General features: G+C 38.8%; 48 protein-coding genes, 1 tRNA gene, 1 pseudogene and 1 other annotated feature (2 of these 51 cut by a window edge). Of the genes and pseudogenes, 23 read left to right on the forward strand and 27 right to left on the reverse strand.

The annotated features are described in order from the left end of the window. The 3 genes from rluB to rnm form a co-directional block, all read right to left on the reverse strand. Positions 1-814 carry the 5' portion of a 23S rRNA pseudouridine(2605) synthase RluB gene (gene rluB / locus PSF31_RS10560; protein WP_036958116.1) on the reverse strand. The gene continues 104 nt to the left of window position 1, outside the view, so only the first 814 of its 918 coding nucleotides appear in the window; its start codon is at positions 812-814; its stop codon lies beyond the left edge, outside the window. Between the two features lie 200 nt (positions 815-1014). Next, positions 1015-1635, reverse strand: a complete 621-nt coding sequence (locus PSF31_RS10565) for an L-threonylcarbamoyladenylate synthase (protein ID WP_096863781.1) — start codon at positions 1633-1635, stop codon at positions 1015-1017. 149 nt (positions 1636-1784) lie between these two features. Further along, positions 1785-2684: an RNase RNM gene (rnm, locus tag PSF31_RS10570; RefSeq protein ID WP_420719981.1), complete on the reverse strand. Its 900-nt coding sequence runs from the start codon at positions 2682-2684 to the stop codon at positions 1785-1787. Between the two features lie 139 nt (positions 2685-2823). After that, positions 2824-2925: a sequence feature (Trp leader region), on the forward strand. Between the two features lie 26 nt (positions 2926-2951). On the opposite strand from rnm, the gene PSF31_RS10575 reads away from it, so the two are divergent. The 7 genes and pseudogenes from PSF31_RS10575 to PSF31_RS10610 all read left to right on the forward strand — a co-directional run bounded on the left by PSF31_RS10575 (position 2952) and on the right by PSF31_RS10610 (position 14456). Then, a complete protein-coding gene (locus PSF31_RS10575) occupies positions 2952-4526 on the forward strand; it encodes an anthranilate synthase component 1 (protein WP_096863782.1) in 1575 nt (524 codons plus the stop codon). Beyond that, positions 4526-6160, forward strand: a pseudogene (gene trpD, locus PSF31_RS21110) (bifunctional anthranilate synthase glutamate amidotransferase component TrpG/anthranilate phosphoribosyltransferase TrpD). The gene PSF31_RS10575 and the pseudogene trpD overlap by 1 nt, the downstream one beginning before the upstream one ends. 1 nt (position 6161) lies before the next feature. Continuing rightward, positions 6162-7553: a bifunctional indole-3-glycerol-phosphate synthase TrpC/phosphoribosylanthranilate isomerase TrpF gene (trpCF, locus tag PSF31_RS10590; protein WP_096863783.1), complete on the forward strand. Its 1392-nt coding sequence runs from the start codon at positions 6162-6164 to the stop codon at positions 7551-7553. A gap of 47 nt (positions 7554-7600) precedes the next feature. Continuing rightward, complete coding sequence (gene trpB, locus PSF31_RS10595; protein WP_094960531.1) at positions 7601-8791, forward strand: tryptophan synthase subunit beta; 1191 nt, start codon at positions 7601-7603, stop codon at positions 8789-8791. Then, complete coding sequence (gene trpA, locus PSF31_RS10600) at positions 8791-9597, forward strand: tryptophan synthase subunit alpha (RefSeq protein WP_094960530.1); 807 nt, start codon at positions 8791-8793, stop codon at positions 9595-9597. Before trpB ends, trpA begins: the two co-directional genes overlap by 1 nt. Positions 9598-10091: 494 nt before the next feature. Next, positions 10092-12239: a two-partner secretion domain-containing protein gene (locus PSF31_RS10605; RefSeq protein WP_096863784.1), complete on the forward strand. Its 2148-nt coding sequence runs from the start codon at positions 10092-10094 to the stop codon at positions 12237-12239. A 534-nt stretch (positions 12240-12773) separates the two neighbouring features. Then, positions 12774-14456 (forward strand): ShlB/FhaC/HecB family hemolysin secretion/activation protein, encoded by a 1683-nt coding sequence (locus tag PSF31_RS10610; RefSeq protein ID WP_096863785.1) that lies wholly within the window; start codon positions 12774-12776, stop codon positions 14454-14456. Between the two features lie 332 nt (positions 14457-14788). On the opposite strand, the gene ompW is transcribed toward PSF31_RS10610, so the two are convergent. Then, complete coding sequence (gene ompW, locus PSF31_RS10615; protein WP_004911104.1) at positions 14789-15424, reverse strand: outer membrane protein OmpW; 636 nt, start codon at positions 15422-15424, stop codon at positions 14789-14791. A gap of 404 nt (positions 15425-15828) precedes the next feature. On the opposite strand from ompW, the gene PSF31_RS10620 reads away from it, so the two are divergent. Continuing rightward, entirely contained in the window at positions 15829-16581 is a 753-nt protein-coding gene (locus PSF31_RS10620; RefSeq protein WP_096863786.1) for a YciC family protein, read from the forward strand. 49 nt (positions 16582-16630) lie between these two features. On the opposite strand, the gene PSF31_RS10625 is transcribed toward PSF31_RS10620, so the two are convergent. Then, positions 16631-18433, reverse strand: coding sequence for a SulP family inorganic anion transporter (locus PSF31_RS10625; protein WP_096863787.1), 1803 nt, complete (start codon positions 18431-18433; stop codon positions 16631-16633). Between the two features lie 225 nt (positions 18434-18658). On the opposite strand from PSF31_RS10625, the gene PSF31_RS10630 reads away from it, so the two are divergent. Beyond that, a complete protein-coding gene (locus tag PSF31_RS10630; RefSeq protein WP_004254142.1) occupies positions 18659-19216 on the forward strand; it encodes a septation protein A in 558 nt (185 codons plus the stop codon). A gap of 59 nt (positions 19217-19275) precedes the next feature. Here the strand turns inward: PSF31_RS10630 and PSF31_RS10635 are convergent, their stop codons facing one another. Beyond that, on the reverse strand, positions 19276-19473 hold the full coding sequence (locus tag PSF31_RS10635) for a YqaE/Pmp3 family membrane protein (RefSeq protein WP_004911118.1): 198 nt from the start codon (positions 19471-19473) through the stop codon (positions 19276-19278). A 290-nt stretch (positions 19474-19763) separates the two neighbouring features. On the opposite strand from PSF31_RS10635, the gene yciA reads away from it, so the two are divergent. Next, positions 19764-20198 (forward strand): acyl-CoA thioester hydrolase YciA, encoded by a 435-nt coding sequence (gene yciA, locus PSF31_RS10640; RefSeq protein ID WP_004254136.1) that lies wholly within the window; start codon positions 19764-19766, stop codon positions 20196-20198. Between the two features lie 82 nt (positions 20199-20280). Here the strand turns inward: yciA and PSF31_RS10645 are convergent, their stop codons facing one another. Both PSF31_RS10645 and PSF31_RS10650 read right to left on the reverse strand, forming a co-directional pair. Beyond that, positions 20281-21000 carry a TonB family protein gene (locus PSF31_RS10645; protein WP_036957695.1) on the reverse strand — a complete coding sequence of 240 codons (720 nt, stop codon included), beginning with the start codon at positions 20998-21000 and terminating at the stop codon, positions 20281-20283. A 127-nt stretch (positions 21001-21127) separates the two neighbouring features. Further along, the gene (locus tag PSF31_RS10650) at positions 21128-21301 is read right to left on the reverse strand and encodes a YciY family protein (RefSeq protein ID WP_004254127.1); all 174 of its coding nucleotides are present in this window, start codon (positions 21299-21301) and stop codon (positions 21128-21130) included. A gap of 287 nt (positions 21302-21588) precedes the next feature. Between PSF31_RS10650 and cls the strand changes: the two genes are divergently transcribed. Next, positions 21589-23049, forward strand: a complete 1461-nt coding sequence (gene cls / locus PSF31_RS10655) for a cardiolipin synthase (RefSeq protein WP_096863789.1) — start codon at positions 21589-21591, stop codon at positions 23047-23049. A 22-nt stretch (positions 23050-23071) separates the two neighbouring features. Then, positions 23072-23404 (forward strand): HI1450 family dsDNA-mimic protein, encoded by a 333-nt coding sequence (locus tag PSF31_RS10660; RefSeq protein ID WP_004254123.1) that lies wholly within the window; start codon positions 23072-23074, stop codon positions 23402-23404. Between the two features lie 90 nt (positions 23405-23494). Here PSF31_RS10660 and oppF read toward each other — a convergent pair whose 3' ends face one another. From oppF to PSF31_RS10695, 7 genes are all read right to left on the reverse strand, one after another. Next, entirely contained in the window at positions 23495-24496 is a 1002-nt protein-coding gene (gene oppF, locus PSF31_RS10665) for a murein tripeptide/oligopeptide ABC transporter ATP binding protein OppF (protein WP_164560999.1), read from the reverse strand. Next, entirely contained in the window at positions 24493-25482 is a 990-nt protein-coding gene (locus tag PSF31_RS10670) for an ABC transporter ATP-binding protein (protein WP_036957694.1), read from the reverse strand. Before PSF31_RS10670 ends, oppF begins: the two co-directional genes overlap by 4 nt. 10 nt (positions 25483-25492) lie before the next feature. Then, a complete protein-coding gene (gene oppC / locus PSF31_RS10675) occupies positions 25493-26401 on the reverse strand; it encodes an oligopeptide ABC transporter permease OppC (RefSeq protein ID WP_004254117.1) in 909 nt (302 codons plus the stop codon). 14 nt (positions 26402-26415) lie between these two features. Next, the gene (oppB, locus tag PSF31_RS10680) at positions 26416-27336 is read right to left on the reverse strand and encodes an oligopeptide ABC transporter permease OppB (protein ID WP_004254116.1); all 921 of its coding nucleotides are present in this window, start codon (positions 27334-27336) and stop codon (positions 26416-26418) included. A 71-nt stretch (positions 27337-27407) separates the two neighbouring features. Next, positions 27408-29048: an oligopeptide ABC transporter substrate-binding protein OppA gene (gene oppA / locus PSF31_RS10685; RefSeq protein WP_164560998.1), complete on the reverse strand. Its 1641-nt coding sequence runs from the start codon at positions 29046-29048 to the stop codon at positions 27408-27410. Positions 29049-29141: 93 nt separating this feature from the next. Further along, positions 29142-30755: an ABC transporter substrate-binding protein gene (locus tag PSF31_RS10690; protein WP_096863791.1), complete on the reverse strand. Its 1614-nt coding sequence runs from the start codon at positions 30753-30755 to the stop codon at positions 29142-29144. 530 nt (positions 30756-31285) lie between these two features. Then, positions 31286-31930 (reverse strand): YchE family NAAT transporter, encoded by a 645-nt coding sequence (locus tag PSF31_RS10695; RefSeq protein WP_004254112.1) that lies wholly within the window; start codon positions 31928-31930, stop codon positions 31286-31288. Positions 31931-32412: 482 nt separating this feature from the next. On the opposite strand from PSF31_RS10695, the gene adhE reads away from it, so the two are divergent. Next, positions 32413-35118: a bifunctional acetaldehyde-CoA/alcohol dehydrogenase gene (gene adhE, locus PSF31_RS10700; protein ID WP_096863792.1), complete on the forward strand. Its 2706-nt coding sequence runs from the start codon at positions 32413-32415 to the stop codon at positions 35116-35118. 196 nt (positions 35119-35314) lie between these two features. On the opposite strand, the gene PSF31_RS10705 is transcribed toward adhE, so the two are convergent. Further along, on the reverse strand, positions 35315-35944 hold the full coding sequence (locus tag PSF31_RS10705; protein WP_004254108.1) for a thymidine kinase: 630 nt from the start codon (positions 35942-35944) through the stop codon (positions 35315-35317). Between the two features lie 542 nt (positions 35945-36486). Between PSF31_RS10705 and hns the strand changes: the two genes are divergently transcribed. Beyond that, a complete protein-coding gene (gene hns / locus PSF31_RS10710) occupies positions 36487-36897 on the forward strand; it encodes a histone-like nucleoid-structuring protein H-NS (protein WP_004254106.1) in 411 nt (136 codons plus the stop codon). A 466-nt stretch (positions 36898-37363) separates the two neighbouring features. Here hns and galU read toward each other — a convergent pair whose 3' ends face one another. Next, positions 37364-38284, reverse strand: a complete 921-nt coding sequence (gene galU / locus PSF31_RS10715) for a UTP--glucose-1-phosphate uridylyltransferase GalU (protein ID WP_036957689.1) — start codon at positions 38282-38284, stop codon at positions 37364-37366. Positions 38285-38443: 159 nt separating this feature from the next. After that, complete coding sequence (rssB, locus tag PSF31_RS10720; RefSeq protein ID WP_004254095.1) at positions 38444-39454, reverse strand: two-component system response regulator RssB; 1011 nt, start codon at positions 39452-39454, stop codon at positions 38444-38446. A 125-nt stretch (positions 39455-39579) separates the two neighbouring features. Between rssB and PSF31_RS10725 the strand changes: the two genes are divergently transcribed. From PSF31_RS10725 to PSF31_RS10735, 3 genes are all read left to right on the forward strand, one after another. Then, the gene (locus PSF31_RS10725; RefSeq protein WP_004254092.1) at positions 39580-40059 is read left to right on the forward strand and encodes a YchJ family protein; all 480 of its coding nucleotides are present in this window, start codon (positions 39580-39582) and stop codon (positions 40057-40059) included. A 95-nt stretch (positions 40060-40154) separates the two neighbouring features. Beyond that, on the forward strand, positions 40155-41003 hold the full coding sequence (purU, locus tag PSF31_RS10730; protein WP_004254090.1) for a formyltetrahydrofolate deformylase: 849 nt from the start codon (positions 40155-40157) through the stop codon (positions 41001-41003). Between the two features lie 162 nt (positions 41004-41165). Then, positions 41166-41250, forward strand: a tRNA-Tyr gene (locus PSF31_RS10735). A gap of 1 nt (position 41251) precedes the next feature. Here the strand turns inward: PSF31_RS10735 and PSF31_RS10740 are convergent. After that, positions 41252-42127, reverse strand: coding sequence for a LysR family transcriptional regulator (locus PSF31_RS10740; protein WP_094960519.1), 876 nt, complete (start codon positions 42125-42127; stop codon positions 41252-41254). Between the two features lie 565 nt (positions 42128-42692). Between PSF31_RS10740 and xthA the strand changes: the two genes are divergently transcribed. Beyond that, the gene (gene xthA, locus PSF31_RS10745) at positions 42693-43505 is read left to right on the forward strand and encodes an exodeoxyribonuclease III (RefSeq protein ID WP_096863793.1); all 813 of its coding nucleotides are present in this window, start codon (positions 42693-42695) and stop codon (positions 43503-43505) included. A gap of 65 nt (positions 43506-43570) precedes the next feature. On the opposite strand, the gene PSF31_RS10750 is transcribed toward xthA, so the two are convergent. The 3 genes from PSF31_RS10750 to PSF31_RS10760 are packed head-to-tail and all read right to left on the reverse strand — an operon-like array spanning position 43571 to position 47106. Then, on the reverse strand, positions 43571-45496 hold the full coding sequence (locus PSF31_RS10750; protein ID WP_004254081.1) for a DNA topoisomerase III: 1926 nt from the start codon (positions 45494-45496) through the stop codon (positions 43571-43573). A gap of 3 nt (positions 45497-45499) precedes the next feature. Beyond that, the gene (gene selD, locus PSF31_RS10755; RefSeq protein ID WP_004254077.1) at positions 45500-46543 is read right to left on the reverse strand and encodes a selenide, water dikinase SelD; all 1044 of its coding nucleotides are present in this window, start codon (positions 46541-46543) and stop codon (positions 45500-45502) included. 11 nt (positions 46544-46554) lie between these two features. Then, positions 46555-47106, reverse strand: coding sequence for an NAD(P)H nitroreductase (locus tag PSF31_RS10760; protein ID WP_004254072.1), 552 nt, complete (start codon positions 47104-47106; stop codon positions 46555-46557). 471 nt (positions 47107-47577) lie between these two features. Here PSF31_RS10760 and sppA point away from each other — a divergent pair, with 471 nt between their 5' ends. The 3 genes from sppA (at position 47578) to pncA (ending at position 51270) form a co-directional block, all read left to right on the forward strand. Further along, positions 47578-49434 (forward strand): signal peptide peptidase SppA, encoded by a 1857-nt coding sequence (sppA, locus tag PSF31_RS10765; RefSeq protein WP_004254068.1) that lies wholly within the window; start codon positions 47578-47580, stop codon positions 49432-49434. Positions 49435-49601: 167 nt separating this feature from the next. After that, positions 49602-50621 (forward strand): asparaginase, encoded by a 1020-nt coding sequence (ansA, locus tag PSF31_RS10770; protein ID WP_004254063.1) that lies wholly within the window; start codon positions 49602-49604, stop codon positions 50619-50621. 22 nt (positions 50622-50643) lie between these two features. Then, entirely contained in the window at positions 50644-51270 is a 627-nt protein-coding gene (pncA, locus tag PSF31_RS10775; RefSeq protein ID WP_004254059.1) for a bifunctional nicotinamidase/pyrazinamidase, read from the forward strand. 127 nt (positions 51271-51397) lie between these two features. On the opposite strand, the gene PSF31_RS10780 is transcribed toward pncA, so the two are convergent. Together PSF31_RS10780 and msrB are read right to left on the reverse strand one after the other, a co-directional pair. Next, positions 51398-51703 (reverse strand): YeaC family protein, encoded by a 306-nt coding sequence (locus PSF31_RS10780; protein ID WP_004254056.1) that lies wholly within the window; start codon positions 51701-51703, stop codon positions 51398-51400. Positions 51704-51817: 114 nt separating this feature from the next. Beyond that, positions 51818-52231, reverse strand: a complete 414-nt coding sequence (gene msrB, locus PSF31_RS10785; protein WP_004254053.1) for a peptide-methionine (R)-S-oxide reductase MsrB — start codon at positions 52229-52231, stop codon at positions 51818-51820. Positions 52232-52586: 355 nt separating this feature from the next. Here msrB and gapA point away from each other — a divergent pair, with 355 nt between their 5' ends. Then, positions 52587-53582: a glyceraldehyde-3-phosphate dehydrogenase gene (gene gapA, locus PSF31_RS10790; protein WP_004254049.1), complete on the forward strand. Its 996-nt coding sequence runs from the start codon at positions 52587-52589 to the stop codon at positions 53580-53582. Between the two features lie 230 nt (positions 53583-53812). Further along, complete coding sequence (locus tag PSF31_RS10795; RefSeq protein WP_004254046.1) at positions 53813-54694, forward strand: D-hexose-6-phosphate mutarotase; 882 nt, start codon at positions 53813-53815, stop codon at positions 54692-54694. 112 nt (positions 54695-54806) lie between these two features. Here PSF31_RS10795 and PSF31_RS10800 read toward each other — a convergent pair whose 3' ends face one another. The 3 genes from PSF31_RS10800 to PSF31_RS10810 all read right to left on the reverse strand — a co-directional run. Beyond that, positions 54807-55559: a MipA/OmpV family protein gene (locus PSF31_RS10800; RefSeq protein ID WP_004254041.1), complete on the reverse strand. Its 753-nt coding sequence runs from the start codon at positions 55557-55559 to the stop codon at positions 54807-54809. A gap of 133 nt (positions 55560-55692) precedes the next feature. Beyond that, positions 55693-56772 carry an alanine racemase gene (alr, locus tag PSF31_RS10805; protein ID WP_096863794.1) on the reverse strand — a complete coding sequence of 360 codons (1080 nt, stop codon included), beginning with the start codon at positions 56770-56772 and terminating at the stop codon, positions 55693-55695. A gap of 61 nt (positions 56773-56833) precedes the next feature. Continuing rightward, on the reverse strand, positions 56834-57671 hold the 3' portion of the coding sequence (locus PSF31_RS10810; RefSeq protein ID WP_096863795.1) for a D-amino acid dehydrogenase. It continues 464 nt past the right edge of the window; the window shows 838 of its 1302 coding nt (coding positions 465-1302); its start codon lies off the right edge, out of view; it ends in the stop codon at positions 56834-56836.

Genomic DNA, 57671 nt, shown 5'->3' on the forward strand with positions numbered 1-57671 from the left:
TTGCTTTAATGCGACGTTGATCGCGCTCAACCGCAACCTTACTTTCCGTTTCCACCGGCAGTTCCACCAGCTCACGGAGATAGTTGGTTTGCTCTAAACCAAGTTCCGTCCATCCTCCACGCGGTAAGCCTTTAGGTAAGTCGATATCACCATAACGCACACGGATTAAACGGCTGACTTGTACACCAACAGATTCCCAAAGGCGACGAACTTCGCGGTTACGTCCTTCAGTTAAGGTGACATTAAACCATTGGTTCATCCCTTCTCCGCCACGGTAAGAAACCGTTTTAAAAGAGGCTGGGCCATCTTCCAACTGTACACCTTGTGTTAATTGACGAATTTTTGCATCGTTAATTTCACCAAACACACGCACTGCATATTCACGTTCAACTTCACGGCTAGGGTGCATTAAACGGTTAGCGAGCTCACCGTCTGTTGTGAATAACAATAAACCACTAGTGTTAACATCCAAACGGCCAACAGCAATCCACCGCGCCCCTGTTAACCGTGGTAAACGGTTAAAAACAGTTGGACGCCCTTCAGGATCATGACGTGTGCATAACTCACCTTCTGGCTTGTAGTAAGCCATTACACGACAGATTTCCTTTTCAGGCTCTTTGATTGCTAATAAACGACCATCTAAACGAATTTTTGTTGCTGGTGTGACTTCAACACGGTCCCCTAGTGTAGCAATTTTGCCATCAACACTAATACGACCCGCTTGCAGGAATGTTTCGATTTCTCGACGAGAACCATGCCCTGAACGAGCAAGGATTTTCTGTAATTTTTCAGTTTTTTGCGGTTTTACGCTCATGTAACCCTCTGCTGTCGCCTTCACAGGCGTCAAATATCTTTTTGGCGCGCTATTTTTGCCGCGCCAAACAATAATGAATTTGAAAACCCGCGCATTATACACAGGTTTGTCCTGAACCCCTATTACTTATCTGTATATTGCACATTCAATACAATTTTAGTTAGTTCAGTACTGAATCTTAAGCTTCGATATATTTATACCTACTCAAAAGGCGTTGGCTCCCCTGTTCCGACTCGCGCCACAACAGGCGTATCATCAGTAAAGTCAATCACAGTTGTTGGTTTTTGCCCAATATAACCACCATGTATCACCAAATCGACTTGTTTATCGAGTAAATCACGGATTTCCTCAGGGTCTGATTGAGTGAAATCATCGCCTGGCATAATCAAACTAGTTGACATCAAAGGTTCACCAACAGCTTCGAGTAAATCTCGAGCTATCGGGTTCGACGGTACACGTAAACCAATAGTTTTACGTTTTTCATTCATTAAACGCCGTGGAACTTCTTTCGTTGCCCGCAAAATAAAGGTGTAATTACCTGGTGTATTATTTTTAATTAAACGGAAGACAGTGTTATCAACATGCGCATAATTCGATAGCTCAGAGAGATCTCTGCACATTAATGTGAAATTATGGTTAGCATCAAGCTGACGAATCCGACAGATACGTTGTAAAGCATCTTTTTCTTCTAAACGGCATCCAATGGCATATCCTGAATCTGTAGGATAAACAATCACTCCGCCTTTATTTAAAATTTCAACACTCTGGCTAATAAGTCTTGCCTGAGGATTATCCGGATGGATATAAAAAAACTGGCTCATACATACCTCTAATTTTTGGGTATCGACAGCATCACCCGGCAAAAATACCTATAAATGCTACTATCTTTGAATTCCATAAGATGACTTACTCATTAATAAATCATCACTTATAATAATTATTATTTTACACTGCATTATTAATACATCAATTAATTAGCTGTTTTTACTGTATCCCAAAGTGTCCAAACAGCCTTGTCATCATCGGGCAACCATAAATTTCTGCCAAGCTCTATCCAAGAGCAAGGCCGATGGAAATCTGAACCAACGGATGTATACAAATTAGCATTATTGGCTAATTCTGCTAAATATTGCTTTTCATTTGACGGTTGCTGGCAGTGAGAAACCTCCATAGCATCACCACCGCACTGTTTAAAATACGCAACCAACCGTCTTAACCATTTATTGGATAATTGATATTTAGACGGATGCGCTAATACCGCAATTCCCCCTGCGGCATGGATTGCGTCAATTGAGTATTGAATTGTGCACCACTTCGCAGGCACATACCCTGTTTTCCCTTTCGATAAAAAACGTTTAAATACATTATTAATCGTTTTTTCTTTACCTATTTTCACAATATATTGTGCAAAATGTGCCCGCGTTACCTGCCCACCGCCAGAAATACGTTGTGCATTTTCCCATGCATCGTCAATGCCTGCTTTTTGTAACCGCCTGCCCATCTCAATACCACGCTCTAAACGATGCTCAGATTGTGTTTTTAACAATTGAACCATCGCGGGATGTGAAGGCGAAAAATTTAAGCCCACTATATGTATTTCAATATTCTCCCAAAGTGTCGAAATTTCAACGCCATTGACTAGCTCAATTGGCCGCTCATGTTCAGCAAGATAGCGGCGAGCCTCTAATACACCTTCACAGGTATCGTGGTCGGTAATCGCTAAAATATTAACCCCTTTTTCCACTGCACGTTCGATTAACTCAGCAGGAGTTAGGTCACCATCCGAAGCATTCGTATGGCTATGTAAGTCATAGCGAGTCACTAATGGCGACGAGGCTGTCGGCATATTGATATCTTCTCCTATTTCCATGAAAAACTATTTTTCCTAATAAATTAATAAAGTCCTTGACATAAATAGCGCGATCCAGTTAACTAGTACGCAAGACAGCTAAAGCTAAAAATAATCAGTTTATCCAGTGAGGCATACAATGACTTTATTAAACTTATCAAATCGTTGGTGGCGTGACTTCCCAAATTGGGCGGAAGCCGCACGCGCATAGTTATTGTATGTTTCAGTGCCAAACCCGCCCTTCCTAGGCGGGTTTTTTTATGTCAAAAATTAGCGTAAGGCAACATAATGAACGAACAAAACACCACATTAGCACATTTTAAGTATCTGGATAGCCCAATTAATTATCAGCCTGACCCAACATTATTATTTAATCATTTGTGTCATCAAGTTCCATCAACAATGCTGTTGGAATCCGCTGAAATTAATAATAAAGCCAACTTACAAAGCTTGTTGATTGTCAACAGCGCGCTACGTATTCGTGCTTTTGGCCAGCAAGTTGAAATAGAAGCGTTGACGCCAAATGGCCAGGCCTTATTACCTAAACTGTTAGCTCAATTAACAGATTTAATCATGCATCATAGCATGCAAGAAAATAGTTTGACGGTAACGTTCAGCCAGCCTGCACAAGATTTAGACGAAGATAGCCGCCTGAAGGCTGCATCTAGCTTAGACGTTTTACGTGCACTACCCGCTCTTGCACAAGCCTATTCCACAAAACCTGAAAATCTGTTTGTTGGTGGGTTGTTTGCTTATGATTTAGTCGCGAGCTTTGAAGATTTACCCAAGGTAAATACCGTTAATCACTGCCCTGATTACTGTTTTTTTGTTGCTGAGCATTATTTAGTGATCGACCATCAAAATCAGGCTGCACGCCTAAAAAGTTGCCTATTTACGCAAAATGAGCAAGATGTCGAAACAGTTACGCAGCGTCACGCACAAATTATCGCTTCGTGCCGTCCATTCTTGCCAGCACTTCCTTTAGCAACTGCGCCTGAATTTGCCGTCTCGGTAAACAAAAATGACCCAGAATATGGGGAAATTGTCACCTCACTAAAAGAAGCCATATACCGTGGGGATATTTTTCAGGTTGTGCCTTCTCGTAAATTTACGATGCCGTGCTCACATCCCTTAATTGCGTACCAAAAACTCAAAGTACAAAACCCAAGTCCTTACATGTTCTACATGCAAGATGACGCATTTACACTCTTTGGGGCTTCCCCCGAAAGCGCACTCAAATATGCGACAGCAAATCGCAAAGTAGAAATTTATCCAATCGCCGGAACCCGCCCTCGTGGACGAAATGCCCAAGGTGAATTAGACCTTGATTTAGATAGCCGAATTGAGCTTTCCATGCGTTCTGATGAGAAAGAGCTTGCTGAGCACATCATGCTCGTTGACTTAGCACGTAACGATTTAGCACGTATTTGTGAAGCAGGTAGCCGTTATGTTGCCAACCTAACTAAAGTTGACCGCTATTCTTTCGTGATGCATTTGGTTTCTCATGTCGTGGGAACATTACGCCAAGATTTAGATGTTTTTCATGCATATCAAGCCTGTATGAATATGGGAACGTTAACGGGTGCACCAAAAGTAAAAGCAATGCAGCTGATTGCGCAATATGAACAAGAGCGCCGAGGATCATACGGGGGGGCTGTAGGATATTTTCAAGGAAATGGTGATTTTGATACTTGCATCGTTATTCGCTCCGCCTACGTAGAAAATGGCATTGCCACTGTACAAGCGGGAGGTGGTGTCGTTCTAGACTCCATACCTCAAGCAGAAGCAGATGAAACCCGTAATAAAGCACGTGCTGTGATCCGTGCAATTGCCCAAGCACACCAAGTTAAGGAGTTATTCTAATGGCGAATATTTTACTGCTCGATAACGTTGACTCCTTTACTTATAACCTTGTAGACCAACTGCGTGCGGGTGGACATCAGGTGGTTATTTATCGCAATACCGTCAGTGCAGAACATATTTTATCTGTATTAAATCAAATGGTTTCACCTATTTTAGTCTTATCACCCGGTCCAGGAAAACCTAGTGAAGCAGGTTCAATGCCAGAAATATTGATGCGCGTAAAAGGCAAAATTCCTGTTATCGGTATTTGCTTAGGTCACCAAGCTATTGTTGAGGCCTATGGTGGAACTGTCTCTGCTGCAGGTGAAATTTTGCATGGTAAATCCTCAATAGCCACACATGATGGATTAGCCATGTTTAACCATCTTGAAAACCCAATATCAGTGGCTCGCTACCACTCTCTTGTTGGTAGCCAAATTCCGGAGAGCTTGACCATTTGTGCTCAGTCAAATGGCATGGTCATGGCTGTACGTAATGATAGCGATAGAGTTTGTGGATTCCAATTTCACCCAGAATCCATTTTAACAACCCAAGGTAAACAGTTGTTAGAAAACACCGTGGCATGGGCTCTTTCTACTCCCAATGCAATCGAATCCACTCATTCGCACTAACGGAATACTAAAGAGCCAATTATGCAAAATATTTATGATAAATTATTTAAAGCGCAGCCGCTAACTCAACAAGAAAGCCAGTACTTGTTTAATGCCATTATTCAAGGTGAATTAACAGAACCTCAGTTAGCCGCTGTGTTAATCAGTATGAAAATGCGTGGCGAACAACCACAAGAAATTGCGGGTGCCGCTCTAGCTTGTTTAGAAAATGCACAACCCTTTCCCCGCCCTGACTACCTATTCAGTGATATTGTTGGTACAGGGGGAGATGGTGCAAATAGTATTAATATTTCAACAGCAAGTGCCTTTGTTGCTGCTGAATGTGGTATTAAAGTAGCCAAACATGGTAATCGTAGTGTTTCGAGCCGTTCAGGTTCTTCAGATTTACTGGCTGCTTTTGGTATCGCTCTTGATCTCAGTGCGCAAAGTGCTCGTGACGCATTAGATGAGCTTGGTGTTTGTTTTTTATTTGCACCGCAATACCATAGTGGGTTCCGCCATGCGGCCCCTGTACGCACTCAATTAAAAACCCGAACGTTATTTAATGTATTGGGGCCATTAATTAATCCGGCTCGTCCGCCAATTGCCCTTATCGGAGTTTACCAAGAATCATTAGTAAAACCGGTGTCTGAAACATTACAGATGCTTGGTTTCACCCGTGCAGCTGTGGTACACAGTGGAGGGATGGATGAGGTTTCATTACATGCAGTGACTCAAGTCGCTGAATTAAAAGATGGCAAAGTACAACATTACCAATTAACTGCAGATGATTTTGGGTTAGAACCGTATCAATTACGTGACTTAGAAGGCGGAACACCAGATGAAAACCGCGTGTTACTTAGTAACTTGCTTCAAGGCCATGGGCAAGCTGCTCACGAAGCTGCTGTAGCGGCCAATGTCGCCATGTTGATGCGTATTAATGGCCATGAAGACTTAAAACAAAACAGCGAACACGCACTCGCAATTATTCGTAGCGGTAAAGCATTTGACCGCGTCACAGCACTCGCGGCAAGGAACCAATAAAATGAAAGCGACAGTCTTACAAAAAATTGTTAATGATAAAGTTGATTATTTAATCGAACGCAAAGCCAAGCAGCCATTAAAAAGCTTTATTGCTGGTATTCAACCTAGCCAGCGTAGTTTCTATAACGCACTAAGCGCAAAACGCCCTGTATTTATTTTAGAGTGCAAAAAAGCATCGCCTTCAAAGGGGTTGATTCGTGCTGACTTCGACCCCGCTGTGATAGCTAAAACTTATGCGCCCTACGCATCCGCGATTTCCGTTCTTACTGATGAAAAATATTTTCAAGGGAATATGGATTACTTAACGATTGTCAGTAATACCGTAAAACAACCCGTGTTATGCAAAGATTTCATCATTGACCCATACCAAATCTACCTTGCACGTTACTACCAAGCGGATGCCATTTTACTCATGTTATCTGTCTTAAATGATGATGAATATAAAGCGTTAGCAGAGGTCGCTCATCAACTTAATATGGGAATATTAACGGAAGTCAGTAATGAAGAAGAATTAGAGAGAGCAATTCGGTTACAAGCCAAGGTTGTTGGTATCAATAACCGTGATTTACGTGACCTTTCTATTGATTTAAACCGAACTCGTGAACTCGCACCCCGCTTAGCGAAGGGTACCATTGTGATCAGTGAGTCAGGTATTCATCAACACCAACATATTCAGTCGCTGAAACAATTTGCGAATGGTTTTTTAATCGGTAGCGCCTTAATGGAGCAAGCTGACCTAGATAAAGCCATTCGAAACTTGTTAGTGGGAGAACATAAAGTCTGTGGTTTAACCCGCGAGCAAGATGCAAAAGCCGCATTTGAAGCGGGAGCACACTATGGTGGATTAATTTTTGCTGAAACCTCCCCTAGAAAAGTGACGTTGTCACAGGCGCAGAATATCATCCATGCAGCGCCTTTAAAATATGTCGGTGTTTTCCGCAATCAGTCCGCGGATTTTGTTGCTCATATCGCCAAGCAACTTGCATTATCTGCGGTACAATTACATGGTGAAGAAGATACTTCTTATATCAATACGTTAAAAACATTTTTACCAAACTACTGTGAAGTTTGGAAGGCGCTTGATATGTCACGAACAACTCTAAATGACTACGATACACAAGGTATTGATGTGTTATTGCTGGATAATGGCTCTGGTGGTACTGGCAAAACCTTCGATTGGTCAGCAATCCCCTCGTCCACAACACAGAAATTAATGATAGCGGGGGGGCTTACCCCTGATAACTGCCTAGATGCAGCTAAGTTACTGTGCAACGGATTGGACTTTAATTCAGGGGTTGAAATTGAACCAGGTATAAAAAGTCAACAAAAAATAAATTTGGTGTTGTCAACGTTGTTAGCCAAATCAACGGCTCATCAATACACAACGAAATGAAAGACTCCAACACCAATTAATGTAACTGATAAAATGGACAATAAATAATGAGCAAATTAGATCCGTATTTTGGCGAGTTTGGTGGGCAATATGTCCCAGAAATTCTTATTCCTGCATTAAACCAATTAGAAGACGCGTTTATCGACGCACAGAATGATGATGAATTTATTCGTGAGTTTCACGACTTACTAAAAAACTATGCAGGTCGCCCTACTGCGCTAACGTTATGTAAAAATCTAACCGCAGGTACAAAAACAAAATTATATTTAAAGCGAGAAGATTTACTGCACGGCGGTGCCCATAAGACTAACCAAGTATTAGGCCAAGCACTACTTGCTAAGCGAATGGGAAAAACTGAAATAATTGCAGAAACAGGGGCTGGGCAGCACGGCGTTGCGACAGCACTGGCTTGTGCATTACTGAACATGAAATGCCGTATTTATATGGGCGCCAAAGATGTAGAACGCCAGTCTCCCAATGTATTTCGAATGAAATTAATGGGCGCTGAAGTTATTCCAGTTTACAGCGGTTCAGCCACATTGAAAGATGCCTGTAATGAAGCATTAAGGGACTGGTCTGGCAGCTATGATAAAGCTCATTATTTATTAGGAACCGCGGCGGGGCCACACCCTTACCCAACAATTGTACGTGAGTTCCAACGTATGATTGGTGATGAAGCAAAACAACAAATTCTCGAAAAAGAAGGCCGTTTACCTGATGCTGTCGTTGCCTGTATTGGTGGTGGTTCAAATGCAATCGGCTTATTTGCCTCTTTTATTCCAGAAGAAGATGTGAAACTAATCGGTGTGGAACCTGCTGGATTAGGTATTGAATCCGGCCAACATGGTGCCCCGTTAAAACATGGCCGTGTCGGGATTTATTTCGGTATGAAATCGCCAATGATGCAAACCAATGAAGGTCAAATTGAAGAATCCTATTCTATCTCTGCAGGATTAGATTTTCCATCTGTTGGCCCTCAGCATGCCCATTTAAACAGTATCGGTCGTGCTGAATATGTTTCCATTACTGATGACGAAGCCTTAAATGCTTTTAAATTATTATCACGTAAGGAAGGAATTATTCCTGCATTAGAATCATCTCATGCACTCGCTTATGCATTAAAAATGGCAGAGCAAGAACCTAATAAAGAACAGTTATTAATCGTCAATTTGTCTGGCCGTGGTGATAAAGATATTTTTACGGTACATGATATTTTAGCCAGCAAAGGAGAAATCTAATGGAACGCTACACCCAACTTTTTGAACGTTTAGCTCAGAATAACCAAGGCGCATTTGTTCCATTTGTCACTTTAGGTGACCCAGATGCTGAGTTATCATTAAAAATTGTCGATGCTTTGATTGCTGGTGGTGCTGATGCATTAGAGATTGGTATTCCATTTTCTGATCCACTGGCAGATGGCCCAACTATCCAAAATGCAAATTTGCGTGCATTTAAAAGTGAAATTACCCCAACAATTTGTTTCGAACTACTCCGTCGTATTCGAGAAAAACACCCTACTATTCCTATTGGCTTATTAGTCTATGCAAATTTAGTTTTTACGAATGGTATTGAAAATTTTTATATTCGCTGCGAAAAAGCAGGTGTTGATTCTGTATTAGTTGCAGATGTCCCTATGTCTGAATCAAAACCATTTCGCGAAGCGGCGCTAGCTCACAATATTGCACCCATTTTTATTTGCCCACCAAATGCTAATGATGAGCTACTGCAACAGATCGGGAAATATAGCCAAGGTTATACTTATTTATTATCTCGTGCAGGCGTGACAGGTACTGAAAAAAGAGCAGAAATGCCATTGACTCACTTATTGAGTCAATTAAACCAATATAAAGCGGCTCCCGCCCTACAAGGTTTTGGAATATCAGAACCTGAGCAAGTCGAAGAAGCGATTAAAAATGGTGCTGCAGGCGCAATTTCAGGTTCAGCTGTGGTTAAAATTATTGAAAATAACCTACATCGCCCTGACGTTATGCTTAAATCATTAACTGAATTCGTTGCAAAAATGAAAGCAGCAACACAAAAATAGATAAAGAATAAATAGTAATCAAGTCATATTTAAAATTAATGGCTTGGTTACTTAAAATTATAAAAAAATAGGCTTAAATAAATTTTACCTAGCCTTCTATAATTACATTTTAAACAAATTTAAATATAATAGATATCAATTAACTATTAATTAGCTATTGATTAAATAGCTAAAATTTAATAATCATAATATTTACTAATCGAATCCATTAATATCAAAAATAATACTTACGTATTTACACACTGGTAAATCCCCCTATCAAATCCACAGCAGAGTAAACCTTATCTATTGATTTTACTAACAATAATCAGCCGCTAAATATAAAACACCATTTATATCAGAATATAATTATTTTAAGCTATTTGCACCCGTATGATTCAACTTAAGTACAATTAAATTTTAATAAAAACAAATATCACGGATAATCTTCATGCTTTAATGGAATTTTATTTAGCTATTTTTAATTTTATCTATAGTCTATTTTAGGGATATTTATGAAACAGCCTACCACTCATCCTATGATGAAAATCAAACCACTCTTTTTAAGTGTATCTGTTATTTTAGGGTCAATATCTGTTGCTCACGGCGCCGTTGTTAATACAAATGGTGCTGGTGTAATAAATCAAAGTAATGGCCCGACTATCGTTCATATTAAAGGAGCTAGTGACAAAGGTGTCTCACATAACATTTATAGCCAATTTGATGTTGACCAAAAAGGGGTTATTTTAAATAATAGCGCAACAAATACGAATACCAGTTTAGGCGGACAAATCAATGGAAACCTAAATTTAAATAATGGTAATGGCCCTGCAAAAGTCATTTTGAATGAAGTTAATTCATATAAGGCAAGTACCCTAGGCGGAATGATTGAAGTTGCAGGTGATAAAGCACAAGTTATCGTTGCTAACGCATCTGGTATCACATGTAATAATTGTGGTTTTATCAACACAGACCGAGTAACTCTAACAACGGGTAAACCAATTGTTGCTGGCGGTGAAGTTCTTGGCTATAACGTTGAAAAAGGCCAAATTATTATTAATAGCCGCTTAAAATCAGACTCCCCGACGGATATCATCGCTCGTTCTGCGGTGATCCAAGGTGATATCCACGCTAAAGAAATTAATGTCGTCGCAGGTAATAACTTTGTCGATGCCAAAGGTAATTTCGTGACTAAAGTTCAAGGCGTTGGAAATGCAACTCGAATTGGTGTCGATGTAGCCGCCATGGGTGGTATGTATGCTGACAAAATTACCTTAATTTCAACTGAAAGTGGAACTGGTGTTTCCAATAACGGAAACCTAGCTGCCGGAATCGGTGGAGTTAATATTGATTCAACTGGCTTAGTGTATAACCAACGCGGAAAAGTAAATGCCAATGGCAACATCAATATAAAAACCAATGGTTTATATAATAATTCCACTATTATAGCTAATGGCGATGTTGATATTGATTCTCAAAGATTAGTTCTAAGTAATGTGAATGGACAGATTAAGTCTAATGGCGGTAATCTCAAACTCGCTTCAGCTTCGAGTATTGATAACCGAAATGGTATTGTCCATGCTCAAAAAGACATGAATATCTCAACTGCAAATGTTGTTAATACTAATGGTTCAATCAAAACTAATAGTGGCGATATTGCAATTCGTGCAACAGGCAAGATTGATAACAACTATACCTTACGTAGTAATGTTGTTAATGCAGACGAACGAGGAATTCGAGCAGGTGGTAATGGTAGTTTAACTATAGAAACAACCACCCTAGCAAACGATAACTCAACATTATTAGGTCGTGATATTACAATAAATGCTCGTAATACTGTCACTAATAATAATAACTCTCAAATTTCAGCAAAAAGAAGAATCGATATAGATACTATTACGTTACAAAATAGTAACTCATTGATTAAATCTAACAATGGCCCAATCAATATCACCTTGGGAAGTAACCTAGTAAATAACGGTTATTCTTCAATTGATAGTGGAAAAGCCTTAAATATTAATGCTCATGTTGTTAATAACCAAGGTTCACTAATTTCTGGTGCAGGTAAGTCCAAGTTTGATGTGTATTCCCTTAACAACCAATATGGTTTTATCAAAGGAAATAATATAGACATTAAAGCAACTTACTTAAACAACCTCAGAGGTTTAATTTCTGCTGATTCTAATGTCGTAGTTAATGCAACAACTGTAGATAACAGCTATGCTAGCGGTTTTAATGCTTATGCTAGCAAATACGGTGTTTCCGGCCAAACGGGTGGTATTTATACCAAAGATGGTTCTATTACTATCAAAGCAAATGGCATAAATAACAACTCTGGTGTGATTGTTTCAGATGCACAGGAAAAGGCTGGAAATAAAGGCGATATTAATATTACACTAAGAAATGACCTTGATAACCGTAGTGGAAAAATTCAAGGTGCTAATGATGTCAATTTAGATCTTAATAAGCTAGATAATACCAAATCAGGTTCAATTCATGCTGGCAAAGATTTAAACATTGATGCCTTTACTCGCGTAGATAATAACACTGGACGCTTAAGTTCAATGAACAAAACTACGATTACAAGTCCTATAATTTACAATAGCCCTACTGGACAAATCCTAGGTTCAATGATTGTTTTAAATACACCTTATTATTATTAATTAGGTCAAATAAGGAGGCTACTAGCCTCCTTATTTTATTACGCCAATACGGAGTGATATTAAAATAGTATACACCATTATTTTAATATCATTGACAAACCTTAAAGCTTTCTAATGTTTACTTATTTTTAAAGCAAGACAAAATAGTTTAACTCTAAGTAAAAAAACTTATTTAATCTAATTTAGTGTATTTACTAGACATTGATTTCATTAAGAATTAATCAAACCACCAAAGATTAAATTATATTAGTTATATTTTCAGTAGTAATCCCCAAAAGCATTTACACTAACTCAATCAATTTAATTAATTTTTATTTATTATAAATTTAACGCATAATTAAATTATGTAAAATAAGAAAATTAGCAATAGGTTTATTATAGGGATATACATGTACTCATTTCAAAACAAAGGACTGATGGAGATTAAACAAGAAAATTCTGATGTATTTAATTAATAAATAATCACATCGGCAATTTATTAGTCTTTATATCATAAAAATAACTTTAATCTTTATTAAAATTAATGTGGTGCACATGAATTTTCGATTTATTTTTTTATTATCAACTTTAACTTCTTTGCCTTTAGCTGCATCAGCTAATACCGCACAAATTATTGACCAACAAATTAATAACCAAGCTAGCCAAGATCGTTCTCGCCAACAACAGACTCAATTAGAAGCTAAAGATGCCTTAGGTAAAACTAGAGAGCGTTCAAATAATATTTTAGTTTTTGATGATGAGAAAGATTGTTTTCAAATGAAACAGGTTATCTTGCTCTCTGAGCCTAAACTCCCTTCTATGCGACCTCTAGAAGCTTATGCAAACCAAGTTGTTGGTGTATGCATTGGTATTAATGGCGTTGAAACTTTAGCAAAGGGCTTACAAGATAAAATAATTAAATCAGGCTATGTCACAACACGAGTTAATATTCCAGAACAAAACATCAGTGAGGGTATTTTAACGCTCCAAATTATTCCAGGTAAAGTTGCGAATGTAAAACTTGCAGAAGGTAGCGACACCTATATTACATTAGGTGCGATTATGCCTGCTAAAGAAGGGGATATTCTGAATATTCGTGACATCGAACAAGGCTTAGAGAACCTTGAGCGGATACCGGGTGCTAAAGTGAATATAGAGCTAGCACCGGGTAAAGAGTTTTCCACATCTGATATTTCCATACAAAGAGAAAAATCATCTCACTTTAACGTAGGTGGATATTACAATAACTCAGGAAGCCGCCAAACGGGTAAAGATCAAGTCGGAGTGACTTTGTATGCTAACAATTTAACGAGTTTAAACGACACAATATATGTTTCAGCAGGAAAAAATTTAAAAAACCAAGCCCGCTACAGCACCAGTAATACTGCAATTTATTATGCCGTACCTTACAACTACTGGCTTTTTTCATTGTATGCAAGCAAAAGCGACTATAAACAAACTATTAATGACTCCGTATTTAGCTATAAGTATTATGGTGATAGTAAATATTATAATGCTACGGCGAGTAATGTTTTCTTGCGTGGGCAAACGTTCAAAGACACTGCATCAATTCAACTAATTAAAAGAAAATCAAAATATAAATTAGAGGATGTCGCCCTACTTTCCCAACAACGTGACCTTACCAGCCTTAAGCTCGGTGTTAGCCACCGTCAAAACATCAATAATTCAACTATCGATGCTTCAATATATTATCAACGTAATGTACCTTGGTTTGGTGCCGAAGAAAGCTGGGATATGAAATATGGTGATGTCAGCAAAATGAGCCGTGTTTATACTACCGATATTTCAGGAATGTTCCCCTTCGCCTTTGACAATTTTATTATGAGTTATAATCCACAACTGTTTATACAATACTCACGAGACCGCTTAACCATTCAAGATCAATTTTCGTTAGGTAACCGTTGGACGGTTCGTGGTTTTGACGAAGAATTTTCCCTAATAGGTGACAAAGGTTTTTACTTACGCAATGAGTTTAACTTTTATATTCCTGGCTTCTCCATCTATCCATACTATGCTCTTGACTATGGACGTGTATTCGGCGGTGTTTATCCGTTAGGTCTCTATTCTGATGACCAATTATTAGGAATGGCTATAGGCATGAGAGGTAATGTTAATATATTTAGTTATGACTTATTCTTAGGTGCCCCACTTTATAAGCCGGACGAATATGAAACCAGTAGCGTCAATGCTGGGTTAAACGTGCAATGGTTTTGGTAATTTAATATTGTAAATTTGAATAATATCTTAAAGCTGAATACGCCCCTGTATTCGGCTTTTTTATTTCAAGGTAATTAGTCTCAATATTTTTATTAATTACTCTAAATAAAGATAATCAATAAGTACCTTTACTTTATTATCACTCTATAACACTAATTAATATATTATAAATATCATTATCATAATTTGTTTTTTATGATAATCATTTGTTAAATATATGTTCAAGCTTAATGGTAATTGAAAAATCCGAGAATACGAATATTCTCGGATTTCCTACTTCTCTCTAGTCCTTCAGAATTCAGGTATTACCTGTATTGCATCCTATCAAATTCTTAGAAACGGTAACCCGCACCGAACATAAATACAAATGGGTCTAAACGAGTATCGATTTTGTGTGTGTCATTACCCGCTTTAAATTTCACATCTGTTTCAATATTCATCCACCAAACAGAGGCGTTTAACATCCAGTTATCAGTCAGCATGTAGTCCATACCTGCTTGCGCCGCAAAGCCCCAAGAGCTTGATAAATCAAGATCTGATAAACCGTTAGTTTTCCCTGTTGAGTTAAATTTCTCATCAAAGAAGAAGGTGTAGTTAACACCAGCACCTAAATAAGGACGTAATTTATCTTCTTTACTACCAAAATAATATTGCGCCATTAAAGTTGGTGGTAAATGTTTAACAGTTGCAATTGTACCTAAAGGCCCTACGCCAACTTTATGTTCAAACGGAGTTGCTGCTAATAATTCCACTCCGATATTATCAGTGATCATATACCCAAACGTTAAACCTAATTGAGTATTGTTATTAACATCAAATGAACCTAAACCTAATACATTTTCAGAACCCGCATTTGGACGTACCGTTGCAGTACCTGTACGGAAAATAAAGTCGCCAGCTTCATGAGCAATAGAAACTGCTGGAGCTAAAGTTGCAGCAGCTAATACAAGCGCAGTGAGTTTTTTCATTATCAATCCCATTCCTATGTTTTTATTTTAGGAAAATATACCGTATTATTTAAATTGATGTTCAAATCAAGATCACATCTTTTACTAATTTATAGGTAAACCAATAAATATGGATTTATTATTTCATTTATTGTTTTTTTATTTTTGATTTAAATCAATTTTTATAAAGTAACTAACAAAATAAAAATTTGATTTCTAAATATAGATATTTATTTCAAAATTTAAACATGCATAAAAAATACAATTTATATAAATTCATTTCTTGGGTTAATTACATTCGATCATCATGAGCAATATATTTTTCTTAACCTCCCGAATTTTCTTATCTTTCTCTACCTCTAGGCGTGATACTCGGTTACAATTAGATTAAAATTTTGATCCCGTTTGTAGATAGGAGCAGTGTCATGTCCATTTCGGCCAACTCACTCATCAGTGATAGTATCAATTTCTTTAAAAACCAATTGAGTGGCCTCCTCACCATTGTGCTCTTAGCCACCGTGGTAAGCCTTGTCATCTATGCGATGATGATCCCTAGTGAACAGATGATAGGTGTTCTTGCTCAAGCACAAAGTAAAATGATTGAATCTGGTAATTCGGGGTTACAAGACTGGATTCTAAATCTATCTGAAGAAGATAAAAGTAGTATTTTGCGTGTTTCTTTTGGATTGATTCTCTCCGTCACTCTTGGCAGTTTGTTCCTTATTTGTGGCACATTATCCTATATCTCAGGGATGTCTCGTGGCGAAGATATGACAGGACTTCAAGCGATAACATCATCACTGAACAAAGCGCCTTCTATGTTTCTTCTGTTGGTCGTTTGCTCGCTGCTTATCCAATTAGGCATCACAATTATGGTTCTACCTGGTATCGTGCTAGCCATTGGTTTTTCCTTAGCGCCAGCAATTTTAATGACAGAAAACACCAACCCATTTAGTGCGATGGGAAAAAGCTGGAAATTGGCTTATGCAAATTGGCGTGTCGCTTTACCGATGATTTTAATTTGGATGGCCGTTCAAATGCTTATCAGTGTTCTATTGGGTAACCTTAATATGAATCATATTGCGATTAATGGTATCTCCTTTTTACTCAATAATGTTGTAGCCGCATTTGCTTTAATTTACTTTTATCGTTTATATATGCTAATCACAAAAAATTGATCTCGCTGATAAAAAGGTATCATTTGATACCTTTTTATTTACGTTATTTTTAAACTTTATCTGAGTTAATATTCGTTGGTCTAATTCGATTTTCGCAATCATATTCTAATGAGCCTGGGTCCTTCCCGCTCTCTTGTGTCTTTCTTTCTTCCACACATTTCATTTGAATTTGCTGCTTACTTTGAATTAAACGGATCGCAAAATAAATATCCGGTACCACTAATAAATCATCATCTGAACGGTTGATTTTATTTTGTTCTAACCAACGATTAAGAGAAGTTCTACGCCCAGCTAATACCAAAGTCACCCCTTTCGCCTTCAAAGATGTCACAATATCATTCAATGTGGAAAATACGCTCACATCATTATGCGTAAAGCTGACAGCAGCATCAACAATCACCCAAGCGGGTCTTTTACGTTGATTATCTAAATGTTTATTTAGCCGCTCTTTAAAGTAATTCACATTAAAATAGGTAAGCGGAGAATTGAAACGATAAATTAGGACACCATCAACTTCTTGAATATCATTTTCTGATGTCATCGAGTGCAACATACCATGCTCATCAACGCCTAATAGTTGATCTGTTGGCCTAAATATAATTCGGATAAACTGTAATAAACCTAATAAAACGGCTAAGCCTACACCACTAATCAAACCAACTACCAACACTGCGCATAAAGTAAAAACACATAAGAAAAAAGCTTCTCTATTGCGTTTACGAATTGATAAAATACTGCGGAAACTGAGCAAGGAATAAGTTGAAATAATTAAAACCATCCCTAAAGCAGGCATAGGGATATATTCCAATAAATTCATAGAAAAAAGTAAAACAGCTAAGATGGTCACCGCGGCAACGAGGGAAACCAACTGTGTTTTCCCTCCCATCATATCATTAACTGCTGTACGGCTGCTCGCAGCACTCACTGCAAAACCTTGACCAAAAGCAGAAGCAATATTTGCCATTCCTAATGCTCTTAATTCTTGGTCTGCATCCACGGTATAGCCATTTTTGCTTGCAAAACTTCGCGCTGTCATCATAAAGCTTACAAAGCTAATCACTGCTAAGTTTAATGATGGAATGACAAGATCTCTGAGTAACCCTGGCGGAAAATCAGGCATAGGTATATAAGGAAGTCCTTCACCTAAATCCCCAACCGTGCTAATGCCATATTGCTCAAGATTAAATAGAATACTGGCTGCTGTAGCCAAAACCATTGCAATTAATAGGGACGGCCACTTACTCCTTACTCGTTTAATCACTAAGGTGATTACCAATGTTGCAATAGCTACTAATAATGTCGGAATATGTGTTTCCATTAGCGCTAATGGAAACGCTATTAAGCGTTCAATAAACCCTGAAGGTAAAGTCGTAATACCAAATATTTTACTGATTTGACTGACTATAATCGTAAGAGCTACCCCATTTAATAAACCTTGCAATATCGGTCTCGATAAAAAATCAGCAAAGGTACCTAAACGAAACCTTGCTGCAATCAAACACCAAACCCCAGTCATAAAACTCATGACAATAATCAGTTGCCAACGAACGGTTTCATCCCCCATTGCGAGTGGTGCGACTGCGGCTGCAATTACAGCACATGTTGCGGCATCAGGCCCGATAATCAATTGTTTCGACGTCCCAAATAACGCATAGAAAAACATTGGTAAAATACATGAGTATAATCCGACAATGGCATTCACCCCCATTAATTCGGCATAGGCAATAGCCACTGGCAAAGCAACTGCAGCGACAGACAAACCCGCTTTAATATCAGGGCCTAAGTCTGTACGTTGATAGTTAAATAGCGTTTTTAAACCTGGCATCCAGACAAATAGCTTTGCCTTTATCATGGGAGAAAAGTACCTATAAATTAGCAAGTTAAATTATTTTATGTATTACTTATATCCGAACTAATAAAGTTTATCTAGAAGTAAGTCAAATAATCGTAAAATAGTGCAAATATGATTGGTAACAAAACATGTTTATTGGTAAAAAGGTGCAAACTTTTAACAATTAAAGCCAAAATCGGTTAAACTACTCCATTATCTTTACGTTGAGGCGCTGTATTCACTGTTATGAAACAACTTATTGATTTTATTCCTTTGGTAATCTTTTTTATAGTCTATAAAAGATACGATATTTTCTATGCGAGTGGCGCACTAATGGTTACCACTCCTTTAGCGTTATTAGCTACCTACCTTATTTATAAAAAAGTTGAGAAAGTTGCAAAAATCACCTGTGCAATTGTGATGAGTTTTGCTGCGTTAACCCTTATTTTCCACAGTGATGCATTTATTAAATGGAAAGTCACTATCATCTATGCTGCGTTTGCTGGCGCATTACTCTTTAGCCAATGGTTTACTGAAAAGCCCCTAATTCAGCGCATGTTAGGCAGTAATCAAGAAATAAAATTAGCAGATAGTTATTGGAACAAACTCAATAGTGCATGGGCAATATTCTTTATTTTCTGCGCATTACTGAACATTTATGTTGCTTTCTGGATGGCGCAAGATATTTGGGTAAATTTCAAAGTCTTTGGTCTGACAGCGGGAACATTAATATTTACAGTACTGAGTGTGGTCTATATTTTTAAAAATATGGTTAAAGAGCCTGCAGAAAAACACGAAGAATAATTAAAAATTAGAGTTAAAAACCTGCTAATTGTCTATCGATTAGCAGGTTTTTTTTCTTATTAATAGCGCTTGTCACCAAATGCTTTTTCAATTTTTTTATCTGTATTGTACTGTGATAATGCGTATACCGACCATATGGCAGCGGGTAGCCAACCAATTAACGTGATCTGTAGAATTAAGCAAATGATCCCAGCAAAGGGGCGCCCTATCGTAAAAAATTGCAACCAAGGTAATAATATTGCCAGTAACAATCTCATTTCATACCTCTAAATTAATCAATAAAATTTATATTATTGAGTATAGCCAATTCAATCAATTGACTAAATATAAAAAACACTTCTTGCTTTTTCTTTGCAAAAGTTGATCTTTTTACCAAGAATTAGACACCGTTTATTAATAATGGGTACCATATTTGTCTTATTTTTGCAGCAATTCAATCAAATAGCTATTATCAATCAATAACTGTATGGTTCAGGTTTACTATTGCATATGTAATTTGTTATAAATGCAAAATCAAAAGTAATAACCCTTTTAATAAGAGTCAGATATGCAATTGCCGAACGGTGAGTTGGTTTTACGTACATTAGCCATGCCCGCAGATACTAATGCGAATGGTGATATTTTTGGTGGCTGGTTAATGTCACAAATGGACATTGGTGGGGCTATCTTAGCAAAAGAAATAGCGCTCGGACGAGTTGTTACTGTGGCAGTTAATGGCATTAAGTTTCAAAAGCCCGTTGCAGTTGGTGATGTTGTTTGCTGCTATGCACGTTGCTTAAAAACAGGAAAAAGCTCAATTACCATTAATATTGAAGTTTGGGTAAAAAAAGTCGCAACGGAGCCTGTTGGGCAACGTTACCGTGCTACTGATGCGGTATTTACTTATGTCGCAGTTAATGATGATAGTACCTCACGTTCATTACCCAAAGAAAAACAACATTTTCAGTTAGCGAGTTCAGATCAAAAAACTAACGAAGCATAAGTTTTTAGCTCCACTCATTATGTAAAAACTAAAAAGCACCATCATTGCTGTGGTGCTTTTTTATACAACCTAATGTGAACCATTAGACTTGGCTAACAGTGCCATCCAATTTGAAATAAATTTCAGTCACGTAGCCTTTTGCAGGTTGCTTTTCAAAAGTCCAACGGTTCATTGCACGTTTAACATCCCGCTCGAATAAACCTTTAGGTGAGGCTTCGACAAATTCAATATTTGTCACTCGTCCACCATCATCAATATCATAACGAACTTTCACATATCCTTCTTTACCTAAGCGACGCGCGCGTTCAGGATAGGAAGGAGCTTGTTTATGCAGAGCCCTCGGGCCGCCCTTCTTAGTCGATTGACTATTACTTGCCCCTGTATTGTTTGCAGTTTTAATTGGACTGTTATTCGTTTTCGGCGCAGTAACGTCTGATTTAAGATTATTCATCGCCAATTGCTTTTCAACTGGCTTAACATCTTCTTTAATTTTTTTCTTTTCTTCCTGTTTTGGCTTAGGCTTTTTCTTTACCTCAGGTTTCTTCTTGGGTAATGCAATAACAGGTTCAACTACCGGTTCGGGTTCAGGTTCTATAACGGGCTCTGGTTCTGGCTCTACCGGTGTTTCAACCTGCTCAACGGGCTCAGAAGCAGGTTCAGGGGCGGCAAAAGCAATCATAGAAATCGTCAATGGTTCAGGGTCTCTGACCAAGTTAGGCTGATTAAAAATCCATGCCATTGCAAGACCCGCATGAATAGATAATGAAACGACGATAATTAAAGTCCAACGCATCCAACGCATATGCAATTTCTACCCTACACCTGTCTACCAAAAAAGAATATGACTGATAGTTTAAATGCAAATAGCAATCATATTCAATAAGGTTTGTCATACAAAGTGAAAAATGTGAGTGTACGCTGTAATAACCTTACTCAATCCATTGGGTAAAAAGCAGGGAATGCCGACGATGGTAAATGTCAATTTTACGCATTGCATAGATGCGCATGTTTCGCCTTGAATGCCCTTCTAGCCAGCGTCTACGGCGACGTAGGGATTGTCTTAACATACGCCAACGCCCTACTTCATGCCTACTACGTCTCATTTAATTGTGTCCTTTTATCGTCTAAAAATTATTAGAAAAAAATATTATATTCCTTTGAAAAAAAGAACCAAGAGGAACTTTTTATGTCATTTCGGTGCACTGCTTTTAATTTCATGATGATAAAATCAATTAACAAAACTATTTTTCCTAACAAATTACTCTATTTCACGAAGCTTTTACTGCAGAATTTTGCTAAATTCTATTAAGTTGATATTTTACTAACAGTTTTTTTAGCTAAACTATCTTTTTTTGAACCTTTTTCTTATCAGTGAGGCATCTGACCCGTTATGGCAACCGTCTATACACTTATGAGTTGGCTTCTGTTCTTCCTATATTGGCTAATTATTGCAGCAATTACAGTCCGCATTTTAGTCAAAAGAAGGCCGGTCACCTCAGCCATGACATGGCTCCTGATCATTTATATTCTGCCATTAGTCGGGATTATTGCCTATGTCGCCTTCGGTGAACTTCACCTCGGTAAACGTCGAGTCGATAAAGCTCATGATATGTGGCCTTCCGTCGCGACATGGTTAGAAAACTTACGAACTTCAAAACATATCTTCGCCACTGATAATAGCCCCGTCGCTGAACCATTATTTCAGTTAGTTGAAAAGCGCCAGGGTATTGCTGGTGTTAAAGGTAATAGAATTCAACTTTTAACTACCTGTGAAGACTCATTAAAAGCGATAGTCAACGACATCAACAATGCCCAGCACTCGATTGAAATGGTCTTCTATATTTGGCAACCGGGTGGTTTAGTCGACGGTGTTACCGAAGCCTTACTTAATGCCGCTAAACGCGGTGTTAAGTGCCGGATTATGGTGGACTCCGCGGGAAGTTGGCATTTTTTCCGTAGCGATTACCCCGAAAAAATGCGTGCTGCAGGTATTGAGTTTGTAGAATCATTAAAAGTTAATTTGATGCGTTTCTTCTTGCGTCGAATGGATTTACGTCAACATCGTAAAATAGTGGTTATCGATAACTATATTTCATATACAGGCAGTATGAATATGGTTGACCCTCGTTATTTTAAACAAGATTCAGGGGTTGGTGAATGGGTTGACATTTTAGTACGTATGGAAGGCCCTGTGAGTACCACATTAGGTATTGTGTATGCTTTTGACTGGGAAATGGAAACCGGCCAACGCGTACTCCCACCACCGCCTGACAGTAATATTATGCCTTTTGAACAAGCGAATGGGCATACAACACAAATTATCGCCTCAGGACCGGGCTTCCCTGATGAGTTGATTCAACAGTCACTGATGACCGCGATGTTCTCTGCGCGCAAACAACTGATCATGACCACCCCTTATTTTGTGCCTAGTGATGACCTTTTGCATGCAATTTGTACAGCAGCAATGCGAGGTGTCGACGTCAGTATTATTATGCCAAGGCAGAATGACTCATTCCTTGTTCGCTGGGCAAGCCGCTCATTTTACAGTGAATTATTAGCTGCTGGTGTTAAGATTTATCAATTTGAAGATGGTTTATTACACACGAAGAGTGTTTTGGTTGATGGCGAGCTTAGCCTTGTTGGTTCAGTAAATCTTGATATGCGCAGTTTATGGCTCAATTTTGAAATAACAGTGGTCATTGATGATAAAAGTTTTGGTAGCGATCTCACGATAGTTCAGTATGATTATATTGCGCGTTCAACTCGTTTAGAAATTGAAGAATGGGAACAACGTCCGTTCTGGAACCGTGTCGTTGAACGCATTTGCTACTTCTTTAGCCCATTGTTATAAATTAAGTTAATTAGGAAAGGTCATGACTGAAATACAAAATACACCTTTAATCGATGAAGATGACATCATTGAAATGGCTTATGACCTTTTTCTTGAAGGGGCAATGGATAATTTAGAGCCCGCTGACCAATTAATTTTTGCTTTGCAGTTTGAAGAGTTAGGTGCCGCAGAAATTGTTCCTGTTACCCTTAATTGGCAAGAGATGATTACTGAAGAGCTTAATTTAAACCAATTAAGTGAAGTGGTTATTGGGTTAGCTCAAAGCCCTGACGCCGAATTAGACGATATTTTTGCTCGCGTATTAATTAGCCGCCACCCTTCTAAACCGTTTCACCATATTTTTTGGAAGAAATAGTTGATTAAAAGGGACATTTCGTCCCTTTTGGATTAATTAAAGTAGAAGCCCCCTAGACACCATTCCCTTTCGCCCATCATGAGAAAACAATCACAATGGGTCAATTTTCAAACAAGACACCGCATGTTTGAAACTCCCTTCTAATAATGGCCTTGTTTTTGCACACTCTTCATCCGCTAATGGGCAACGGGTTCTAAATACGCAACCTGAAGGTGGGTTAATGGGTGATGGCAATTCACCCTCTAGAAGCTCTATTACCTTATTTTTTTCTTTATCGGGATCAGGAACAGGCACTGCTGACATCAATGCGCGTGTATAAGGATGTAAGGGATTATTGTATACCTCATCATAGGTACCAAGCTCTACGGCATGCCCCAAGTACATCACTAAGACACGGTCAGAAATATGCTTAACAACCGCCAAATCGTGCGCGATAAAGATTAGCGATAATTTCATTTCGCGTTGTAATTCTTGCAATAAATTAACAACTTGTGCTTGAATTGACACGTCTAATGCAGAAACTGGCTCATCGCAAATTACGAGTTTAGGTTCTAAAATCAATGCTCTTGCGATACCAATACGCTGGCATTGCCCTCCCGAAAACTCATGGGGGTAGCGGTTAATCAAATTTGGTAATAAGCCAACCCGCATCATCATTTTTTTCACTTTTTCTGTGATTTGTGATGGTGGTATTTTAGGATGATAGGTTTTTAATGGCTCAGCGATAATGTCACCGATGGTCATTCGCGGATTAAGCGAAGCCAGTGGATCTTGGAAAATCATTTGAATATCACTGCGAACACTGCGCCACTCTTTATCAGTTTTACCTAATAAATTCTGCCCCAGCCAACTTACCGTACCATCCGTCGCTTTAACTAACCCAATAAGTGCTCGAGCAAAAGTGGATTTACCGCACCCTGATTCCCCGACTACACCTAATGTTTCACCTTCATATAAACGAAGTGTTACGCCATCTACCGCTTTAAGGCTTTTGTTTGGTTGCCAAAACCACTGTTTTTTATCTCGAATCTCAAAATGGACTTTAAGGTCATTCACTTCGAGTAAAACTGGCCTATTTTCATGGGTACTCATACCAATTCCTCCAGTGGCTTAAAGCAGGCACGTAACCGCGTTTGACCAAATGTGGTTAATGCAGGTTCTTGGTCAACACATTGCTGAACTGCATATTGGCAACGAGGTGAAAATGGGCAGCCTTTGGGTAAACGTAATAAATTAGGCGGATTGCCGGGAATGGTAGCTAAACTTTCGTCATCACCATCGAGGCGCGGAACAGCAGCTAACAAGCCAAGTGAATATGGATGAGATGGATGATAAAAGATATCCTTCGCAGTACCGTACTCCATCGTGCGTCCTGCATACATCACTAGGACTTTATCACATACCCCTGCGACGACCCCAAGGTCGTGGGTGATCAAAATAATTGCAGTATCAAACTCTTGTTTTAACTCATTGAGCAACGTCATGATTTGCGCTTGTACAGTCACATCAAGTGCTGTCGTGGGTTCGTCAGCAATTAACAGCTTTGGTTGGCATAACAGGGCCATTGCAATCATGACGCGTTGTCTCATTCCTCCTGAAAACTCATGTGGATACATATTCATACGCTTACGTGCTTCAGGCATTTTAACGGCATCTAACATACGAACTGATTCTTCGAAAGCTTCTCTTTTACTCATGCCTTTATGTAACATGAGAACTTCCGACAGCTGTGTACCAATTTTCAAATAAGGGTTCAATGATGTCATTGGGTCTTGAAAAATCATTGAAATCTCTTCCGCTCGCATACGGTTTAATTCTTTTTCTCTTAAATTCAAAATCTCACGGCCATTAAACATGGCAGAGCCATTAATTCTGCCATTTTTGGCGAGTAAGCCCATGAGTGCGAAAGCAGTTTGTGATTTTCCTGAGCCTGATTCACCAACTATGCCAAGCGTTTCCCCCGCACTTAATTCAAAGTTCAATTTGTTTACGGCGGTAACCTCACCATCTTGAGTTGCAAATGTCACACTGAGATCTTTCACGGATAACAGAGGGCTTTTCATTGAGTTATTTAACATATTATTCCCTCTAGCGATCTTTCGGGTCGAGCGCATCACGCAGCCCGTCACCGATGAAGTTAAAACAAAATAACGTAATGACTAAGAAACCGGCTGGTATCAGTAGCAACCATGGCGTCACTTCCATTGAGTTCGCCCCATCACTTAATAGCGCTCCCCAGCTACTTAACGGCTCTTGTGTGCCTAAACCTAAAAAGCTTAAGAATGATTCAAACAAAATCATACTTGGAACTAATAATGACGCGTAAACGACTACTACACCTAAAACGTTAGGTACAATATGACGTAGAATAATCTGCCGCGTACTAACACCACAAACAAGCGCTGCCTCAATAAATTCCTTACGCTTTAATCCGAGTGTTTGTCCGCGAACAATACGCGCCATATCCAACCAAGACACCATTCCTATCGCCACAAATATCAGTAAAATATTGGTCCCAAACAACGTGACAAGGAGGATCACAAAAAACATAAATGGGAAGGAATTTAAAATTTCTAATATACGCATCATGATGGAATCCACTTTTCCACCCACATAACCCGCTAATGAACCGTATAAAGTGCCTACCACGACTGCGACTAAAGCAGCAGCAACCCCCACCATTAAGGAAATTCGCCCACCTATCGCGACACGCACTAATAGGTCTCGGCCTGAAGCATCCGTACCAAAATAATGCCCGGTTGCCATATCCGGTGGCATTGACATCATTTCCCAATCGGTGTCGTCGTACAAAAAAGGCGACATCATAGGAGCAAAAATCACAAATAGAGTAATTAACAACAATACGCATAAGCTAAATATTGCCGCACGGTTGTGCATAAAACGGCGCCTTGCATCTTGCCATAAACTGCGCCCTTCAATATCTAGCTGCTCTGAAAAGTTTGCCAGAGCTTCACTATTTTTTTGGTTCGATAGCATCGTGTTTCTCCGACTTAATAACGAATTTTAGGGTCAATAACTGCGTACAAAACATCGACAATCGCATTAAACGTAATTGTCAGTACCCCAACTAAAATTGTTAAACTCAATACCAGTGAGTAATCACGATTAAGTGCGCCGTTAACAAAGAGCTGACCGATCCCCGGTAACCCAAAAATAGTTTCAATTACCATCGAGCCAGTAATAATCCCCACAAAAGCGGGACCCATATAGGAAAGCACAGGAAGCAAAGCTGGTTTAAGCGCATGGCGTAAAATGATAGTTCTTAGTGGTAACCCTTTAGCACGTGCAGTACGAATAAAATTAGAATGCATAATTTCGATCATCGAACCGCGTGTAATACGGGAAATACTTGCAATATAAGCAAGTGAAAGTGCAACCATTGGTAGCACCATGTGTTTTAGGTTTCCACCATCCCACCCACCACCAGGGAACCATTTCAAATGAATGGCAAAAATCAGCACCAATAAAGGTGCCACAACAAAGCTTGGGATAACAACCCCCGTCATGGCAAACCCCATGACTGTAAAGTCCCATTTGGTATTTTGGTTGAGTGCGGCTATCACCCCTGCAGAGACCCCAAATAAAACAGCAACAATGAATGCCGTTGCCCCTAATTTTGCAGAAACAGGAAATGCTTTAGCCACTAAATCATTAACACTGTAGTCCTTGTATTTAAATGATGGGCCAAAGTCACCTTTGGAAAGCTGAATTAAATAATTAAAATACTGCTTATACATGGGATCATTTAAATGATATTTAGCTTCAATATTTGCCATCACTTCCGGTGGCAATTTCCGTTCACCCGTAAAAGGGCTCCCTGGGGCTAATCGCATCATAAAAAATGAAATGGTAATCAGAACCAAAAGAGTCGGAATGGCTTCTAACAACCGACGAAAAATAAATTTCAACATCGCTCTTTCCTACTTCTATTGCCTAAATAGGCGAACATCTGGCTCCAATAAATGGAGCCAGAACAACTATATTAGTGTTTAATAATGTACAGATCTTTAGTATGCAGGTTATCTAATGGGTCTTTGCCACTATACCCCCCCACATAAGGTTTCACTAAACGCGTATTAACATAGTAGTAAAGAGGAACAATACCTGAGTCTTTATCGAGTAATTTTTCGGCTTGTTGATAGAGTTCAGCACGTTCATCATCCGTTTTGACTTGCAATGTTTTTTTCATCACTGCATCAAAATCTGTATTTTTATAATGAACAGTATTATTACTGCTGTAGGAAAGTAACATATTGAGGAAAGATGAAGGTTCGTTATAATCCGCACACCAGCCTGCGCGTGCCACATCATAGTTACCTTGATGTCGGCTATCTAAGAATGTTTTCCATTCCTGATTTTCTAGTTTCACTTCTGCGCCAATATTTTTCTTCCACATAGAAGAAGCGGCGATGGCAATACGCTTATGTAAGTCTGAAGTATTATACAATAAATTGAATTTTAGAGGGTTGGCTTTGTTATATCCCGCCTCTTCTAGCAGCTGTTTCGCTTTTTCATTACGCTGCTCTTGGGTCATATTCGCATACCAATCCGGTTTTTCTGTTTTCATTCCACTGGTAAATGGTGGAGTGAACCCATACGCAGGAATATCCCCTTGGGCTTTGACTTTATACGTAATCGTATCTCTATCCATAGATAGTTTTAATGCTTCACGAACACGAGGGTCATTAAATGGCGGTTTTTCATTATTAATTTCATAATAATAAATACATAGATATGGGTTCACACGTAACTCATTCGGCATGTTTTGTTGTAAACTTTTGAACTGCTCAATAGGTAAGTTACTGTATGTCATATCAATTTCGCCACTGCGGTAGCGGTTTACATCAGTGACTTCTGAAGAAATCGGTAAAAAAGTCACTTGGTCAATAATGGTATTCGCATTATCCCAATAGCTTGGGCTACGCTCTAATACAATACGTTCGTTTACCGTCCAATCCTTTAATTTATATGCTCCATTACCTACAAAGTTCTGTGGTTGCGTCCACTTAGCACCATGTTGCTCAATGACTTTTTTATTGACTGGCGACATGGATGAGTGAGCTAATAATTTAGGAATATAAGGAACGGCTTCACTCAGTGTAATAACTAAAGTTTTGTCATCAAGAGCTTTAATACCAAGTTCTTCAGGTTTTTTCTTCCCAGCGATAACATCGTCAATATTACTAATATGGGCATATTGTAAATAGCTTGCATAAGGCGATGCAGTATCAGGGTCAGCCAATCGTCGCCAACTATACACAAAATCCTCTGCCGTGACAGGGTCACCATTAGACCATTTCACGCCATCGCGAATTTTAAATGTCCATTCTGTAAAATCTTTATTTTCCCAGCTTGTTGCCGAGCCAGGTAAAATTTCGCCATCAGGCCCCACTATTGTGATCCCTTCGAAAAGGTCTCTTGCTAAAGCAGATTCCGGCACCCCTTCTATTTTATGAGGGTCTAACGATTGCGGCTCAGAACCGTTGTTACGAACCATCACTTGCTTTTCAGCCAGTTCAACGCCCGCAGGAACCGTTGCTGCAAAACTTGTTGCTATAGAGCCCATTGCCAGCCCAGCCGTTACGCTAAGCGCAAGAATCGATTTATTGATTAACTTACTCATCTTATAGGTTACTCCCATACATAATTATTATGATTGTGTGTTGATACATGTTCACCCAGTAGATGAACACTTTTTATAATTATTTAGATATTATTAATTAGGTTCACTTATATATAACCGTTTAATATCCGTATAATCAAGAGGGTCATTACCTTTAAATCCACGAACACTCGGTTTTATCATTCGAGCACTGACGCGATAATAAACAGGAACAATAGCCGAATCATTGTCTAGCAAGGCTTCCGCTTGCTGGTAAATTGTATGGCGAGATGAAGAGTCCGGTGCTGTTAGCGCTTGCTCAAGCAAGGCATCAAACTCTGGATTATTATAAAAAGTGGTATTATTACTATTTTGAGACAGCATCATGTTCAAAAATGCGGTTGGCTCGTTGTAATCGGCACACCACGTTGCTCTGGCAACATCATAATTTCCTTCATGGCGGCTTTGTAATGATGTTTTCCATTCTTGGTTTTGCAGCGTCACTTGCGCACCAATATTTTTCTGCCACATGGACGCCGCAACAATAGCTTGCTGCTTATTTTGATCTGATGTGTTGTACAGTAAAGCAAATTTCAATGGGTTTTCTTTAGTATATCCGGCCTCAGCAAGCAAATCTTTAGCACGTTGATAACGTTGTTCTGCTGATAAATTTGCCCATTCCGGTAAGGTAAAATTACCATTATTAATAAAACTTGGCGTAAAGCCATAAGCGACTTTTTGCCCTTGAGCGATAATTTTATTGGTTATTGTTTCTCTATCTAATCCTAACTTTATTGCTTCACGCACTCTTGGATCATTAAACGGGGCTTTTTGATTATTTATCTCATAATAGAACGTGCACAAATAAGGCCGAACATACAATTCATTCGGCCTCTCTTGCTGCATTTTTTTATATAAAACAGGTGGGATTGCAGAGTTAGAAATATCAATTTCACCACTACGGTAACGGTTAATATCACTCACTTCGGAGCTAATCGCTAAAAAGGTCGCTTGCTCAATACGGCTATTTTGGTTATCCCAATAAAATGGATTTCGTTTGATAACAATACGTTCATTTACTACCCAGTTATCCAATACGTATGCCCCATTTCCAATAAAATTCTTGGGTTGGGTCCATTTATCACCATGTCGTTGAATTGCTGACTTATTCACGGGCTTCATAGACGTATGAGAAAGCATATCAACGAAATAAGGCACTGGGTGGCTCAACGTAACTTGTAAATGTTGCGGGTCAAGTGCTTTCACACCCAGCGCTGTTGCCGGCATTTTTCCCGCTAAAATCGCATCTGCATTTAAAATATACGCATTTTGTAAATAACTGGAGTATGGGGAGCCAGTATTTGGGTCAGATAAACGTTGCCAGCTATACACAAAATCTTCAGCGGTTACAGGTGTGCCATCACTCCACTTTGCATCTTCCCGCAAAGTAAAAGTCCACGTAGTGAAATTTTCATTACTCCAACTTTTAGCAACCCCAGGAACTGCTTTACCGTCTACATCGGTATACACTAAACCTTCTAATAAATTTAATATCACATTGCCTTCTGGAACCCCTTCCACTTTGTGGGGGTCTAGTGATGTCACTTCTGAGCCATTGTTAATTGTAATAACCTGTTTTACTTTTTCCGTGGCACTAGCCTGTAATGTAACAACTAATAAAGAAAGTACACCAAAACCAAGTGTTGATTTGAACATTCTATCCCTCATGATTCATCAATAGCGCTATAACCTCATTTGCAGCCATCTTTACGCTGATATTTAAGCCCTGGTACCGCTATTTCCTTATGGGCAATCCACTTCATGAACTCAAACAATTAAAACAATTAATTAACATTGACCAGTTAAAAATTTTAAGTAAATTTTAAAAAAATAGAAGTGAAAATTTAATTTTTCTTACATTTCAATACACTAAACTTAAGTTAACTATCCACTACAAAATAACCTCTAAGCTGATTTCCAAACATATCATTAACAAACACCAATTAGAATAGTGAATAAATTTACGTAGCTCACAATTCCTTACTTTTTATCCCTGTTTTAGCAAAAAATGCCACATATAATTACAGGTATCATTTTTTTATGTGTGATTATTAATAGCTAAAGTTTTATTAAGCCATTTAAGAAAGAGCAATGTGCTATCTGTATAGCAAAATTGATGTGTGTAATATGAGGTAATTAGCGGTAGGTATGGCTGCAAATAGATATAGTTTGCAGCCATCAAAAGAAAAGAGATTAGATTACAATAGGCCCGGGAATATGGCCTTAACACCTGTCACAATAAACTCTATACCCAATGACATCAGTAATAGACCCATGATACGCGTTACTACGTTGATCCCTGTTTGACCTAAGTAACGAACCAATAAAGACGCTGAGCGGAATAATAACCAACAACAAAAGGCAAATGCGATACTCGTCAACGCTAAGCCTAAAAAGTTTTGCCACCCATGCCAGCGAGATGACCAAACAATACAAGAACTTATTGCACCAGGCCCTGCCATTAGGGGTAACGCCAAAGGTACAACACCAATGCTATCTCTAACCGCAGTTTCTGTTTTTTCTTGTTTATTTTGTTTGTCTTCCCCAATTTTACCGCTGATCATTGACATCGCTATTGTGACGATCAAGATCCCACCAGCAATACGGAAAGAATCAATTGAGATACCAAACAATTGCAATATTGAGTCACCAATTAATAGTGATGTACATAAAATGATAGCAACTGATGTATTTGCAATAGTATTGGTTTTATTTCTCCCCGCATTACTTTGATAGTTTGTCATACTAATAAACACAGGCAATATGCCAACTGGGTTTACGAGTGCAAACAAACCAATAAAAAATTTAATATATCCCGATAAATCAAGTAATGCGCTACTCACCCATTCATTTCCTTAAGCAGTTCTCTTTAGAGATTTATTGATATCTTTTATAATTTTACCACCGATGTCATTAATTTCCTTGAGCAAAACAATATTTTCTTTAACTTGCTAAATTTGCTTAGTATTTAGTTAGATATACATAAATTATCTGCACAAGTTGTTTTGATAATATTAAATTAAGTAATAGATGAACAACATTTATTCAACTTGTGCATAAATACACGTGCTGAAAGGAGTCAGCTTGACATTTTCGTGACCTAGATCACTTTATTTAATTACCGTTTTGTTAATCTACTCTTAACTGATAGACAGAGCTAATTAGGATATTAACTCAGTACGGAATAAGGTTTTTAAGCCAATAGGCGATCATGAGCAGCGTTATTATAGATAACATCTATACTTTTATCTTTAAGCATTTCCTTGTTCTATCGATGCATTGCTCATTGGCTTAAAAAGTTTAACATTTATCAGGAGTAATCTATATGTCCGTAACTAACGTTACCGAACTCAATGAACTCGTTGCTCGTGTCAAAAAAGCTCAACGTGAATTCGCAACTTTTTCCCAAGAAAAAGTTGATGAAATCTTTAGAGCCGCGGCTCTCGCTGCTGCTGATGCACGTATCCCTCTAGCAAAACTTGCTGTCGAAGAATCTGGAATGGGTATTGTTGAAGATAAAGTGATTAAAAACCACTTCGCTTCAGAGTATATCTACAATGCTTATAAAGATGAAAAAACCTGCGGCACGCTATCTGAAGACCCAACATTTGGGACAATCACCATTGCTGAGCCGATTGGTATTATCTGTGGTATTGTGCCAACAACTAACCCAACTTCAACCGCGATTTTTAAATCACTTATTAGCTTAAAAACGCGCAATGCTATTATATTCTCCCCTCATCCTCGCGCTAAAATTGCTACCAACCGCGCGGCACAAATTGTGCTTGATGCTGCAATTGCAGCTGGTGCACCGAAAGATATTATTGGTTGGATTGATTCCCCTTCTGTTGAGCTATCCAACGCTTTAATGCACCACCCTGATATTAACCTGATTTTAGCGACCGGTGGACCAGGCATGGTCAAAGCTGCTTATAGTTCTGGAAAACCTGCAATTGGTGTTGGTGCTGGTAACACCCCTGTCGTTATTGATGAAACCGCAGATATTAAGCGTGCCGTCGCGTCTATCTTGATGTCAAAAACATTCGATAACGGAGTTATTTGTGCATCTGAACAATCCGTTGTAGTCGTTGATGAAATCTACAATCAAGTTCGCGAGCGTTTTTCAAGTCATGGTGGTTACTTGCTACAAGGAAAAGAGCTTAAAGCGGTTCAAGATATCATTTTAAAAAATGGTAACTTAAATGCCGCTATTGTTGGCCAACCTGCTTATAAAATTGCTGAAATGGCCGGTATTACCGTGCCAAAAACCACTAAAATATTAATTGGTGAAGTAAAAAGCATCGATGAGTCAGAACCGTTCGCACATGAAAAACTTTCACCATTATTAGCGATGTACCGTGGTAAAAACTTTGAAGACGCGGTTGCCAAAGCAGAACAACTTGTCGAAATGGGCGGGATCGGTCATACCTCTTGTTTATACACTGACCAAGATAACCAACATGAACGCGTTAACTATTTTGGCCAAAAAATGAAAACAGCGCGTATTTTAATCAATACGCCAGCATCTCAAGGTGGTATCGGAGACCTTTATAACTTTAAATTAGCCCCTTCTCTTACTCTAGGTTGTGGTTCTTGGGGTGGTAACTCCATCTCTGAAAACGTGGGTCCAAAACACCTAATCAATACCAAAACTGTGGCGAAGAGAGCTGAAAATATGTTGTGGCATAAACTTCCGAACTCAATCTACTTCCGCCGTGGTTGTCTACCTATCGCCCTTGAAGAGATTGCAACTGATGGTGCAAAACGCGCCTTTATCGTAACCGATGGCTATCTGTTCAATAATGGTTATGTTGATGAAGTGGTTAACGTTCTCAAAAAACATCACATTGAAACTGACGTTTTCTTTGAAGTTGAGGCAGACCCAACATTAACTGTTGTCCGTAAAGGTGCAGCACAAATGCAAGCATTCCAACCTGATGTGATCATTGCATTAGGTGGTGGTTCACCAATGGATGCGGCTAAAATCATGTGGGTCATGTATGAACACCCAGAGACTCATTTTGAGGAATTAGCATTACGTTTCATGGATATACGTAAACGTATCCACCGCTTCCCTAAAATGGGCGTTAAGGCTAAATTAGTTGCTATCACAACAACTTCAGGTACAGGTTCTGAGGTCACCCCATTTGCTGTAGTGACTGATGATAAAACGGGCCAAAAATATCCATTAGCAGATTATGCATTAACGCCAAATATGGCCATTGTTGATGCCAACTTAGTCATGAATATGCCTAAATCTTTAACTGCTTTCGGTGGTTTAGATGCTGTCACCCATGCGTTAGAAGCTTATGTTTCTGTTTTAGCTAACGAATTTACTGATGGTCAAGCACTTAAAGCACTAAGCTTATTAAAAGATTATTTACCAGCAAGTTACCATGAAGGCGCTAAAAATCCTGTAGCCAGAGAACGCGTACACAACGGTGCGACACTTGCCGGTATTGCATTTGCAAACGCATTCCTAGGTGTATGTCATTCAATGGCACACAAACTTGGCTCAGAATTCCATATTCCTCATGGTCTCGCTAATGCTCTATTAATTTGTAACGTTATCCGTTTCAATGCTAATGATAACCCAACAAAACAAACTGCATTTAGCCAGTACGACCGCCCTCATGCGCGCCGCCAATATGCAGAAATTGCGGATCATTTAGGACTCACTAACGTCGGAGATCGTACTGCTGCGAAAATTGAAAAATTACTCGCATGGTTGGAGGAAATGAAAACCGATTTAGGTATTCCTAAATCTATTCGTGAGACTGGTGTTACTGAAGCTGACTTCTTAGCTCGCGTAGATAAACTTTCTGAAGATGCGTTTGATGACCAATGTACAGGAGCTAACCCTCGTTATCCTTTAATTTCTGAAATTAAACAGCTATTACTGGATTCTTATTATGGTCGCGAGTTTGTTGAGCACCAAGACGCACTTGTGATTGAAAAAGAGGAAAAAAAAGCCCCTCAGAAAAAATCAACCGTAAAAAAAGAAGCAGAAAAGAAAAGCACTAAGAAATAATGTTAAGCACATAATTTAAAAATAAAGGCACTGCAATAATTGCAGTGCCTTTTGTTTCGTTATTTAAAATCAATTGCTATAAAAATGTAGAAATCAATATCATATAAAATGATTTAACTCACTGAGTTATATCATTAATAGCCATAATATCCGATAACTGAATCCTGTTTTATTCTCTACACTAGATTATTTCTGTTTACCTAAAATGGAGTGGTTTCTTAGGTATAACGCCTTCATTCATCAACTGAGCCTGTTTTATTGCTTCTGAATAGTGTTTACGACAAACAGAGATATACTTTTCATTACCGCCTATATCGACTTGTAGGCCTTCATATACAGGCACCCCATCACTTCCTATACGCAATACCTTACTCGCCTTACGTCCGCAATAACAAACTGTTTTTAGCTCAACTAATTTATCAGCCCAAGCAAGCAAGTATTGGCTGCCTTCAAATAATTGCCCTGCAAAATCAGTACGCAACCCATAGCATAAAACTGGAATATCCTCGTTATCAACTATGTCACATAATTCTTCAACTTGTTTTTTTGTTAGGAATTGGCATTCATCAATAAGAACACAATGGACTTTTTGTTCACTATTTTCTTTTTTTATCAGTTCAGCCATATTTGTTGTTGTTGAGTATAATAACGCTTCCGCTGATAAGCCTATGCGCGATGAGACTTTTCCTTGTTCAAAACGGTTATCTATCTCTGCTGTAAAAATAACCGTACGCATCCCTCTTTCATTATAGTTATACGATGATTGCAATAATGACGTTGATTTTCCCGCATTCATAGCTGAATAATAAAAGTAAAGCTGAGCCATTTGGCTGTTCCCTCAAAATTAATATACGTAATAATTTTACCATAAAACTAGCTTTAGGATTAACAATAATGGTGTAGATGCTGTTTACTTATTGAAAATTGAACTTTTCCCAGTTCAGTTTATACCTTATTGCTTATACCTTATTGCAAATATTGCTTAGCTTGCGGGCAAAAAAACCAATTTGATATTAACTATAAACAGTTTCAACTAAAGCACATTCCGCTAAAAAACATCATCAAAAAAAGAAAATTTAAGCGAGTCTATCCCTTCAATTCATTCCGAGTAAAAGTAAAATGAGACCCTCCTCTTCTTTTTTGAATTATTTAATCACTAAGATTTTAGCTTATTCCTATTTTTCGTTTAGTTCAGTTATTGATAATAGCTATATATATATCTACGAAAAGTTTATTTTTCTTTTGTAAAAAAATTGCATTCGTTAAAGATTACTTTTAAACTAAGGATGTAATTTAGCTATTGCAGAATTTAAAATAGCATTCTATTATTACTGTACACATGCCAACAAATAATTTGAGACCAGGAAAATGAGCGAATCATTAAAAGCGTTAAATAACATCCGTACTCTTCGTGCTCAAGCTCGCGAAGTAACTTTAGAATCTTTAGAAGAAATGCTGGAAAAATTAACCGTCGTTGTTGAAGAACGTCGTGATGAAGAAAGCCAAGCTCGCGCGGAATTAGAAGAACGTAACCGTAAATTGGAAAAAGTTCGTGAAATGATCCTTGAGCAAGGCGTAGATTTAAATGACCTTCTGCAAACAATGGATTCAGGTAAAAGCACTAGCACTCGTGCTAAACGCGCTGCACGTCCAGCTAAATATAAATATGTTGATGAAAATGGCGAAACCAAAACTTGGACAGGCCAAGGCCGTACTCCAGCAGTAATCAAGGTTGCCATTGAAGAACAAGGCAAATCTTTGGATGATTTCTTAATCTAATAGCCTCAACATGTATTTTAAACACCCTTTTATAAGGGTGTTTTTATTTAATCCTTTATATATTATTTATATTAACCTGCACTAAGAAAAAGCCCTTATCTATTATAGCTACAGTCTTTAGCACTAAAACCGCATAACTGCCGCTCCCTACTTCAATTAACTGTTCTGTTTTAAGCTGTTACGACGTATTACGCCATCTACCAAATAATCATGATAAATAAAAGCATAGCAGTAAAGATATGTAAGCTTAATTAGATAAACTTAAATATTTTTCAGTGATTCTATTTATGTAATGAAGTTGTATGCTAATTTTTGTACTCTCACCACTTATAACGTGTACAGACTGAACAGCTCAAGTCAGAGTGTTCCTCTTTATACTTGGTATTTTTGTTAATAATTTATTTATCTACGTATAAAAAAAGGCTAACAAATTAAGTTAGCCTTTAATAAAATTTATTGCGGAATTTTATTTTGCTGAATTCAATGATACTGATAATTTCTTCAGCCACTGGGTAAACTCATCTCCCAGTGCATCATGCTGCATTCCATATTCAACGAACGCTTTCATATAACCTAATTTATTTCCACAGTCATGACTTTTACCACATAAGTGGTAGGCCTCTACTGGCTCATTATTTTCCATCATTAATGCAATAGCATCGGTTAATTGTATTTCATCCCCAGCACCTGGCGCTGTTTTGGCTAATGCATCCCAAATCTTTTCAGATAAAACATAACGGCCAACAATAGATAAATTAGATGGAGCTTCTTCACGTTTTGGTTTTTCAACCATACGAATAATTCTTTTACTATCTCCAGGTTCTAACATTTCTCCATTACAATCCACAATACCATAGTTAGATACATCTTCTTCAGGGACTGGTTCAACTAAAATTTGACTTGCGCCTGTTGACTCATATTGTTCTAGCATTTCACGCAAGTTAAATTTGGTTAAATCTGTACTGTAACGGTCTAAAATGACATCGGGTAAAATAACCGCAAAAGGCTCTTCACCGACTAAAGGTTTAGCACACAAAATTGCATGACCTAATCCTTTTGCTATTCCTTGTCGTGTTTGCATAATCGTTACGTGGCTTGGGCAAATAGATTGAACCTCATCCAATAACTGGCGCTTAACACGCGCTTCCAAAATAGCCTCTAACTCAAAGCTTGTGTCAAAGTGGTTTTCAATGGAATTTTTTGATGAATGTGTCACTAAAACAATTTCATTGATCCCAGCAGCGATACACTCATTAACAACATATTGAATAAGTGGCTTATCAACTATTGGTAACATTTCTTTTGGGATTGCCTTTGTTGCAGGAAGCATACGAGTCCCTAAGCCCGCAACTGGGATTACCGCTTTACGCACCTTGCGCTGTGTCATTTTTATCACTCCAGATATCATCTTAGCCTCTCGAATTTTACTAAAGTAACAAGAGGCATTTTAAGTGCGCAGAAGTATATCAGGAAATGTTCATGAATAAATAGCGACGAGTCCGAATAGAGTTATTCAGATTAAAAGAGTATACATTTTAGGTAATAACTATGTTTCGGGGTTAAACATTAGTTTTATTTTCTGGCTATTATTGCGAATTAAACACTGCCAAGCATTTCCTTTTACCTCTAAATGATTAGATTGGTAAAATTTCAACGCTCCTAAAGGAAGGCTTCTAGATAACTTAACATGCGTATTTTCTGTCGTTATATCCGCTTCTAAACCTGCACTCGCCATAATAATCGCTTTATTCCGTGTATTAAAATACCCCAATAATAGCGGAAACTGGCCACTAAACCCCGAATCTTCCAGTAAATAATTTATTTGGTTAATAATTCTATCAATATTGGGTAATTTTTTTTCTGGGTGGCTTACCGCACTTTTCAAGAGATCATTGAACACGACTCTAATCAAAAAAGCAGCCATAATGCCTTCTTGAGGAGAGCGCTCAGTATCAATACAGTAAAAACCTATTTGGCTGTCTGAAATGGGCGCTAGGTCTAATAATAATCCAAAACGGTTAGCCTCATTAAGTTGGCGATAGTTAATTCGGTAATTATTTATAATTTGATGTACTGGTGGTTGTAACTGTTTCAATACCGCTAACAGTTCTTGAGTATCGTTTTGGATTAGTGTCGAAATCTGAGGGATTTCCTCTCCTAACAGCTCTGTTAGGCTATTTTGCTCAGGATACAACGCAGAAAGGATTGTCACTTTAACTTCATCTAAATTTTTTATTGGCTTTAACAAAGCATCCTTTGCACCTAAGCGAAACATTCTATCTAACTGAGTGAAATCTGTTGTTGCTGTAATCACAATGACAGGAATATCAATATTACGCGCAACTAACGCTTTCATAAACGCTTCACCATTCATGACAGGCATATTTAAGTCACATAGAATGATATCAGGTTTGATACGGTCTATTGTTAACATCTCTATTGCTAATTGACCATTATCTGCGGTATAGATCTCAATACCCAGCGTTTCTAGGTAGTTTTTTAAAATTGTACAGAAGGTGATTTCGTCTTCTATTATGAGTATTTTTCTATTTTTCATAAGATACCTACTGCAAAAGCCTGGTTTAATTAACAATACAATTATTCATACGATAAAATCATTTATTCGCCATCATTTAAGTATAGTGACTTTTCAATCTTATACTTATTTTTATAGAGAGTGTTATGAAATCACAAGTAGAAGATAGGTGTTACTGTGGCAACGAAGCACAATTTGAGCAATGCTGCGCTCCTTTTTTACAAGGGAAAGCTATTCCACAGACACCAGAGCAACTTATGCGTTCAAGGTATAGTGCTTATGTACACCAAGACGTCGATTATCTTATTAAAACATGGCACCCAGATTGCCATGCTCAAGAATGGCATCAAGAAATAGTCAATAGTTTTCCGAAAACACACTGGTTTGGTCTTCGTGTTATTAGTTCTTCTTATGCTAAAAATCCCAATGAAGCTTATGTCGAATTTTCGGCTTGCTTTATTGATGAAAAAGCTGATCATAAGCAGCTTATTCATGAACGTTCGCGTTTTATTAAGATGGATTCGTGTTGGTATTATATAGACGGCATTACCCCCAAAGTCGGTCGTAATGATTTATGCCCCTGTGGCTCTGGTCAAAAATATAAAAAGTGTGGTCATCCAGACTAATTACCCTTTATTTAATGCCTGTCTAATGAGACACATTTGATACTCAATCCGTCATTTTTTCATATCGCTTTGTTAGTTAAGGATTAGGCTGTTTCATGCAACACAAAATTGTACAGAAAAAAATTCTCAGGACAATTTGCCCTGACGCGAAAGGATTAATCGCGAAAATCACCAATATTTGCTATAAGCACCAACTCAACATTGTACAAAATAATGAGTTTGTTGATCATCACACTGGCCGTTTCTTTATGAGAACTGAGTTAGAGGGAATTTTCAACGATGAAACATTATTAGCTGACCTCGATGATGCATTACCAGTTGGGTCTCAACGTGAATTAAACACAGCGGGTCGTCGTCGTATTGTCGTTATGGTTACAAAAGAAGCACATTGTTTGGGCGACCTGCTCATGAAGAGTGCTTATGATGGCTTAGATGTTGAAATTGCAGCGGTTATTGGAAACCACGACACGCTAAAAAACTTAGTCGAACAATTTGGTATTCCATTCCACCATATTAGCCATGAAGGCCTAACACGCGAACAACATGACGAAAAAATGACAGCGCAGATTGACCAATATCAGCCTGATTATGTTGTCTTAGCTAAATATATGCGTGTATTAACGCCTGCATTTGTGCAGCATTATCCAAACCAAATTATCAATATTCACCACTCGTTTTTACCTGCATTTATTGGTGCCCGCCCTTATCACCAAGCTTATGAGCGTGGCGTAAAAATTATTGGGGCTACTGCGCACTTTGTTAATGATAACCTTGATGAAGGACCAATCATTACACAGAATGTGATTAATGTAGACCATACATTCACAGCCGATGATATGATGCGTGCAGGGCGTGATGTTGAAAAAAATGTACTAAGCCATGCTCTCTATTGGGTCTTAGCTCAACGTGTATTTGTATATGGTAATCGCACCATTATTTTATAAGCCAATAATATAGCGGCTTATTTAACAACACTTTGTTGATTTAACACGCATTAAGAATAAAAAAACAGCAAACAACCATTTTATTGAAAATTAATGCTTTACAGCGGCGCGTCATTTGATATGATGCCGCCCGCTGTCAATGATTACAGCAACTCAAAATCTGGTGGGATACCCAAGCGGCCAAAGGGAGCAGACTGTAAATCTGCCGTCACAGACTTCGAAGGTTCGAATCCTTCTCCCACCACCATTTAATTGATTTCACCTCCTAGTTTATCTACAACTCCCATAAAACGATTTAACACACTTGAGTGTGACTTTGATTTATAGATATAACACACACTTTTCCCTAAAATTTTATTTAATGGTATATAGATCAATGATTTATCAATCAATTCCTCTTCTGGATAATGGTCTATTATGCCTATAAAATCACCATCTTGAATGAAACTTTGGCAACAACCAATATTATCCATTTGTCTCACACTCGTTTTATTATCAACCGTTTCAATTTTTGCTAATAAATCGCTCATTAATGAACTTTTATAAAATGCGGGATCACATAGCCATGTACTTTTTTGTAATAGTGTAACAAGATCATAATGGAATTTTTCATAAAGTTCTTTCCTACAATAGATACCTAATGGTGAGTTTTCTATTATTTTTTGTAATGAAAATCGCTCACTGACAACTTGTTCAGAGCTAAGAATAAGTGTATTACCATCATAATCGACAATTTCATCTACTTCATCATAATTAAACCTTAATATATTTACTTGCACATTATTTTGATGTGCTGATTGATATAAATTAATTAAATGGCTTTCCTTACCCCAATCATAATAAATATTAGCCTCATTTATTATATAACCAGAAAAATGTTTTTTTGTTATTTCTTTCTCCTGTAAATAAAGATCTCTTAGATCGTTATAAAGTTCTTGGCCATCCTTAGTTAATGTCATTCCAAATTTTTCTCGTTTAAAAAGCCGTTTTCCTAGGCTTGTCTCAAAGTCTTTGATTGACTTCGCGATGGGAGGTGTCGTACGGTTCATCACTCTTGCAGCCTTGCTTAACGAGCCATTCTCAACAACCGCCATAAACGCCTCTAATTTTCTTGAAAAGAACATATCTATGACCCCATTCAGTTTATTAAAATATTAATCAACATACTTAACTTTCTCATTAATAATTATATTGATTAACCCAGAAATTAATTCACAGAATAAAAAATCAAACTTGATTTTTTATTGAATGATTAACAATATTTCATAAAAGTATTTTTATAATTTCCATCATTACAAAGCAATATATTATATTGTTTCGATTGATTATTTTTTATTCCCCCACTATTAAATCACATTAAAATATAAATAACCAATTGACTTTAAATGAAATTAAAACTAGTTAATAATGATATTATTAATTTAGCTTTAATAGAAAACTAAACTCTAGCACCCATAATAAATTTAATTGGCCATAATATTTTTTGATTAATTAAATTTATTATTATTTTTATATTAACCACTGAATTTTGATACTATACCAAGAATAAGTTAAGCCATGAGCATTTTTATCATAGCCATTATCGTCTTTAAAACAATCTAACCGTTGAAACATGCTACGCGGGGTTACAGTATTGCTACCATCTGGTAGAATAAGCATAATAATCAAAAAACTAGGTGATAAAAAACCATGAAATTCATATCGTTCAATATTAATGGCCTTCGAGCTCGCCCTCACCAACTCGCTGCAATCATCGAAAAACATCAACCTGAGGTTATTGGCTTACAAGAAACCAAAGTCCATGATGATATGTTTCCTTATGAAGAAGTTAGTCAGCTCGGCTATCATGTTTTTTATCACGGTCAAAAAGCGCATTATGGCGTGGCTCTATTAACTAAAAATGAGCCTCTTGCTGTCCGTAAAGGTTTTCCAACTGATGATGACGATGCACAGCGTCGCATTATCATGGCTGATATCCAAACAGAGCGTGGCCCATTGACGGTTGTAAATGGTTATTTTCCTCAAGGAGAAAGCCGTGACCACCCAACAAAATTTCCGGCAAAAGAAAAATTTTATCAAGATTTACAAAATTACATCACATCAACACAAACGGCCGAGTCACAGTTGCTCATTATGGGTGACATGAATATCAGCCCAACCGATCTTGATATTGGTATCGGTGATGCAAACCGTAAACGTTGGTTAAAAACCGGAAAATGCTCTTTTTTACCCGAAGAGCGTGAGTGGTTAGCTAAATTATTAGGCTGGGGTTTAGTCGATACATATCGTGCAAAAAACCCTGATATTTCTGATTGCTACTCATGGTTTGACTACCGTTCGAAAGGCTTCGATGATAACCGTGGCCTACGTATCGATTTATTACTGGCCTCCAATAAACTCGCTGAGCGTTGTACTGCAACGGGTATTGATTACGAAATCCGCGGGATGGAAAAGCCATCAGACCATGCACCTGTATGGTCTGAATTTGACCTCTCAAAGTAAACTTTCTTACTTGTCATAATGCAAAAAGGCGCCTTAAGCGCCTTTTATTGGTTTACCAGACTCAACTAATCCTGTTTCTTTTTTGTTTTCTTACCCGCTTTTACTGGTTTTTTCCCCGTTTTTACTGATGGAGCGGGTAGTTCTCGAAATGCCCTCAAATTTGTAAACTGACGTGCATGGTGAATTAATTGCATTAGCGTTTGGCTTAGTGGATGCATAAAATCATCATAACGTGATTGTTTTTCACTAATTTGGGTTAATACTGACTCCCAATGGGCTGTCATATCTGGTAATGTTGCCATATCGGGTAAAACATGAATTAGAGCTCTTCCCGCAGGCGAGGAATGAATATAACGCCCTTTTTTGTAGAGAAATTGGCGTTTGAATAGTAAGTCAATAATACCGGCTCTAGTCGCTTCTGTACCAAGCCCATCCGTTTCTCGCAATACTTTTTTTAATGCTTTATCTTGCACAAAACGAGCGATCCCAGTCATTGCTGATAATAACGTTGCATCCGTAAAAGGACGTGGAGGCTGCGTTTGCCGTTCAACCACTTCCCCTTTTTCACATAACAACTCATCATTCTTACTCACAACTGGCAGTGGCATACCATCGTTTTCAGCATCGCGCTCTTTATTACCCAATACGACTCGCCAACCTGCTTCAGCAAGAAATCGAGCTTTTGCGATAAATTTACCCTTTTCAATTTCTAGATCAATTGTACACTTACGGTAAACCGCATCGGGCATAAACTGAATAATATATTGACGCGCAATCAATTGGTAAATTTTACTTTCATTTTCAGTTAACTTTACTGCTGCCGTTTTTGCTGTTGGGATAATGGCATGGTGAGCATCGACTTTTTTATCATCCCAGCACCGGTTCTTTTTATCCAGCTCAGGCAATTCAAATTCAGTGAGGTCTGGTTGATGCACCGCAATTGCATTCAAGACACTGTGTCTCCCTGCAAAATGTTCATCCGGTAAATAACGGCTATCTGAACGTGGATAAGTAATCAACTTATGTGTTTCATATAAACGTTGGCAAATGTCCAATACTTCTTGAGCGCTCAACGCATATTTTTTGGCAGCTTCAATCTGCAAAGAAGATAAAGAGAAAGGCAACGGTGCAATTTCTGATTCGCGCTTGTCCTGATATTGCGTCACTATGGCAGGTTTGCCCTCAATACGCGATACCACATGCTCTGCAAGCGGTCGATGGAATAAACGCCCTTCTTCATCCTGATAGTCAATACAGGAGTCGCTTGGCTGCCATATCGCTACAAAGCGCTCATCCTTTGGCGTAACAATATGAGCTTTAACCTCAAAATAGTCTTTAGGTACAAAGTTTTCTATTTCTTCGTCGCGCCTAACAACTAACCCCAATACCGGAGTTTGTACCCGCCCTACAGAAAGAACGCCTTGATAGCCTCCTCGTTGCCCTAATAACGTATAAGCACGGGTCATATTGATGCCATACAACCAATCTGCCCGTGCTCTTGCTAAGGCAGAGACACAAAGAGGAATAAACTCACGATTTTCTCTCAAACGCTCAATTGCCCGCTCAACGGCTTGTGGGTTAAGGTCATTGATTAAACAACGTTTTACTTCTCTACGTTTTTCAGGGTCGAGCTTTAAAAAGTCAAGCACTTCGTCCACCAGCAATTGACCTTCTCTATCGGGGTCTCCTGCATGGACAACTATTGAGGCTTGCTTCAGTAATGTTTCAATAGTTTTTAATTGTTTAGTTACTGCGGGACGGGGCTTCAATTGCCACTTATCAGGGATAATTGGCAAATCCTGAAGATTCCATCGTGCATACCGAGGTTCATAAGCATCGGGTTCCGCCTGCTCTAAAAGATGGCCAATACACCATGTTACAGTTTGGCCATCACCACATTGAATAAAACCATCACCTCGTTTATGGGGCTTTGGTAATACATCTGCAATGGCCCTTGCAAGGCTCGGTTTTTCCGCAATAAACAAACGCATAAATTAATCTATCACTTCAACTAAAGGAACATTATCCTGATGGGGTAATAATTTACCGATAGACTGTAACAAAACACCTTGCTGCTGTGCAATCTCTTTAATTTTAGAGACTTCGGAAGGTTTTACTGCAATAAGTAAGCCGCCAGAAGTTTGAGGATCACACAGTAGTTGACGCTGCATATCACTCATAGGGCCAATAAGGTGCCCATAACTGTCAAAGTTACGAGTGGTTCCCCCAGGAACACAACCTGCTTCAATATATTTTTCGACATTGGCTAATTTAGGAACTTTACTAAAGGAGATTTCAGCACGAACTTTAGACCCTTCGCAAATCTCACTTAAATGACCTAATAAACCGAAACCAGTCACGTCAGTCATTGCCGTCACACCATCTAAAGGCGCAACCACCGCACCTAGCTTATTCATTTGACACATGGTTTCTGCCGCTAAGTGTTGATGTTCCGGCGCAAGTACCCCTTTTTTCTCTGCTGTTGTCAAAACACCAATTCCAAGCGGTTTTGTCAAAAACAATTCGCACCCCGCTGTTGCGGCACTATTTTTCTTCACATACTCCGTATTCACAACACCCGTAACCGCCAAACCAAAAATAGGCTCAGGTGCATCAATAGAATGGCCACCAGCTAACGAGATACCCGCATCAGCACAAGCTGCTCGTCCACCTTCAATCACCTCACGAGCCACTTCCGGTGGTAACTTCGCAATTGGCCAGCCTAAAATAGCAATGGCCATAATTGGCTTACCACCCATTGCAAAAATATCGCTAATCGCGTTGGTTGCTGCAATCCGACCAAATTCAAATGGGGAGTCAACGATCGGCATGAAAAAGTCTGTTGTGCTGATGATGCCTATTCCATTACCTAAATCATAAACGGCCGCATCATCTTTAGTTTCATTACCAACTAACAAATGTGGATCATGAAATTTTGCTTGCTCTGTGTGCAGAATTTGCTCTAATACTTTCGGTGCAATTTTACAACCGCAACCAGCACCATGACTATATTGAGTTAATCTAATTTTTTCAGTCATTATTATTCTCTTTAGAAGTGAGATACATAGCCTGTCATATCAGGAGCTTGTACTTTTACTGGCGCTTTAAGCTCTGGAGTTCCTAAATAAAGGAACCCAACAATGCGGTCGTTATCTCCACAACCTAATCCGGCACGAACCACAGCATCTTCTGTCCATGAACCTGAGCGCCATATACCGCCAAAACCTTGAGCTACTGCTGCCATCTGCATTGCTTGAACCGTACAGCTCGCAGCAACTAATTGTTCCCATTGTGGTATTTTCGGATGATCTTTTAATTTAGCGATCACAGTAATAATTAATGGGGCACGAAAAGGGGCATTACGAGCTTTTTCTTGTACCTCTGCGCCTAATTGCCCTTCAATTGCTGCTTTTTCCAATAGCTCACTGAAGCGTTTAATCCCCTCATTTTGCATAACAACAAAATGCCACGGCTTCAAAGCACCGTGATCAGGTGCTCTCATCCCCGCAGCAAGTATATTGTCGAGTTCTTCGCCTTGCGGTGCTGGTGTTGTAAGTCTTGAAGCTGAACGGCGGTTCAACAAAAGGGTCAAAGCATCCATATTTGTCTCCGTTTAAGAGTAAACTGATATGATAATCATTCAATTAGATAATTATACCCACGCTATCTATTGTTTAAGCTTAAAGGAAAATCGCTTACACTAATACAACAATAACAGTTATTCGTTAGGTAAAATTACGTTATAAATTCATTGAATTGTATCATTTGTCACATGTGAAAAATATCATTGAAGCATTGTACCTTGCGTATCATAATTTTGTTATGCATAAAAATAGCCCGCTATTGCAACTAATTGTATTGATACAACTAAGATATCAAGTGTTCGATGTGGTGATCGGGTAACAGATTTGCTTTTGAGTATATTGTTGTTAATTCGTGCTACAGGCTGAAGTAACCCAACTGTAGAAAGAACTATTTATGTAATATCCAAAAATAGTTTGTGCCATAAGTCAACGGCAAACAAATGAAGCCAACACCCTTGTGGTGCAGAATATGCAGGATAGGAGAAAACATGCGTCAACTATGGGACATCATCGCTACCATTTTTAGAATTAGCTGGCGAGCACTGAACTTTATTAGGGAATTCGTTTTCAACGCCATTTTCTTAGTATTATTTTTTGTTGTTATTGGGTCGATTGCTCTTTATCAGACAGAGACTCAACCCGAAAAAAATTATTTTGGTGCTTTGTATGTGGATTTACAGGGGGTTATCGTAGACCAAGTCTCTACTCCAGACCCATTTGGTCGTATGAGCCGTGAATTACTTGGTACCTCAAACAGCCGAATGCAAGAAAATTCACTATTCGACATCGTTGATACCATCCGTACCGCTGCAAATGATGATCGCATTACAGGGATGGTATTACGCCTAGATGATTTAGCTGGAGCCGATCAGCCCTCTCTAGCTTATATCGGTAAAGCAATCAATGAATTTAAAAGTTCAGGGAAACAGGTTTACGCCATTGGTAACAGTTATAATCAGTCGCAATACTACCTCGCCAGTTACGCTGATGAAATTTACCTCACACCGCAAGGTGCGGTTGGGGTATATGGTTTTGCAACGAATGGACTCTACTACAAGTCACTGTTAGAAAAACTTAAAGTTAGTAGCCATATTTTCCGTGTTGGTACCTATAAATCAGCGGTTGAGCCATTAATGCGTGATGAGATGTCCCCTGAAGCACGTTTAGCCAATAAACAGTGGCTGGATGCCCTTTGGAACAATTACCTCACAGAAATCGCCAAAAACCGTAATACGACCAGCACACAAATTTTTCCTGGGGCTGATGCTATTTTAGAGAAATTACGCTCAGTCAAAGGCGATAGCGCACAATACGCGTTAAAACAAAAATTGGTTGATAAACTTTATACTAACGAACAAGTTGAAGATTTACTCAGTAAACACTTTGGCTGGAATAAAGAAGATAAACAATTCAATAATATTAGTATCTATGATTATTCCACTAAAATAGCAGATACCAATGCTAATCAAAGTGGCAATATCGCCGTGATTGTCGTTCAAGGTGCTATCATGGATGGCCCACAAACGGCTGGGATTGCAGGAGGCGATACCATCGCAGCACAAATTCGTGACGCTCGCCTTGATGATAATATTAAAGCGATAGTTTTGCGCGTTAACAGCCCAGGTGGTAGCGTAAGCGCTTCTGATTTGATCCGCAGTGAACTGGCTTCTGCTCATGCTGCAGGTAAACCTGTTGTTGTATCTATGGGGGGAATGGCTGCATCTGGGGGGTATTGGGTCTCAACTCCAGCGGACTATATCATTGCCAGTCCAAACACGCTGACTGGTTCGATTGGTATATTTGGCGTAATTAATACCTTTGAAAAATCTTTAGATTCTATAGGGGTATATACTGATGGCGTATCAACGTCGCCATTAGCCGATATTTCTTTGACTAAAGGGATCAGCCCACAATTTGCTGACATGATGCAAATTACCATTGAGAATGGCTATGAGACATTTATTGGCTTAGTGGCTAAATCTCGCCATAAAACACCAGCAGAGATAGACCAAATCGCTCAAGGCCGTGTATGGATTGGGCAAGACGCGCTTAAAAATGGTCTTGTAGACCAACTAGGTGATTTTGATAATGCCGTAGATAAAGCTGCTGAGCTCGCTAAGCTCACTGACGTAAAGTTAGATTGGATGAAGCCTGAGTTGACCTTTATGGATCAATTGTTACTTGAATTAACGACAAACGTTCAAGCCGCCATGCCGGATGTGCTACACGTATTTTTACCACCAGCAGTCGCGACGGATATCCGCCAACAAGCGCAATTTTTCTTAAAAATGAATGACCCACAAAACCGCTATGCTTTTTGTTTAAATTGCGCGGAAATTAACTAATCGCTAAATCCCCTTCAGATTCAATGAAGGGGATTTCTCTCACAAACCCATCAATAACCTCATATCAATCTAACTATTCGCAAGTTAACGATAGTAATACGCTAACAAATACGTCAAAATCCTGATAATCACTCTCCTTCGATAAGTTGGATAAATTAGGTAATAAGATGCAGAAGAAATCAATTTATGTTGTTTACACTGGTGGAACAATTGGCATGCGCCATTCACCACAGGGATATATTCCTGTTTCCGGTCATTTGCAAGCTCAGTTAGCTCAGATGCCCGAGTTTCACCGCCCTGAAATGCCTGAGTTTACGATCCGTGAACATCAGCCTTTAATTGATTCATCTGATATCACCCCTGAAGACTGGCAACTTATCGCTGATGATATACGTGAGAACTATCCACTTTATGATGGGTTTGTCATATTACATGGCACTGACACGATGGCTTTCACTGCCTCAGCGTTATCTTTCATGTTTGAAAACTTGAAAAAACCCGTAATAGTGACAGGGTCACAAATCCCGTTAGAAGCATTACGTTCTGATGGGCAAACTAATCTACTAAATGCATTATATTTAGCAGCAAACTACCCCATTAATGAAGTGGGATTATTTTTCAATAATAAATTATATCGCGGTAACCGCACTGTTAAGGCCCATGCAGATGGCTTTGATGCTTTCAGTTCACCTAACTGTTCGCCATTAATGGAAGCTGGCATTCATATTCGCTCATTTAATACGTGCCCTGCACCTATTGGTATAGGCGAATTTAAAAGTCACCGAATTACACCTCAACCTATCGGCGTTGTGACCCTTTATCCAGGGCTATCAATTGAAATTGTACGCAACATTCTCCAACAACCCGTTAAAGCGCTGATATTGCGCTCTTACGGTGTCGGTAATGCCCCTCAGCAGCCTGAATTACTGCGCATACTCCGTGAAGCAACGAACCGAGGGATTATTGTGGTGAACCTGACACAATGTATTTCTGGCCGTGTTAATATGGAAGGCTACGCCACAGGACACGCACTTGCAGAAGCGGGTGTGATAAGTGGATATGACATGACTTTTGAAGCCGCCTTAAGTAAATTGCACTACTTACTGAGTCAAAATTATACCCCTGCTTTAATCCGTGAGTTAATGCAGAATAATTTACGCGGCGAGTTGAGCTATGCTGATGAATAACAGATAACATACTGAGGACATAATGAAAGCAGCATTACTGTTAGTCGATTTACAAAACGATTTCTGCACGGGTGGCACATTAGCAGTAAATGAAAGCGAACATGTTATTGATGTTGCTAATAAAGCGATGGATATTTGCCAACAAAAACAAATAGACATCATTGCAAGCCAAGATTGGCACCCTGCGACACACCTTAGTTTCGCGGCCAATTCAAATACTCAAATTGGCGAAGTCGGTGAGCTAAATGGTATTACACAAGTTTGGTGGCCTATTCATTGCGTACAAGGTGAACATGGCGCTGAATTACACAAAAATTTAAATCAATCGCTTATTAGTGCAATTTTTACCAAAGGGGAAAACCCCCAGGTTGATAGCTATAGTGCCTTTTTTGATAATGATAAAATTAGCCAAACGCGCCTACATACGTGGCTACAAGAACACCATATTTCGCATTTAATTATTATGGGAATTGCGACGGATTACTGTGTCAAATTTACTGTGTTAGATGCGTTAAAATTAGGTTATACCGTAGATGTTTTAGTCGATGGGTGTAGAGGCGTCAATCTCGGGGCCAATGACAGCCAAGAAGCTTTAGTCGAAATGCAAAATCAAGGTGCGAGGTTAATTACATTAACCGACCTGCATTAGGACATGTTTTATGGACAAGTTTTCTCATGTAATAATTGAAAATCTAGTAATTGAGAAAACTTGTTTTAGTGACACTGTCACTATGCAGCATCATATTGAATCAACAAGCTATTCTCTAGAGCAACCGTTATTCATCATTATTTTGCGGTTTTAATGTTGCTAACATCTCACCTTGAAACAACGTTTTTAGCTCTTGCTTGCTCTTCATCGTAATTTCACCATTAGTCCCTACCGTCATATGCTCAGGGTCATGGTTATGCCGTGACTGCCACAATAATACCATTTGTAAGCTATGTTCTTTTTGTTCTGGCGTTAACATCACACCATCTGGCCATTTACCGAGTTCAACAGCGGTCACAAGGCGTTCATAAATTTCAGGGGTCATCACTGCTAATAATTGTTCAAGTTGCTCAGGACTGACTTCAACGCTCACGGTAAAGCTCCTTCAAATACATAATTCACTCATTATTTTATTATTCTTGATTTCAGCCAATAGCTGAATCGTTTTTGTCATTCTAAAAAAATGGCTTCAGCACGCTTCAGCTATTTATCCACGCGTCTTTTCTCCGCTATCGTCATCAATAAAGCTTAATGATGCTGAATTAATGCAGTAACGCTGACCAGTAGGCTGAGGACCATCTGGAAACACATGCCCTAAATGCGCATTACAGTGTTGACAGCGAACTTCAATGCGGTGCATCCCATGAGAGAAATCCTCAATGTATTTGATTGCCTCTTCATTGACGGGTTGGTAAAAACTTGGCCATCCACAACCTGCATCAAATTTGGTCTCAGACATAAATAAAGGTGAACCACAGCATAAGCACTCGTACACACCTTCTTTACGGTTATGCAATAATTGGCCACTAAATGGCGGCTCGGTACCTGCTTGCTGTGTAACGTAACGCTGCATCTCATTTAATTCTGAAATATCAATAGGTTGTTTATCTTTGCTTGACATGTCATACCTAAATATTTAAATAACTAAAGTGGTTGATGGTTATCATACATCAATTTCAATCAACAAAAAATTAACAACATTTTCTGTAAAACTATTCTAAACTAAGAAGCATCTTACTTTCCGTTTTGATTTGTGAACCGTATCACATATATCACTGATAGATGGTTTCATTATGCCGTACAATCCCGATAATACGTGCGGCTGTATTTGCCGCTGAAGTGGCTGACAAATAAGCAATTGGTGGTATCAGAATTGATTTTTTTCAATAATTGACACGATTCCGCTTGACGGCTGGCAAGGTTTTGGTAACTTTAACTACAACTTAATTCACGAATAAATAGCTGGTGGAAATACTATGACTATCAAAGTAGGTATTAATGGTTTTGGTCGTATTGGCCGTATCGTTTTCCGTGCTGCACAAGAGCGTTCTGACATCGAAATCGTTGCTATCAACGACCTGCTCGATGCAGAATACATGGCATACATGCTGAAATACGACTCAACTCATGGTCGTTTCAACGGTACTGTTGAAGTTAAAGATGGTCACCTAGTTGTAAACGGCAAAAAAATCCGTGTAACAGCAGAAAAAGATCCTGCAAACCTGAAATGGAACGAAGTCGGTGTTGACGTCGTTGCTGAAGCAACAGGTATCTTCTTAACTGATGAAACTGCACGTAAACACATCCAAGCTGGCGCTAAGAAAGTTGTTCTGACTGGCCCTTCTAAAGATGATACTCCTATGTTCGTTATGGGCGTTAACCACAAAGCTTACGCAGGTCAAGAAATCGTTTCTAACGCATCTTGTACAACTAACTGCTTAGCTCCACTGGCTAAAGTTATCAATGACAAGTTCGGTATCGTTGAAGGTCTGATGACAACAGTTCACGCAACAACTGCAACACAAAAAACTGTTGATGGTCCTTCACACAAAGACTGGCGTGGTGGTCGTGGTGCTGCTCAAAACATCATCCCTTCATCAACCGGTGCTGCTAAAGCCGTAGGTAAAGTTATCCCTGAGCTGAACGGTAAACTGACTGGTATGTCTTTCCGTGTACCTACTCCTAACGTATCAGTTGTTGATTTAACTGTTCGTTTAGAAAAACCAGCAACTTATGCTCAAATCTGTGATGCTATCAAAGAAGCAGCTGCAGGCGAACTGAAAGGCGTTCTGGGTTACACTGAAGATGACGTTGTATCAACTGACTTCAACGGTGAAAAACTGACTTCAGTATTTGATGCTAAAGCAGGTATCGCACTGAACGACAACTTTGTTAAATTAGTTTCTTGGTATGACAACGAAACGGGTTACTCTAACAAAGTTTTAGACCTGATCGCTCACATCTCTAAATAAGAGCTGTAATGTAATCTGTCTAACTGAGCCGCCAATTTGGCGGCTCTTTTGTATCGTATCCAATAACAAATTAACACTTCATATTTTCTACAATATCGCTTATGGTTGATCTTCTATTGGATACGCTATAAACATGACTTATTTTAGAACGAATACGATTCACTGCGGCTTTAAGTATGCCACACAGGAACTTCTAAATAATTTAAGTGAATGAACACAGGCCTAATACCATGCACGACAAACTTTTTGCACTACCAGTCATTAAACAAGTCTCTGCTTACATTACTCAACGCCAACTCGATGAGCTCCCACTTATTGTTATTTCACATCCCAAAGTACGTGGTGCTGTCAGTTTACAAGGCGCTCAACTTATTGATTGGCAACCCGCGGGGCAAAAACCTTGCTTATGGCTAAGTTCAGAAAGTGCCTTTAAAGAAGGCGTTGCTATTCGCGGTGGTATTCCTATTTGTTGGCCTTGGTTCGGTCCTGTTGCCAGTCCTAGTCATGGTTTTGCACGAATTTTACCTTGGCAATTCACCGCACATAATGAACATGAAGATGGTGTTATTTTAACCTTCACGTTAACGGATACCGACTATACCCGTAAATTATGGCCCCATGAGTTCACCCTGATCTTACGTATGAAACTTGGGGAAACATGTGAACTTGAATTAGAAAGTTATGGAGATTTCGAAACGACTGCCGCATTGCATAGTTATTTCAATATCAGTGATATCCAAAAAGCCACCGTCTACGGGTTAGGCGGCCACTACTTCGATAAAGTCGCAGATAAAGAAGCTTATGTGAATGAGCCACTCAAATTTAATAAGCACACCGATCGTATTTATTCAGAGCCGGAAGAATACAGCTTATTACGTGATGATGGCTGGGCACGTACAATAGAAATTCACCATTACCATAATAGTGATGTTGTCTGTTGGAACCCTTGGGCAGAATTATCATGTAGCATGGATGACATGCCAAATAATGGGTACAAACAAATGGTTTGTGTAGAAACGGCAAGGATCAACGTCCCGATGAAAAGTGAAGCACAACACCCTGCTCGTCTTTCTTTAGTGATGGTCAGTCGCGATAATAAGCCGCAAGATTAATTATCCATTCTAAGAATATAAATTTTCTAGATAGATAACTAGATAGATAAAATTAGCCCCTGATAATTGTAAGAATATCAGGGGCTAATTAATTTAATTTTCTATCACAAACTTAGAATGTGTAAGTGACACCTGTCCACATAATGGCGGAAACATCTTTATTTACCATTGGGCTATCTTTCACTTCACTTGGTAGACGGTCAACACGGCCCATTGCGAATACAGTCCAATTTTCATCAAAGCGGTAATTTCCTGTCACTTCAATGTATGGTGTCCAACTTGAACCTGGGTTATAACGTTTTAAACCGCTATTACGTGATTCTTTTGAAGACACGCCATATTCATAACGGTTTTGGTTCTTACTATCCCATTTAATACCAAGGCCTGGAGTGATTGACCATTTATCACCTTCAAAACCATACAGGTAGGCAAACTCACCACGAATACCATTACTGATACCTAAGATATCACCAGAAATATTCGTTCTTAGTGTACCCCAATCAGCTTTATGACGATAAGTCAGACCAGTCATCACCGTATCACGGCGACGGTCTAATTCACGCATTGCTTTATCATCATTGTCTTTAGGTTTAAAAAATTGTGGGTAATAATAAGCATCCAATGATAACTGGTCTTGTGTATCATTCCATAGATAATAACCAGCTGCTAATGTATGAAAATAGAAATTCTCACTATCATAATTAACTATAGGCACTGGCGTGACATAATCACGGCTCTTAATTCCTTTATAAGGTGTTGACTGTGCTAATACTGAACCACCAACTGACCAAGTTCCTGCAAAGGCGGCCCCAGATAACACACTCAACGCCACCGCAAGTGTCGTTAATTTAATTGCTTTTGACATATATTCAACCTAAAAATAATGAGAAATAGATCACAGCTATATGTTATAACAATATAGCTATAATCCCAATATGCTTAATCGAAATCACATTTAAAGCTAAATTTTAACTGTTTTTAGCGTGACTGATTAATATTTATTCTACTTTATTTTCATAAGAAACAGGAACTCTTTTTGCTAGCGCACAAAGTAGCTCATAACCAATTGTCCCCGCAGCTTGTGCAACCTCATCAACCGGTAAGTTTTGCCCCCATAACTCCACTCGCTCACCAAGCTTAACATCGCCACAGTCACTGATATCAATTGTCAGCATATCCATTGAAACAGCCCCCAGTAGCGCACAACGCTTTCCTTTGCACCATACAGGCGTTCCATTGGCAGCATGTCTAGGGTAGCCATCTGCATAACCACACGCTACTGTCGCAATACGCATAGGTTTAGTCGATGTAAACCGGCTACCATAACCAATTGATTGACCTGCTGGAATTTCATGGATAGCGATCACTTCTGACTGTAAGGTCATCGCCGCCTTCAAGCCCAAACCAGATATATCAGTAGACTTTCCACTTGGAGAAGCGCCATACAGCAAAATACCTGTACGAATCCAATCATATTGTGTGTGTTTATGCCACAGTGTTGCCCCTGAATTTGCGATGCAGGTTTCTAAAGATAAGTGTTCAAATTGCTGGATTTGTTGAAAAGGTTCAGTAACGCCCGTTTTGGTATCTGAATTAGCAAAGTGACTCATTAACGTTAAACTGCGTACATTCAGCATTTTAGATAACCGTTGTACCACACTTTCGTATTCGCTCGGTGAAAAACCTAATCGATTCATGCCGCTATTTAGTTTTATATAGACTGAAATAGGTGATGATAATTGTGCATTTTCAATAGCAAACAATTGCCACTCACTATGAACGCTGGTTGTTAAATTATACTGGTCAATCAATTGTAAGTCTTGTGGCTGGAAGAAACCTTCTAACAACAGAATTGGCCCTTTCCACCCTTCTTTTCGCAATAAAATGGCTTCATCAAAATCCAATACCCCAAAACCATCCGTTTCTTTTAATGCCGGCCAAATCTGCTTGATACCGTGACCATAACCGTCTGCTTTCATGACTGACCAAATTTTCGATTTTCCAACATGTTGCCGTACAATAGCCAAATTATGTTGTAAATTTTGTAGATGAATAACAGCACTTATAGGGCGCGGCATTTTAATTCCTTAGTACATTTAATTAATTCTAAAATTACAATGATGCCAAAACATCAAACGCTTAACGTGCTGGAGTTAAATCACCATGAGTAACCAGTTTGGTATTAAAGCCATCAAGGTACCTAAATACCGATAAATCATCAGACGCTATCTCTGGTGTGTTCCCTGAAATTAAATCTGCTAGCAGTTTTCCTGCACCACAAGCCATTGTCCAGCCCAGCGTCCCATGCCCTGTATTTAAATATAAATTACTGTATGCAGTCGGCCCAACTATTGGGGTACCATCCGGTGTCATTGGGCGCAGCCCCGTCCAAAATTGCGCTTGTGCAATATCACCACCGCCTTGATATAAATCTTGTACCACCATTTTTAATGTTTCGCAGCGTTTTTTCAGGATATTCAAATTAAACCCAACGACTTCAGCCATTCCACCGACACGAATACGCTTGTCAAACCGCGTTACTGCAATTTTGTATGTTTCATCCAAGATAGTAGACATTGGGGCACGCTGTTCATCAATAATTGGCATCGTCAATGAATAGCCTTTGAGTGGGTAAACCGGAATTTGAACCAGACGTTGTAGCATTGAGGTGGAATAAGAGCCCATCGCTACTACATATCGGTCCGCTTGCAAAATTTCACCATCAATTTTAACGCCGCTAACTTTGTTACCTTCGGTTAAAATCTGTTCAATCAGGCTACCAAATTTGAATTGGACTCCCGCATTTTCCGCCATTTTAGCCAGTTTTTTGGTGAACTGCTGGCAATCCCCTGTTTCATCATTGGGTAATCGCAACCCCCCTGTAAGCTTGTGCTTGACAAACTCTAACGCAGGTTCCGCTTTAACTAATTCATTAGACGTCAATAATTCGTATGGAACACCTTCTTGCTGTAAGACC

The sequence above is a fragment of the Providencia sp. PROV156 genome (assembly GCF_028480905.1).
GTDB classification, from domain to species: domain Bacteria; phylum Pseudomonadota; class Gammaproteobacteria; order Enterobacterales; family Enterobacteriaceae; genus Providencia; species Providencia hangzhouensis.

Bases quoted from the DNA above. Each gene is read 5' to 3' on its own strand.
- PSF31_RS10705 (WP_004254108.1), bottom strand. From the start codon at position 35,944: ATGGCTCAGCTTTACTTTTATTATTCAGCTATGAATGCGGGAAAATCA.
- PSF31_RS10635 (WP_004911118.1), bottom strand. From the start codon at position 19,473: ATGAGATTGTTACTGGCAATATTATTACCTTGGTTGCAATTTTTTACG.
- ompW (WP_004911104.1), bottom strand. From the start codon at position 15,424: ATGAAAAAACTCACTGCGCTTGTATTAGCTGCTGCAACTTTAGCTCCA.
- PSF31_RS10725 (WP_004254092.1), top strand. From the start codon at position 39,580: ATGAAATCACAAGTAGAAGATAGGTGTTACTGTGGCAACGAAGCACAA.
- trpA (WP_094960530.1), top strand. From the start codon at position 8,791: ATGGAACGCTACACCCAACTTTTTGAACGTTTAGCTCAGAATAACCAA.
- trpCF (WP_096863783.1), top strand. From the start codon at position 6,162: ATGAAAGCGACAGTCTTACAAAAAATTGTTAATGATAAAGTTGATTAT.
- PSF31_RS10620 (WP_096863786.1), top strand. From the start codon at position 15,829: ATGTCCATTTCGGCCAACTCACTCATCAGTGATAGTATCAATTTCTTT.
- PSF31_RS10760 (WP_004254072.1), bottom strand. From the start codon at position 47,106: ATGGATGCTTTGACCCTTTTGTTGAACCGCCGTTCAGCTTCAAGACTT.
- galU (WP_036957689.1), bottom strand. From the start codon at position 38,284: ATGACACAGCGCAAGGTGCGTAAAGCGGTAATCCCAGTTGCGGGCTTA.
- hns (WP_004254106.1), top strand. From the start codon at position 36,487: ATGAGCGAATCATTAAAAGCGTTAAATAACATCCGTACTCTTCGTGCT.
- oppC (WP_004254117.1), bottom strand. From the start codon at position 26,401: ATGCTATCGAACCAAAAAAATAGTGAAGCTCTGGCAAACTTTTCAGAG.
- pncA (WP_004254059.1), top strand. From the start codon at position 50,644: ATGAAAGCAGCATTACTGTTAGTCGATTTACAAAACGATTTCTGCACG.
- PSF31_RS10750 (WP_004254081.1), bottom strand. From the start codon at position 45,496: ATGCGTTTGTTTATTGCGGAAAAACCGAGCCTTGCAAGGGCCATTGCA.
- trpB (WP_094960531.1), top strand. From the start codon at position 7,601: ATGAGCAAATTAGATCCGTATTTTGGCGAGTTTGGTGGGCAATATGTC.
- selD (WP_004254077.1), bottom strand. From the start codon at position 46,543: ATGACTGAAAAAATTAGATTAACTCAATATAGTCATGGTGCTGGTTGC.
- rssB (WP_004254095.1), bottom strand. From the start codon at position 39,454: ATGAAAAATAGAAAAATACTCATAATAGAAGACGAAATCACCTTCTGT.
- cls (WP_096863789.1), top strand. From the start codon at position 21,589: ATGGCAACCGTCTATACACTTATGAGTTGGCTTCTGTTCTTCCTATAT.
- oppF (WP_164560999.1), bottom strand. From the start codon at position 24,496: ATGAGTACCCATGAAAATAGGCCAGTTTTACTCGAAGTGAATGACCTT.
- rnm (WP_420719981.1), bottom strand. From the start codon at position 2,684: ATGGAAATAGGAGAAGATATCAATATGCCGACAGCCTCGTCGCCATTA.
- PSF31_RS10575 (WP_096863782.1), top strand. From the start codon at position 2,952: ATGAACGAACAAAACACCACATTAGCACATTTTAAGTATCTGGATAGC.
- PSF31_RS10630 (WP_004254142.1), top strand. From the start codon at position 18,659: ATGAAACAACTTATTGATTTTATTCCTTTGGTAATCTTTTTTATAGTC.
- PSF31_RS10565 (WP_096863781.1), bottom strand. From the start codon at position 1,635: ATGAGCCAGTTTTTTTATATCCATCCGGATAATCCTCAGGCAAGACTT.
- yciA (WP_004254136.1), top strand. From the start codon at position 19,764: ATGCAATTGCCGAACGGTGAGTTGGTTTTACGTACATTAGCCATGCCC.
- PSF31_RS10625 (WP_096863787.1), bottom strand. From the start codon at position 18,433: ATGATAAAGGCAAAGCTATTTGTCTGGATGCCAGGTTTAAAAACGCTA.
- gapA (WP_004254049.1), top strand. From the start codon at position 52,587: ATGACTATCAAAGTAGGTATTAATGGTTTTGGTCGTATTGGCCGTATC.
- adhE (WP_096863792.1), top strand. From the start codon at position 32,413: ATGTCCGTAACTAACGTTACCGAACTCAATGAACTCGTTGCTCGTGTC.
- oppA (WP_164560998.1), bottom strand. From the start codon at position 29,048: ATGAGTAAGTTAATCAATAAATCGATTCTTGCGCTTAGCGTAACGGCT.
- PSF31_RS10610 (WP_096863785.1), top strand. From the start codon at position 12,774: ATGAATTTTCGATTTATTTTTTTATTATCAACTTTAACTTCTTTGCCT.
- msrB (WP_004254053.1), bottom strand. From the start codon at position 52,231: ATGTCAAGCAAAGATAAACAACCTATTGATATTTCAGAATTAAATGAG.
- xthA (WP_096863793.1), top strand. From the start codon at position 42,693: ATGAAATTCATATCGTTCAATATTAATGGCCTTCGAGCTCGCCCTCAC.
- PSF31_RS10670 (WP_036957694.1), bottom strand. From the start codon at position 25,482: ATGTTAAATAACTCAATGAAAAGCCCTCTGTTATCCGTGAAAGATCTC.
- alr (WP_096863794.1), bottom strand. From the start codon at position 56,772: ATGCCGCGCCCTATAAGTGCTGTTATTCATCTACAAAATTTACAACAT.
- sppA (WP_004254068.1), top strand. From the start codon at position 47,578: ATGCGTCAACTATGGGACATCATCGCTACCATTTTTAGAATTAGCTGG.
- PSF31_RS10690 (WP_096863791.1), bottom strand. From the start codon at position 30,755: ATGAGGGATAGAATGTTCAAATCAACACTTGGTTTTGGTGTACTTTCT.
- PSF31_RS10740 (WP_094960519.1), bottom strand. From the start codon at position 42,127: ATGTTCTTTTCAAGAAAATTAGAGGCGTTTATGGCGGTTGTTGAGAAT.
- PSF31_RS10660 (WP_004254123.1), top strand. From the start codon at position 23,072: ATGACTGAAATACAAAATACACCTTTAATCGATGAAGATGACATCATT.
- oppB (WP_004254116.1), bottom strand. From the start codon at position 27,336: ATGTTGAAATTTATTTTTCGTCGGTTGTTAGAAGCCATTCCGACTCTT.
- PSF31_RS10800 (WP_004254041.1), bottom strand. From the start codon at position 55,559: ATGTCAAAAGCAATTAAATTAACGACACTTGCGGTGGCGTTGAGTGTG.
- PSF31_RS10650 (WP_004254127.1), bottom strand. From the start codon at position 21,301: ATGAGACGTAGTAGGCATGAAGTAGGGCGTTGGCGTATGTTAAGACAA.
- purU (WP_004254090.1), top strand. From the start codon at position 40,155: ATGCAACACAAAATTGTACAGAAAAAAATTCTCAGGACAATTTGCCCT.
- PSF31_RS10605 (WP_096863784.1), top strand. From the start codon at position 10,092: ATGAAACAGCCTACCACTCATCCTATGATGAAAATCAAACCACTCTTT.
- PSF31_RS10795 (WP_004254046.1), top strand. From the start codon at position 53,813: ATGCACGACAAACTTTTTGCACTACCAGTCATTAAACAAGTCTCTGCT.
- ansA (WP_004254063.1), top strand. From the start codon at position 49,602: ATGCAGAAGAAATCAATTTATGTTGTTTACACTGGTGGAACAATTGGC.
- PSF31_RS10645 (WP_036957695.1), bottom strand. From the start codon at position 21,000: ATGCGTTGGATGCGTTGGACTTTAATTATCGTCGTTTCATTATCTATT.